Here is a 47,244-nt window from a genome sequence, read left to right as displayed (position 1 = left end):
TCGGTGGAGATGTCGCAATCCACACCGAAGCCGGAAGGCCCTCACCCGTTCAAGAGCACCAAGCCGTGCCGTCCGTCACCAACCTCCGTGGACAGAACACCTAGGGCACCCGCGCGTCGACCTCGCGCGCCGTCGCCGAGCGGTCCGTCTCGACCTTCACCACACTCGCGCCTCGGCGCGCCGAACCCCGTCTCGCCGTTCCCGTGCCGACCCGCGTCATGCCGCCGGCCACATGGCCGCCGCCTGTGCGCCGGCCCCGTTCCGGCTCCCGGCTGCTCCAACGATCCGGAGTGGTGACGCGTCATCGGATCCGTTGCGCCGAGCCCGGGATGCCGCGCGCGACCGCCCGACGAGCGGTCATTCACCCACCGACGTGAGCAGCCCGTCGACCGTGACCCACGCGCTCCCTGGCAACAACCCGGCCGACGACATCGAGTGCCGTGAATCCCGCACGAGCCCAGCCCTTGTGCCGGGTGCGGCACACATGCTAACAAGTAAATCACCAACGTGCATATCAAATGCACGAATGTGCAGATCCGCCTCGTGGGCCGGACACCGGCAGGGCGGCAGGAAGGGACCGGAGCATGAGCTACAGGGATCAGTTGCGGGAGCGGGAGCGGGAGCTCGGCCGGTCGGTCAGGGTGGGCCTCGTGGGTGCTGGGCAGATGGGACTCGGTTTCGTCGCGCAGGTGGCGCACATCCCGGGCATGGAGATCTCCGCGATCGCCGACATCGACCCGGAGCGCGGTCACGAGGCTTTCAAGCGCTCCGACCGGGGCCAGGCGCTCAGCGGCGGTACGCCTGACGAGCGGGCCGCGGCGGTGCTGGGAGGTCGGCCGGTCGTCGTCACCGACGCGCTGGACCTCGTCTCGCTGCCGATCGACATCATCGTCGACGCCAGCGGTGTGCCGGACGTCGGCGCCTCGGTCGCCTTCTTCGGCCTCCTGGCGGGCAAGGACATCGCGCTGCTCAACGTGGAGTGCGATGTGACGATCGGTCTGCTGCTGTCGACCGTGGCGCAGCGGATGGGCCGGGTCTACACGGTCTGCCGGGGTGACGAACCAGTGGAGTGCAAGCGGCTGGTGGACTACGTGCGCGACATCGGGTTCAGCGTGGTCTGTGCCGGCAAGGGCAAGAACAACCCCCTCGACCCGACGGCCACCCCCGAGGCGCTGGTCGACCAGGCCAGGGCCAAGGGTATGAACCCGAAGATGCTGGCCAGTTTCGTCGACGGCTCCAAGACGATGATCGAGATGGTCGCGCTGGCCAACGCGACCGGCCTCCAGCTCAGCCGGCGCGGGATGACCGGTCCCCACTCGACGGTCGCCGACCTGGCCAAGACCTTCCGTCCGGAGACGGACGGCGGCGTGCTTCCCGCCGCCGGGGTGGTGGACTACTGCACCGGTCCGGTCGCGCCCGGTGTGTTCGTCATCGGTCACAGCGACGATCCGGTCGTCACCGCCGAGATGGAGTACCTCGGGATGGGCGAGGGGCCCTACTACTCGTTCTACCGGCCCTACCACCTGGCCAGTGTCGAGGCTCCGCTCTCCGTCGCCGAGGCGGTGCTGGACCGCGTCCCGAGCCTCGCGCCGACGGTGTGGAACGCCGAGGTGGTCGCGGTCGCCAAGCGGGACCTGCGGGCCGGCGAACGCGTCGACGGCATCGGCGGATCCACCGTGTACGGCCTCGCCGAGAGCGCCGAGGTGACCGCGGCCGAGGCTCTGGTGCCCCTGGGCCTCGCCGCTGGAGCCGAGGTGCTGCGGGACGTCCCGGCCGGGACCGTGCTCACCCACCAGGACGTGCGGATCGACCAGAGCACCATGATCGCGACGCTGCGGCGTCTACAGGACCGGCTGCTGGCGGGGGAGCGGATCGACCTGCCAGTGGCGGCGCCGACCGACTCTCAGGCCGCGTGAGAAGGACTGTGAGCATGGACCTGATGAAGAACTCCGAGGCGGCCCGTTCCGCTCTCACCACGATGTGGACCATCCGCCGGTTCGAGGAAGCGGTGGACGACCTCTTCGCCCGTGGCATGATGCACGGCACCATGCACCTGTCGATCGGTCAGGAGGCCGTGCCGGTCGGTGCCTGCGCCGAACTGCGCGACGGCGACTACATCACCTCCACCCACCGCGGCCACGGGCACTGCATTGCCCGCGGCGCCCGACTCGACCGCATGATGGCCGAGTTGCTCGCCAAGGAGACCGGCTACTGCCGAGGCCGCGGCGGATCGATGCACATCGCCGACGTGGCGACGGGCAACCTGGGCGCGAACGGCATCGTCGCCGGAGGCGTGCCCATCGCCGCCGGTGCCGCGCTGGCGAGCCGGCTGCGCGGCGAGGACCGGGTCGCGCTGAGCTTCTTCGGTGACGGCGCGGTCAACGAGGGTGCCTGGCACGAGGGAGTCAACCTCGCCGCCATCTGGGACCTGCCCGTGGTGTTCATCTGCGAGAACAACAACTACGGGATGTCCATGTCCGTCCAGCGGGCCTTCCGCGTGGAGCGCCTGGCCGAGCGCGCCGCCGGCTACGGCATCCCCGGCGTGACCGTCGACGGCAACGACGTGGCCGCGGTGCAGGAGGTCGTCCGCACCGCCGTCGAGCGGGCCCGCGCAGGCGACGGCCCCACCTTCGTGGAGGCACTCACCTACCGCTGGAAGGGCCACTCCAAGAGCGACAAGAACCTCTACCGCACGCGCGAGGAGATCGACCAGTGGCGCGACCGTGACCCGATCGCCCGCTACACCGCCGCCCTGCTCGACGCCGGCACGCTCACCGAGGGCGAGGCGCAGCAGTGCCAGGCCGACGCACGCGACGCGGTGCGCGAGGCCGTACGCACGGCGAACGCCGCCCCCGACGCCAGCGCCGCGGAACTCACCTCCGCCGTCTACGCCGTCTGACTCATCGGAGACCCGCACATGACCACCACACTCCCGAGCCCGGCGGCCGCGACGACGACGACGCCGTCGGCCGACCCATCGGAGCGCACCCTCACCTACGCCGAGGCGGTTCGCGAGGCCCTCGCCGAGGCCATGCAGAACGACCCCCGCGTCTTCATCCTCGGCGAGGACATCGGCGTCTACGGAGGCGCCTTCGGCGTCACCGGCGACCTGGTGCACCGCTTCGGCGAGGAGCGTGTGCGCGACACACCGATCAGCGAGCTGGGCATCGTCGGCGCGGCGGTCGGCGCCGCACTGGCCGACATGCGGCCCATCGTGGAGATCCAGTTCTCCGACTTCACGGCCCAGGCCATGGACCAGATCGCCAACCAGGCCGCGAAAATTCACTTCATGCTCGGTGGCGCGGCCCGCGTCCCGATGGTGCTGCGCGCCCCCACCGGCTCCGGCACCGGGGCCGCCGCTCAGCACTCCCAGAGCCTGGAGACCTGGTTCGCCCACATCCCCGGACTGAAGGTCGTCATGCCCGCGACCCCGGCGGACGCCAAGGGCCTGCTACTGGCTGCCATCGACGACCCCAACCCGGTCATCGTCCTGGAACACAAACTGCTCTACAAGCAGAGCGGCCCGGTGCCCGCAGGCGAGAACCGGATCCCCCTCGGCCGGGCGGAGGTCCGCCGAAAGGGCCAGGACCTCACCATCGTGGCCACCGGCATCATGGTCTCCCGGGCCGAGGAAGCCGCCCAGCAGCTCCTCGCCGAGGAGGGCATCACCGCAACCGTCGTCGACCCACGCACCCTCGTTCCCCTGGACGAAGCGACGATCATCTCGGAAGTGACCGCCACCGGGCGTGCCCTGCTGGTCCAGGAAGCCCCCCGGACCTGCGGCTACATGGCGGAGATCGCCGCGCTGATCGCCGACTCGGACGCGTTCGGCCGCCTTCGGGCTCCGATCCGCCGGCTCAGCGGCCTGGATGTACCGATCCCCTACGCTCCCCAGCTGGAGCGCGCGGCCGTGCCCCAGATCCCCGACATCGTGGCCGAGGCCACCCGTCTGGTCAGGTCGTGGTGATGGCTGAGATCCCCCTGGTCATGCCCAAGATGTCCATGACGATGGAGGAGGGCACGTTCCTGACCTGGCACAAGGCGGAGGGCGACGAGGTCCGCGCCGGCGACGTGGTGTGCGAGGTCGCGACCGACAAGGTCGATATGGAGGTCGAATCTCCCGTCGACGGGATCCTGGTCCGACTGGTGGCTCAGCCGGACGATGTGGTGGCTGTCGGCGAGCCGATCGCCTACCTCAGCAGCGACGCAGACGACTTGCTGGGCGACCTCCTCGACGAACCGGCCGAGGCGGAGGCACCCCCGCCCGCTCCCGCGGAGCTCGCCACCACGCCCACTGTGCAGCCGTCCCTCTTGACGGTCGTGTCGGCCGTGCCGCTCGCCCGACGCCGGGCGGTGGAACTCGGCGTGGATCTCGCGGCCCTCAACGGCACGGGACCGGGCGGGACCATCAGAGTGGTCGACGTCGAGGCCGCCACCTCCCAGCTCGTGACGCCCGCGGCCCGTGTACCTCATCGCCCGTCAGCCACCAACGGCGCACCGGTCTCGCGGCACAGGTCCCGCAGGGCTGTCGCCCGCCAGACCAGCGCGAGCGCCGCCATCCCCCAGGCCGTCGTCTTCCGTGACCTCGACCTGGAGGCACTTGCCGAGCGCCGCGGTCAGTGCGGCTGGACCAGCCTGATCGTACGGGCGTACGCGGACGCCCTGCGGGACAGCCCGCTCAACGCCAGGTGGACCGGGGAGGGCAGCGAGGTGTGGTCCGACGTCGCGGTGGCCTTGATGGTGGACACCGAACACGGCCCCGTCGCCCCGGTGTTGGTCAACCCGGACCGGTTCCCGATCGAGGAGCTCGACGAGCGCCTCGGGCGCGTGGCCGACCACGCCCGCAGCGGCAAGGTGCCGGTGGAGCACCTGACCGCGGCCACCACCACCGTTCACGACCTGGGCACCCTGGGTGTCGACGCCTTCCAGGAACTGCTCAACCCGCCCCAGGCGACCGCGCTCTCGGTCGGTGCGGTGGCCCCGCACGTCGCCCCCGTCGGCGACGGAGCCGGGGTGCGCACCCGCTGCCGGGTCGGTCTCACCGTCGATCACCGCGTCGGTGACTGCGCGGACGCCGCACGCCTGCTGAACGCGGTCCAGCGGCGCCTGGACGACCCGAACTGGTTCGAATGGCGGTGATCCCGCCGCTCATCCAGGAGCGCTCCGACGACCAGTACTAGTCAGCAGGCGCCCACGCCACCACCGGTGGCCCCATGAACGCGCTGCCGCCCGTCCACATTGTCCTTGCCCTGACTGCCAGTGGACGCGGCGGCAGCGTGCTGTCCCGGTTCGCAGGCAGGGGGCACGCCTGATGTATCGCTGAGCGGAATGCGGAATGCGGAATGCGGAATGCGGAATGCGGAATGAGGGATCCGGACGTTGGATCCCTCAGGCCGCGGCAAGCAGCGCCTCTGCCAGCGGGGCGTCGCAGATCAGGGCGTCCACGTAGCGTCCGCGCAGCGCACCGAGCACCCCGCTGACCTTCTCGACGCCCGCGGCCAGGCCCACCACCGTCGGTATCTGACGGAGGTCTTCGAGCGAGATGGCCAGCACCCTGTCCTCGACCGCTCCGTGCACCGGGCTGCCGTCCTCGTCGAAGAACCGGGCGCACAGATCACCTACCGGCTTCGCCGCTTCAAAGGCCGCCCGGTCGCGATCGCTCAGGTGGAGCGACTCGATGACCGCCGCGGAGGAGCCCACCCCCACCGCGCCGACACCGAGGAAAGCCACAGAGGACTTGCGGCCGGCGTCCAGCACGCTCACGATGGCCGGCTCGGCCATGAGGGTGTCACGTGCTGCGCTGGCCTCCAGCAAGGCGGGCGCGTGGAGCCGCTGGTAGGTGGTGCCCAGGCGGTCGGCCAGCTCCCGCACCAGTTCCTCGCCGGTGATCTCCGAGGCCACGGAGGAAAGTCCGCCCACCAGGGGGAGGATCTCCACCGGGAGGTCCTGCCCGGAGGGGACGGCACGCACCATGGCCTGGAGCGTGTTCCCCCAGGATAGCGAGATGCTGCTGCCGGGTTTGACCGTGTCCAGCATCCAGGCGGCCGCCAGCTCTCCCACCTTGGCCAGCGCCGACTCGTCCGTGTGCACGGAGGCCACTCGGCAGGAGGACACTCCGAAGGCGGCCTGCAGCCGCTCCTCCAGATCCAGATCGCGTCCGGCCGGATCGTTGATCCGGATCTCCACGATCCCCTGGTCCCGTGCGGCAGTGAGGATGCGTGAGACGTTCGAGCGGCTGACACCCAAAGCGCTGGCCACCTGCTGCTGCGACAAGTTGTCCAGGTAGTAGAGCCGTGCCGCCTTGACCAACAGTTCACGTTCGCGGGACGCTGGCATGTCCACCCCCTCGTCTCGCCATGTCGTCACATCTGTACAGATTGTTGCACGGCTGGCCAGTGGGTCATTCCACCCAGGAACTCAACCGGCGGTTCCCGGCCCGCCTGGGGGACTTCCTGTCGGGTTCCCCCTCGATGCGCGGACCTGGACAGGGATTGGCCACCATGGGATTATTGTCACGTCCGTGAATTACATACTCACATAAGTGACAGGCGGGTGAGGTTCGGGAGCCGGAAGCGTATCGTTGCGGCTGAACGCGTCACTGACCTCACGTGCCATGTACACCTGGAACTGACGGCAGAACCACCGCGCCTGCGATTGCTGCGGACGCAGCCCGGCTGCTCAGGCCACTGACCGTCGCCCGCCCCCACCCGATTGATTGCTGCACTACTTGCCCGACGGGCGCGGTGAGCCTTTCGGCAGAGCCGAGGAGCCGACAATGACCGAGAGCACGGAATCCACGTATCTGGAGTGCACCTGTGGCGGAGAGCAACTGCATCGGCTCACCTACGTCCACGGCTGCCTACTCACGATCATCTGTGACAACTGCGGAAGAACCACCACGATGCCCAGGGAACTGGTCATAGGACAGTACACCCGGGACTTCCGCGGCCGCCTCGGTCGACTGCCTGCCAAGCTCCGGTCTGATGCCCAGGACCATCCGGTGCGCTTCGTTGTCGGCCTGCCGGCCAAGACGATCAACAAGCTTGCCCAAGTGCTGCACGAGATCAAGCTGATCGCCCGAACCTGAACCGGCCGGCTGGTGCCGTCTCGAGCCTCCCGGGCCCCTTGAGGTCCTCGGCATGGTCATCAACGTCCGCCTGGCCCCACACCTGATGCCCGTCGGGCAGCTCATGATCTACCGCCGCCCTCGTGCGTGACATTGCAACGGATCAACGCCGCCAAGAACGCGTCGGCAGCCATCCCCATCGGCGTCACCGCCATCGTGTCCTGGCGGCGACCGAGATCGACTGGACCGTCGCCGGACTGATCGCTACCGGCTCGACACTGGAGGGCTTGCTCGGCGCCCGATCAGTAGGGCTCGTATCGAGTCGTGATCAATCTGCGGGATTCGCCATCGAGGCGGGTGTGGGGCTCGGATCTTCATCGCTGCTGGTCACCACGCCGCCGCTGGGCGACGTGGCGCGGGGTCGATGCCGGCCGCGTGGAGGATCTCCCAGACCGTCGAGGCGGCGATCCGATACCCGACCTGCGGTGCCAGGCAAGCAAGGTGCCGGGGGTGACAGGGAAGATCTCGCGCCAGTGGCGCCGGGGTATCAGCCCGGACAGCGCTGCGAACCAGAACCGGTCGGCGGGCTCATAGCGGACCGGTCCGGCCAACTGGCGACGCAGGACCGCGTTCTCGTGCCGCAGCACCAGCAGTTCGGCCTCCTTCGCCGTCCCGCGACGCAGGAGCACCGATGGAACAGTCGGCAGCTTCCGGGTCACCTTGTACAGCAAGGACACGATCACGAGGACATGATCCCAGCGGACTGACCGCATCCCGTTCACCCTGCGGCGATGACTTTTCGAGCGGCACCCCCTCGGCCACGCCCTCATCATGAACGAGGCCCAGGCCCGCCAAGTGCTTTCGGTCTGCCAGCAGCACTACAACGAGCAGCGACCCCACCAGACCCGAAACCAGCTACCACCTGATGCTCGTCAACATCCAGCCACGGTGTATGCCATCGACACCCGCAAAGTCGTGCGCAACCGGGTCCTCGGCCGCGTCATCAACGAGTATCGGTATCCGGCGTGACGTGCGACGAGGACTTTTCGAGCGGCATAGGCGAGAGGTACCGACCCGTTGTCTGGTTGTTTGGGCTGGTCAGCGCGGGTCTGGTAGGCCGGGCGGTACGAGTGTGGTGTGCACCGCCCGGCCGCTGGGCGATGTCAGGTGCTCGCCGTGACCTTCACGGGATCGATGTCGGGCGCGCTGTGCCGTTCGGCCCAGTTCTCCAGGGCCGTACGGCAGGCGTGGTCCAGGTGGTGCAGCCTGGAGAGGTTCAACTCGATCGGGCGGTCCTGGGGCAGGGCCTCCAGGCTGTCGAGGATCTTCGGCAACCTGAGGAAGGTGGCGTTGCCCGACAGGTAGACCTGGATGGGGCCGGCGCCCTTGTCTATGACCTCCGTCTTGAGGTGCGAGGCTTCCCAGGCGGTCTTGGCGACCGACAGGGCCAGACCGATCAGCACGCCCTCGAACATGTTGACGGCGACGATCGAGACGGCGGTGACGACGAGGATCAGCGCCTCGCCGCGGTGGCCCCGCCACAGGGAGACGATCTCGCGGAAGGGGATCAGCTTCCAGCCCGCGTGGACCAGGATGCCGGCCAGGGCGGGAACCGGGATCAGGGCCAGGGCCCATGGCATCGCGGCGGCGAACAGCAGCAGCCACACGCCGTGCAGCACACGGGACGCCTTGGTCTTCGCGCCCGCGTTGACGTTGGCGGAGCTGCGCACGATCACCGCGGTCATCGGCAGCGCGCCGAGCAGACCGCACACCGTGTTGCCCACGCCCTGGGCGATCATCTCCTTGTCGTACTCGGTACGCGGACCGTCGTGCAGCCGGTCCACGGCCGCCGCGCTGAACAGGCTCTCCGCCGAGGCGATCAGCGCGAACGCGACGATCGTGCCCCAGATGGCCGGACTGGCCAGCTCACCGAACGCCTCGGCCCCCGGAGGCTGGATGACGCCGAGCAGACCCTCGACCTGGACGGTGGAGACCGGCAGGCTGAAGGCTAGTGAGGCGACCGTGACCAGGACCACCGCCGCGAGGGCGCCGGGCACGGACTGCACCGCCTTCGGCATCTTCTTCCACAGCACGATCACGGCGATGGTGCCCGCTCCGATCGCGAGGGAGGCCACCGCCCGGGTGCTGCCGAGCGCGTCGGCGAACGCCCCCGGGAGCCCCGCGATCTTGCCGATCCCGGTCTCCGGGGCCTTGAGGCCCGCCGCCGCGTAGATCTGGCCGGCGATGATCACCAGACCGATACCGCAGAGCATGCCCTCGACGACAGAGACGGATATCGCCCTGAACCAGCGGCCGATCTTGAGGAAGCCCATGGCGAGCTGAAGCAGACCGGCCATCAGCACGATCACACCGAGCGTGGCCACCCCGAACTCGCTGACGGCCTCGAAGACCAGCACGGTCAGACCGGCGGCCGGCCCCGACACCTGAAGGCTGCTGCCGCGCATGAACCCGGTGACGAGGCCGCCCACGATGCCGGTGACCAGGCCGAGTTCGGCCGGGACACCGGAGGCTACCGCCACGCCGACGCACAACGGCACGGCGACCAGGAAGACGACGATGGAGGCGAGGAAGTCCTGCCTCAGGTAAGGGAACTTGGACAGCATGGTCATCAGCCCCCTCAGAGCGTCTCGAACGTGTCGGACTCCGTGCGGTGCGTCCGCACGATGCCGGTGTGGACCTCGTAGTACCAGCCGTGCAGTCGGAGTTCACCCGACTGAAGGCGCTTGTCGATGCCCGGGTACGACCGCAGCCGCAGCAACTGGGCGAGGACGTGGTTCTGGACGCCTTCGGCGACGGTCGGGTCGGCCGTGTCGGAGCACTTGGGCTCGTCGGCGGCGTTCGTCAGCCAGTCCCGCACGGCCGGTACGGCGTCCAGGTCGTCGCCACGTACCAGCGCGCCGATGGCACCGCAGTGGGAGTGGCCGCAGACCACGATGTCGCTGACGCCGAGGACCTCCACGGCGTACTCGATGGTGGCCGCCTCGCTGGTGGGCTGCCCGGAGGCGTACGGCGGAACGATGTTGCCCGCGGTGCGCAGCTCGAAGAGCTCGCCGGGGCGGGCGCCCGTGATCAGGGCCGGTACGACCCGGGAGTCGGAGCAGGTGATGAACAGGACCGTAGGGGACTGCCCTTCGGCCAGTCTGGCGAACTCCTCAGGGCGCTGTCCGAACATGCGGGCGTTGTCGATGAGGGGCTGCATATGTGGTGGCTCCTCCTGGCGCGCCGTTGTAGCGCGTCGGTGTGGTTTTACATGACAGAGGTGGGGGGACTGCTCTGCTCTCAGCAGCGGAAGACCTGAAGCGCGGCCGGGGCGTGGGGCGTCGACGATCTCGACGTGCGCTGATGAGCCGCGCCGGGACTGGCCGGCTCGTGCGCGGACGCGGTATCCCGGGTGAGCAGTGGTCGGTCAGGCGCCTGAGGCCCAAAGTCGGCGAGACGCAGACGATCACGGGTGCCGAGCGGTCCGGTCGGGTCCCCATTGACCGACGGAACGCAGTGGCGGGACGTGAGGGTCTCATCGCGCAACGCCTTCCCGGAGAGTTTGATTCCGGGCTGGGCTTTGGCCTTTGCCTGACTGACCGTGTGCGCGTGTGCGAAGGACGCAGTAGACGCGAAGAACTGAAGGGCGAGCAGGACGGCGGCGAGGATCGAAACCACGGTCCGTGCCGTCGTACCTCGGAACATTCGCCCCCTCCAGGCAGTTCGCTACCACTTGCGTGTACCAACGGATGGTCAATGACCAGTCAAGAAACACCTTAACTCGGCAAAGTCGATTGCAGGGTTCACTTCACGTTTCCAGCTGAGGAGAGCCTGAAAACCGAGTTGAGTTGGCGTGAAACTGCCCTTGTCGTCAGGAGGGTGATCGGTTATAAGGGCCGGCTCTCCGAGGCTGGCGCGACCGGTGCGGCGCGCACGCCCTTCGTGAGCGCCGCACCGGATGCGCCGGTCCGGAGGTCATGGCCCGCTGATCATCGCCCCCACGCGTAAGGAGTTCCTGGCACCATCGGCGCAGAGGGTCAGTAGCCATCCGTTGGGGTGTCATCGTCGGCGGATCCCGGATGAGGCGGTCTTTGACATGCTCATCGACTCTGCTGCTCAATTCAGGGTTGGGTGTGGCTCTCTCCTCGCGGGACGCGTTGAGCTGCCCGTTTGGTGACGGGGCCTGCCCGACTCTCTGCTGCGCTCCCCACAGCAGCAACCGCCTACCGCGGCTCCCGCTTCACCGGCGCGTGAGCACGCGGAACTCATTGCCGTCGGGGTCGGCCAGCAGCACCGCGTCGTCTCCGCCGTGGGCGGAGTCGAGACGCTTCGCCCCGAGGGAGAGCAGGCGCTCGACCTCCGCTTGCTGATCGTCGTACGGCGCGAGGTCCAAGTGCAGGTCCTTGCCGGGGTCCGGCATGAGCGGCGGACCGCCCCACGTGATCTTCGTACCGCCGTTCGGTGACTGGATGGCGGTCTCCTCGTCCTGGTCCCAGTCCAGCGGCCAGCCCAGCGCCTCGCTCCAGAAGTAGCCCACGGCCTGCGAACCATCGCAGGCGAGCGCTCCGATGAAGCCGCAGCCGGCGAGGAAATTGTTGCCCGGCTCGAGGACACAGAACTCGTTGCCCTCGGGGTCGGCGAGCACCACATGGGACACGTCCGGTCCCTGGCCGACGTCGGCGTGCTGCGCGCCGAGGTTTGCGCTTGTGGCTCAGGGAAGCGACATCGGTGTCGAGGATGACCGGTTGCATCGTGGTGGCTGTCAGGCGACGTCTCAGTGGCGCTCGGCGTGGGTGAAGGCAAGGAACTCATCCAGTTCCTCATCGGACTCGAAGGTGTCCACGGTGGTGTCGTGGAATTTTGGTGGTCGGCATACGGCGTCGCGGCGAGCGTCGGCACCGGCTTCACCCCGAGGTGCTGGCTGTACATACGTTCGCTGTCGCTTTGGGTTGTGGGCGCGAGCTGGTCTCGGCCTTGGTGGGGTCGGTGGCTGTTGAAGTGGCGTGCGCAGTCATGGAAGATCTTCTCTGCGTGGCCACGGTCGAAGAGCAGGACACGGTCGGTGCACTCTTCCCGTGCTGAGCGGATGAAGCGTTCTGCGTGTGGGTTGCAGTTGGGGCTGGGCGGAGGGATCTTGACCGCAGTAATGCCCTCGCCGGCAAACACGGCGTCGAAGGCGGCGGTGAACTTCGCGTCCCGGTCGCGGACGAGGTGGGTGCATTCTGCGGCGCGATCGCCGAATTGCCACAGAAACCGCCGGGCCTGCTGAGTGACCCATACGGCGGTGGGATGGGCTGTGACGCCGAGGATGTGGACGGTGCGGGTACGCACCTCCATGACGAACAGCGCGTAGAGCCGCTGCAGGCCGATGGTGTCGACATGGAAGAGATCGGTGGCAAGCAGGCCGCTGGCCTGGGCTTTGAGGAAGGCAGCTCACTCACCGCGCGCCGGCTGGTGGCGCGGGCCGGACCGGGACCGGCGGCACGCAGCACCCGACGGACGGTGGCGGGCTGACCTCGTGCCCGAGGCGGCGCAGTTCGCCGTGCACGCGTCGGAAGCCTCAACGGGAGTTCTCGGCGCCGAGCCGGATGATCAAGTCGCGGATCTCCGCCGGTGCCAGGCCAGCAGGGTGCGTGGTGAGACGATCCGGTGTTCGTGCAGGGCTCGGGGGAGCAGTCGGGACAGGGCGCTGAGCAGTGCACGGTCCGGCCAGCCGGGCTTGGGCGCGGTGACCTGTCGGCGCAGAACCGCGAGCTCGTGTCGCAGGATCGGTATCTCCGCGTTCTTGGCCGCAGAGGATCGAGTCATCAGGAACAACCACGCCAAGATTCGCGTGGCGAATAGGTAGACAAGTTGTACCAGCACGAGGACTGATCATGCTGGGTACTTGGTGGTCGGGTGCGTTACCCCAGGTCAGGGCCAGTTAAGGCATTCTGGGGCGCTACGGGTCTCCAGTAGTTCGCGGGCCATGCGCAGCGCGGGTGCCTCGGTCTGTTGCGCGATGCGTCGGAAGGTTTTCTGGGCGGCGTGGGCCGGCCAGTCGGAGGGAAGGTGCCGAGCGGGCAGCCTGGGGTCCGTACGGATGGTCCAGAGCCATTCGCTGACCAGCCGCAGACGGGTCCCGATCGGGTCGTTTCCGGCCCCGGCGTTCAGGTGGGCGGTCCAGCGCTTGTCGAAGGTGACGTAGCGGGCGGCGATACTCTCCAGGTCCCACGTGTCGCGGATCATCAGTCCCATGTCGGTGGCCACGTCGGCGCGGGCGTGGAAGATCTTGACGTGATCGGCGAGCCCGAGTTCCGAGACGATGGCGGAGACGTCGACGTTCCCCGGGGCGATCCACAGCCCGCTGTACAGCGCGCCGAACCCGGACCAGGCGAGCCGTGAGCGCAGGTCGTGGCGCTGGCGTTTCCAGGAGTCGGGGAGGGAGAAGGCCAGCAGCGTCCAGGAGCCGTCCCAGTCGTCGTTTACCGCGCCCTTCTTCCAGATACGTGTGCGGCCGTCGTGCAGGACGCGGGTCGCCTGCGGGGTGAGGCCGAAGTACATCCTGCGGCCCTCCCGCTGGCGCCGCAGCAGGCCCCGGTTGGCCATACGGGTCAATGTGGAGCGCACGGCGTGCTCACCGACGCCGACGCGGCCGAGGACGTCGATGATGCTGCCCGAGTAGACGCACAGGTCCCCCTCCTCCAGCACGTGGTTGCCGAAGAAGGTGAGCATGAGCGACTGCGGACGCGGTTGCGGGATGTCCGAGCTGTTGCTGACCGAGCTGTCCAGGATGTCGTCGTCCTCCACGGTGGCAAGGGTACGGCCGTCAGCCGACGATGCGGCAGGCGGCCGTACCACATCACTGGCCGTCGGCGGGGTGGGCAAGGTCATAGGGCCGCAGGTACGGGGTGGGGCGGTACGCGACGTAGCGGGCAGCGGTCGTGGAATCGGCCGCTGCGGCACGGAAGTTGAGGGACCTGAAGTCGGTTCCCTGCCACTTGCCGGTGGTGAGGCGGTCCTCCAGGGTGTGCAGGGCGGCGAGCTGCTCGGCGGGGCTGAAGGTACAGTGCCCGGCGTTGTCGACGTACGCCTGACGCAGCAGGGACGCCGACCCGGCGGCGGTGACGGCCCGGCGCAGGGCGCTCTCGGTCTGGACGGGGACGAGGGGGTCGCCGATGGTGTGGACGGAGAGCTGTGGCTTGGTCAGCTCGCCGGTGAAGGAGCTGGTGCTGCTCATCCACGCGACGGCGTCCGGGTCGGCGCTGACGCGCGGGGCGCGGTTGAGGGTGGCGATGTCAGCCTTCAGGGAGAGCCCGGCCTTCTTGTACAACTCGGTGACCTCCTTGCGGACCGAGGAGTGGCCGAGCAGTTTCCTGTAGTCGACGCCGGTGTTCCAGGACATGTTGCCGCCCGCCCGGACCTCGGCCTCCTGCCGCCGGTTGAAGGCGGCGATCCGCAGCAGACCCTTGACGGCGTCGTACTGGTTGGCCTGTTGTGCGTCCCAGTCGGCCGCAGCGGGCCGGGTCTGGGTCGGCTGGTTCCAGACCGGGATGTTGTGCAGCGCCGCGGCGAGCGCGATCCGGGCCCGCCCTTGTGGCGTCGACTGCGCCGAGTCGACCAAGGACGTCAGGGCGCCCGCCGCCCTGGTGGCGGTCGCCTGGTCCGCCAGGTTGGTCAGCGGGACATCGGAGTCGGGCGCGAGGAGCGTCTTGAGGGCGAAGACGGGGTCGAGGGTGTTGTTCCAGTTGGCGACACCGCCGTGGACCAGACCGCACAGGGACACGGAACCGTCGATGCGGTCCGGGTGCCGCTCGGCGATGGCGGTGGTGACCAGCCCGCCGTACGACCTGCCCCACGCGATGGTGCGACCGGCCACGCCGAAGCGGTCGGTGAAGGCGGACAGGGTGGCGAGCTGGTCGGGCACGGCGTCCGTCACCGCCCAGCCCGTCGTGGCGTACGACGAACCGATGAGCGCGTAACCCTTCTCGAGCAGGAGGGCCTTCGTGGCGTCGTCCGGGGCGTCCTGGGCGGGGTTGGCCGGTCCGGCCGCGTAGCCGTGGCTGAAGAGCAGGACGGTGCCGTTCCAGGATGCGGGCACGTCCATCATGTACGTCGCGCCCGAGGCGAGTCGACCCTCGATGTGGCTCGTGTCCGCGGCGACCGCCACGGTCGAGGCGGGCAGCGAGGTGGCGGCGAGCAGGAGCGCCGCCGCGCAGGCGGTGCGACAGGCGGTACGGACACGGGTGCGGGCGCCGGTCGTCATGCGGAGATCTCCTCGGTGTGAGGGGCGGTGGGACGTTCGGTGGCTTCGGTGAGTGACGCCTTGCTGGTCTCGCGTACGAAGCAGACGGTCAGCGCGGTGATGAGGGAGCCGCCACAGAGCAGCAGGGCGACGGGGGTGCCGCTCCCGCTCCCGGCCACCAGGCTTCCGGCGATCATCGGGGAGAAGCCGGCGCCGATGAGGGTGGCGCCCTGATAGCCGAGGGAAGCGCCGGTGTAGCGGACCCGGGTGCCGAACATCTCGCTGAACAGGGCGCCCAGGGGGCCGTACATCATGGACTGGGCGATGCCGTGGCCGAGGACGACGGCGAGGATCAGCAGTCCCGGAGACTTCGAGTCGACCAACCCGAGGACCGGGAAGGCGAGCGCCGCCGAGGCGAGGGCGCCGGCGAGGACGACCGGGCGGCGGCCGATCCGGTCGGAAAGCGCGGAAGCACAGGGGAGCACGACCAGGGCGACGGCGGCGGAGACCGCGAGGGCGGTGAGCACCTGCGGGCGCGCGTATCCGATGTCGGTGGCGTACGAGATCAGGTAGCTGGTCAGCAGCGACTGGGCGGTGAAGGCGCCGATGCCGACGCAGCAGGCCAGCAGCACGGGACGCGGATGCCGCAGCACGTCGAGGACCGGCAGCCGCGACTCGGCGTGATCCTTCTTCACCTCGGCGAAGAGGGGGCTTTCAACGACCCTGAGCCGTACGAAGAGCCCGACGCCGAGCAGCATCACGCTCAGCAGGAACGGCACGCGCCAGCCCCACGCCGCGAACTCGTCCTCGGGCAGGGTGACGACGAGAGCGACGACGGCGGCGGACATCAGGGAGCCGAGCGGGGCTCCCATCTGCGTGAAACTGGACCACAGGCCGCGCCGCCGCTCTCCGGCGTGCTCGACGACCATCAGGGTGGCACCGCCCCACTCACCGCCGATGGCGATGCCCTGCACGACGCGCAGGCTGATCAGCAGGACCGGCGCCCAGACGCCGACCGTGTCGTACGTGGGCAGCAGGCCGATGAGGAAGCTGGCGGCGCCCATCAGACCCATGGTGAGCAGCAGCATCGACTTGCGCCCGAGCCGGTCGCCGAAGTGCCCGAAGAGGATGCCGCCGAGGGGGCGGGCGACATAGCCGGCGGCGAAGGTGCCGAACGCGGCGATGGTGCCGACGGCGGGATCAGCTTTGGGGAAGAACAGTTCACCGAAGACCAGGGCGGCGACAGTGCCGTACACGAGGAAGTCGTAAAACTCGACGGCAGTGCCGAGCAGTCCGGAGAGGGCGACCCGGCGCAGTTGCCGGGTTCGTTCGCGGGCCGTGGACGGTGATGCGACGGGGGACGGGGGCATCGCGGTCTCCCTTGACCGGGGGAAGGACACTCGCGAAACTTAGGCGCTCTCGTAACCATCGTCAAGAAAGTGCACAACATGGATCCGTTGAATCCCTGGCACGCGAAGAATCGGCGCACGGACATCCGGCAGCTGGAGTACTTCCCGGCGATTACTGGCTTGGGAGCGACGGGCGGCGTGAGCCCGTATCACCGTCCGTCGCGCAGGAGTGCCCAGAGGACGTTGACGCGGCGGCGGGCAAGAGCGAGCACTGCCTGGGTGTGGAGCTTGTCCTCGGCTTGTGTGCGGTCGTGGAACCGGCGCGACTCGTCGCAGTGCCGGATGCTGAACAACGCGGATGTGTAGAAGACTCTCTGCAGGCGGCGGTTGTATCGCCGAGGAGCCGCAGGTTGCCGCTGATCTTCCCGGAGCCGCAGCGCACTGGCGCGACGCCGCCGAAGCCCCACGAGTTCGTCGACTGGCTCACGGCGCGAGGCCGGTGGCTGTCGTACTCAGTCGGCATGACCATCACCGACGCCATCCATGATGCCGTGCCGCAGGTCTGCAAGGACGGCCGGGGCGGGCCGGGGTGCGCCCGCGCACGGTGCTGGCCGGGCTGCTGCTGGCCACGTACTTCACGGGCCGGGCCACGATCGCCGAGGCCTGGCGCATCCTCCACTTCCGCCTCGAACCCAGGGCTCGCACCTGGCTGGGCATCCCGAAGGAACCGCCAGCGACAGCGCGGGCGCGCATCGCGGCCAGTCGCCGCCTCTACCGGGGCTGGAACCGCATCGCCACCGTGCTGGACCCGGCGCGCTACGACCGCCGCTCGCGTCTTCCCCAGGACGTCGCCGACGCTTACGCGGATGCCTGGAACGGCCCCTCCGGCAGGCAGGCCGCCGAGCGGCCCCAACTGCTGGCCAACCAACTGGTCCTCACGCCGGTCCGCCTCGCGAAGACTCGCGGAAACCTGCGCGGCTGCCGCGGGGACGTGGGCGTCGACGCCACGCCCATCCCGGTCCTGGCTCGCCCCGTCAGCGACCGCACTCAGACCGCATCGGTGGAGATCGCCGCAGGCCGGCACTGCAGCGCGGGCTCCGCCCCCGGCCTTCGGCTGCAGCGCCAGCTTCCTCGTCTCTGCCCACCGCCGCTGCCCCGGCGAGAGCGCGGGCAAGCCGACCGCCTACCCGCAGATGTGCGTCGGTCTCGTACTCGACACCCCAACGATGCGTATCGGCCGCAACGCGGTCATCGCGCTGCGCGAACTGGCCAAGCCCCTGGCAGCTGCGCCGCCGACCGCGCCTACACCGGCTGCTCCCCGAGTACTTCCAGATCCCCGTGCGCCGCTTCGGCTACCGCCTCGCCCTCGATCACAAGGGCGAAGACCGAGGACCACAAGGCAGTGGGCAGGGTGCCCTGCTCCTCGACGGATCCCTCGGCTGCCCCACACACCGACCGCGCTCGTCCACACCACCCATGGCCTGGACGACAAAGCCGTACGCAAGGTCCGGGACAGCAGCTCACCGTGAACTGCCCGCGCCGCGGACGGCTCCGCCCCCCCCGCAAGCCCCACGTTCCGGGTCCGCCATCTGCGGTGGTCGACTTCAAGTAGCAGAGGCTGACAGGCCGAGGGCAGGTGATGTGCCCAGGTGCCGCGGACGCCGAGGCACGGTAGAACGTAGGGGTGAGGGACGAGAACATCCCTGATGAGGATGCACGGCCGCAGCGTGTAGCGAGGCCGGGGGTCGACTACCGAGCGTTGTTCGCGGTCACTCCCAGCCCCTATATGGTGCTGGGCCCGGATCTGGTGATCGCTGACGTCAACGAGGCGGCCTGCCGGGTGACCGGCCGTTGTCGGGAGGATCTGCTGGGGCGGTACCTCTTCGATGCCTTCCCTGACAATCCGGCGGACCCCGATGCTGAAGGGGTACGGAAGCTGCACGCTTCCCTGCACCGGGTGCTGCGCTCGAAGGAGCGGGACACGATGGCGCCGATGAAGTACGACATCCCTTCTGCCGAGCAGCCCGGCGTGTTCGAGGAGCGGTGGTGGTCCGCGATCAATACCCCAGTGCTCGGGCCGGATGGGCAGGTGGCGTGGATCATCCACCGAGGGGAAGACGTGACCGCGTTCGTCCTCTCCCACCCTCGCCCGCGAGACGGCGGGGCGCTCAGCGACGTGGAGGCGATGGAGGTCGAACTGTATGCGAGGGCGCGCGAGCTTCAGCGACTGAACGAGGAACTGCGCCAAGCTCACGCCCGGGAACGCCAGGTCGCCGTCACCTTGCAGGAGGCCATGCTCCACTCGCCCCACCTGGCCCGGCACCAGGACACGGCGGTGCGCTACCTGCCCGCCGCCGGGTCACTGAATGTGTGCGGCGACTGGTACGAGGTGGTCGACCTGCCCGAGAACAGATTCGCCGTCGCGGTCGGCGACGTCGTCGGCCACGGCCTGGAGGCCGCCGCTGTCATGGGCATGCTCCGCAGCGCGTTGTCCGCCTCCGTCCGGGCCGTCGAAGGGCCCGCGAGGGCCCTGGACTGCCTGGGCCTGTATGCACGCTACGTGGAGGGTGCGCTGGCCACCACCGTCGTCCAAGCCGTCATCGACACCCACGCTCGCCGCATCATGTACAGCAGCGCCGGCCACCCGCCCCCCGTTCTGCTCCACCAAGACGGCACCTGCGATCTGCTCGACCAGGCCACCGACCCTCCGCTGGGAACCCGCCCCAAACACCTCCCCCGCCCCCAGGCCGACCTGCCCTACACTCCCGGCGACACCTTCGTGCTCTACACCGACGGCCTCATCGAACGCCGTGGCGAGGACATCGACGCCGGCCTGCAACGCCTCACCGACGCTCTCGCCCGCTACGCGCGCCACACCCCCGAACACCTCGCCGACGCCCTGCTCGCGCACCTCGGCGTCAGCAGCGGCGCCCGCGACGACATCGCCCTGATCGTCCTCCGCCTATGACCCCCGCGCCGCCAGCTGAGCGCCGCAGGTGGCGAACCCCGCCAACTGAAGCCATAGCGGTCCGTAAGCCGTGAGTGCCATCGTCGGTGCGGGACGGCTGGCCCGATCATTACGGCGTGGAGAACAGGCCGGGCCCCGGAAGCGCGGGGCCGTCGGCGCGGACGCCGTTCGTGACCCGTAGGAACTCCAGCTTCTCCGCGTCGGTGGAACCCGCGGCCACCGTGTAGACGACGAGTCGGATGTCGCAGCCTGGGACGGTGAGCACGTCGCAGTCGCAGATCACCTCACCCACCTGGGGGTGTACGACGGTCTTGCGGGCCGAGACGTGCGGGCCGACCGTGCCCTCGTCCCACAGTCGGGTGAACTCCGCGCTGGTGGATCGCAGTTCCTCGACGAGGTCGGTCAGGCCGCGGTCGCGGGGGTAGTCGATGAGAGCTGTGCGCAGATCGGCGACGAGGGCGGGTTTCAGGGCGTCGTCGTCCTGGAGCACGGGCCAAGACGCGAGCCGGCTGGGCCCTGTGGCGAAGACCGCCCGTGCCAGATTGCGCTCGTCGTGTGTCCGTGCGCTGGGGTCGCCCATCAGTACTGACCATGCGGGGGTCCAGGACAGCAAGGTCCAGTCGGCGCTGAACACGCCCACGGGGAATTCCCCGAGGCGGGCCAGCATCCGTTGGACCCCGGCCGGAACATGCGTGGAGACCGTTCCCTCCTGGGGAGGCAGGAGGCCGGCCAGCCGGTAGGCGTGATCGCGCTCCATGGGCTGCAGTTGCAGTGCCCTGGTCAGGCTCGCGACGACCTGCGCCGAAGGGCTTTTGGCGCGGCCCTGTTCCAGGCGGACCACGTAGTCGACCGACAGCCCGGCGAGTTCGGCCAGTTCCTCGCGTCGCAGCCCCACCGCGCGTCGTCCGGGCCGTGAGGTCAGTCCGACGTCCGCGGGAGAAAGGCGGTCGCGCCAGCGGTGCAGTGCCGTGCCTAGAGTCTCGTCCACTCGGCCATTGTGTCCGCCGGGCCGTCGCCGTGCCTGGTACTGGCTGTCCTACCGTCACGGAGAGCACTGGCTGGCCTCTCGCCACGGACCGAGAGTGGACGCATGACGACCACATTCATCACAGGAGCCAACAAGTCCCTCGGGTACGAGACCGCCCGCCGCTTGATCGAGGCCGGCCACACCGTCCTCATCGGTGCGCGTGATCCGGAGCGCGGCCGGGCAGCCGCCGACGCACTCGGTGCCCGTTTCGTCCAGATCGACGTGACGGACGACGCGTCGGTGGCCGCGGCCGCCGCCGATATCGAGGCTCGCGAGGGGAGCATCCACGTCCTGATCAACAACGCAGGCATTTTCGGGACACACAACTCTGCCGACCAGATCACGGCCGCTGACGCCAGCGAGGTGTTCGAAGTCAATGTCGTGGGGATCGTCCGGGTGACGCACGCGTTCCTGCCTCTGCTGCGCAAGTCCGCGAGCCCGGTCATCGTCAATGTCTCCAGCGGCATGGGGTCGTTCGCGGCCACCCACGACACCGAGCGCGTCGAGTCGAGGAACCTCGCGCCGCTCTACACGGCGTCCAAGGCAGCGGTGACCATGCTGACCACGCAGTACGCGAAGTCCTTGCCGGACGTGAAAGTGAACGCGGCCGACCCGGGCTACACCGCGACCGACTTCAACGGGCACAGCGGCCCGCAGACGGTGACCGAGGGAACCGACGTGATCGTCGAACTCGCCACCATCGGGGCGGACGGACCGACCGGAACCTTCCGTGACCGTCACGGTGAGATGGCCTGGTGATCCGCCCCTGAATTCGGGGCGTGCCCGGCACGGACGAGGGTTCTAGAGCGGCGAACTCTTGCCGAGGCTGGAGTGCTCCAAGGCGACGCTGTACAGCCTGGCCTCCACGGAAGAACAGCTGGTGCCGGCGGTCACCCGCGGCTTCTTCCGGGAGGCGACAGCCGAGATCGAGCAGGCCGTCCAGGCCGAGCCCGACCCCAGGCAGCGCATCCGGGTCTACCTCGCCGGCGGGGTCCTGGCAGCGTGAACTGGTAGTCCGGGGTTCAGGATCCGGTGCGATAGCGGCTGAGCATGAGGGCGACGGCTTCGTCCACGATCGTGGTGTCGGTGGGGTTGGGCGGGACGAAGTCGGTCCGTACGAGTTGAGGCCACAGGAGCTGGCTGCAGATCATGCCGAGGAACTGTTCGGCCACTGCGGATGCCGACTGTGGCTGTCCGTCGGCCGAACGGAAGTCGAGTGTGCCGGCCTGTGCTTCGGCGTCCAGGTAGTCGCGGAGCCGGTCGAAGAAGGGTCCTCGGTCGATGGCGAAGCCGGTGCCGACGATGTCGGCGAGTTCCGGCATCTGGGGAAGTTCGGTGATGATGAGGCGGCACAGCGCCGCCGTGTGGGGCCGCGAGACCAGGCAGGCGTAGTCGCGGCCGATGTGGTCCAGGCCGTACCGGGGATCACCGGGCGGGGGCGGTTCGGCGTACTGCACGTCCAGCTGCCACTGTTCGGAGGTGACGGCCGCGAACAGCGCAGCCTTGGAGGGGTACCGCTTGAAGAGGGTGCCGGTGGAGACGCGGGCCTCCTTGGCGATCTGGGCCAGGGAGGTCTTGTCGTATCCCCGGGCGAGGAAGAGGTCGCGGGCGGCGCGGATGATGCGGGCGCGGTTCTCCGCTTTGATCTGCGCGTGATACCCGGCCTGGCACGTATCGCCACCGGTCTCCGCTCGGTCCGCCACCGACATGCCCACGCCCCTCGCCCGTCTCCCGGCCGCATCCTCGCTGTCAGAGGACGGTCTGGCCGCCGTCCAGGATAAGGTCCTGGCCCACAGCGAAGGCGGAGACGTCGGAGGCCAGGTACACGACGGCTTCCGCGACCTCCTCGGGCATACCCATGCGACCCAGCGGGATGGTGGAGCTGATCGCCTCCAGAACCGCCGTCTGCTGCGCGGGGTCCTCGATCCCGAGCTTGGCGTACAGCGGGGTGTCCACCGGGCCGGGGCTGACCGCGTTGAACCGGATGCCGTGCGATGTGAGCAGGTCCGCGTTCCACGACCGCATCAGGGAGCCGAGAGCCGCCTTCGTCGCGGCGTAGGCGTTCGACTGCCCGTAGCCGCGGTGCGCGCTGTTGGACGCGTTGAGGATGACCGAGGACGGGTTGGCCAGCACGGGCACCAGGGCCTGTGTGAGAAAGAAGACGCTCTTGACGTTGATGTCGAAGAGCCGGTCGTAGCTGTCCTCCGTGTGGTCCTCGAACGGCCGCCAGTCCGAGACGCCGGCGTTCAGGAAGGCCACGTCCAGCTCCCCGAAGTGCTCACGCACCCGTTCCGCCAGGCCGCGCTGCGCATCGAGATCGCGTGCATCGGCCTGCACCACCGGCACCTTGTCCCCGAGGATCTGCCGCGCCTTGTCGATGCTGGCCGGGGTTACGCCCGTGACCAGCACCTCGGCCCCCTCCGCGACAAAACGCTGCGCGGTCTCCAGACCGATCCCACTCGTGCCGCCGGTGATGAGGGCGCGCTTGCCCGCAAGACGATTCATGTTCATTGTTCCTTGCCGAGTCGTAAGGTAAGTCGATGGACTCACCATCTGAAGGTAACTCCCGCACCACTCTTAGGCAAGTCGATCCACTTACCAAGCGGCCTGGACCCGACGCTCGCGGCGTATGTTGTTTACGGCATAGATCTTCAGACGTTCGCTCTCTTCGACCTCCGCTCCGGGGCCGTGCGGGACGACTTGCGTGAGGGTGCACCGGGGCGTGATTGGGTCTGGCGTATGGGTGGCGTTCTGTGAGAAGGCCACCCTTTCCTTGTGTCCCCCTGCTAGCTAGGCGGTGTCCGGGCCGGTTTGTGAGAGGCGGACCATGGCGCGGTAGAGAGCGGTGGGCCTCGGGGCTTCGGGTAGCGGGGGGATCGGTGCGCCGGGCGCGGCGTAAGAGCGGATCATGTGGCCGACGAGGCGGCGCCAGGTGTCGGGGGCGGCGTCGCCGGTGGCGGTGACGACTCCGGCGTTGGCGATGAGCAGGATGACGACGTCCTGGTGGGTGAAGTCCTCGCGCAGGTGCCCGGTGTTCTTGGCGCGGGTGATGAGTTCGAGCAGTTGGTCGTACGCCTCGGCGCGGCGGGCCTCCAGCGCCTTGGCGGTGGGGAAGGACATGGTCAGGACGTCGGCGAAGCCGCGGTCGGCGGCCTGCATGGCGCAAACGGCCTCGACGTATCCGGTGAAGCCGTGCCAGGGGTCGGGGTCGGCGAGTGCTTCGCCGACGGCGTCGGCGTAGGAGTCCATGCGGTCGGCGAAGACCGCGTCGACGAGTTCCTCCCGGGTGGCGAAGCGCCGGCCGAGCGTGGCTTTGCCGACGCCTGCCTCGCGGGCGACGGAGGCCATGGAGACGCCGAGTCCTTCGGTGGCGTAGAGGCGACGGGCGGCGGCCAGGATGCGGCAGCGGTTGCGTTCGGCGTCGGCGCGCAGTCCCGTGCCGGGCTGCTGGCCTGGCGTCCGGTCGGAAGGTGGCGAGGTCATGTCCCCACTCTATCCAAATGGAACGGCCGGTCCGGTTCTGCTGTACGGTGGGTGACAGTGAAAGTGGGACGCCTGGCCCACTTACTTGAAAGGGTGTTGTCATGCGTGCTGTCACGCTCGAATCCGTCCCCTCGACCCCGGCTGTGACCGAGGTGGACACTCCTAGCCCGAAGGCCGGGGAACTGCTGGTCAAGGTAGCCGCCACCTCGTTGAACGGCATCGACATCGCCACCGCCGCCGGCTACACGCAGGCGTTTATGGAGCACCGGTTCCCGCTGGTCCTCGGCCAGGACTTCGCGGGCACCGTCGAGGCGCTCGGTGAGGACGTGGACGGCTTCGCGGTCGGCGACGCGGTCTTCGGTGTCGTGCTGAAGCCGTACTTGGGCGCCGGGTCGCTGGCCCAGTACGTAACCGTGCCCGCCGGACACGGAGTCGCCCGCATCCCCGCAGGCCTGGCGGCGGGGGACGCGGGCGCGCTGGGCGTGGCCGGGGCCACTGCCGTGGCGAGCCTGGAAGCGGTGGCCCTGGCCGAGGACCAGACGCTGCTGATCTCCGGGGCCTCCGGCGGGGTGGGGTCGCTGGCGGTGCAGCTCGCCGCGGCCCGCGGCGCGAAGATGATCGCGACCGCCCGCACCGGCGCGCAGACCGACTTCGTCACCGGCCTGACCGACGCGGAGGTCCACGTGGTCGACTTCACCGGTGACCTGGAGGGACAGGTCCGCGCGATCGCCCCGGACGGTGTGGACGCGGTGCTGCACCTGGCGGGCGACGGCGCCCAACTGGCCGCTCTGCTGCGGCCGGGCGGACAGCTCGCCTCCACCACCGGCCTGACCCAGGACGACGTCAAGGGGCAGGACGTCACCGTCCACACGATCATGGCCAACCCCGACGCCCGGATCCTGACCTCGCTGGCCGAGCAGGTCGCCTCTGGTGCGCTGCGTGTGCCCGTCACTGCCACCTACCCGCTGGAGCAGGCCACGGAGGCCTTCGCCGCCAGTACCCCGGGCAAGATCGCCGTTTCCTGCTCCTGACACACGCCCAAGGGAAGAGAAACCACCGTGCCCACTATTGCCATCGTCGGCGCCGGCACCGGTATGGGCCTGGCCATCGCCCGCACCTTCGGCAGCCGAGGCTTCGACGTCGCCCTGATCTCCCGCACCAAGGAGAAGCTTCAGACGCTGGTCGGCCAGCTCGGCCAGGAAGGCATCACCGCGGAGGCGTTCGCCGCCGATGTCCTGGACCGGCCCTCCCTGACCGCCGCCCTGGACGCCGTGAAGGCCCGCTTCGGCGGCATCGACGTGCTGGAGTACTCGCCGGCCGCGCACTCCCCGGTGCCCGGTCTCACCCTGGTCGCCCCCTCGGAGGTCACGGCCGACAATCTGCAGCCGCAGATTGAGTACGTCTTCTATGGCGCCGTGGCCGCCGGGCGCACGGTGCTGCCCGCGATGCGCGAGGCGGGCGCCGGCACCCTGCTGTTCACCAGCGGCGGCGGTTCGGTGGATCCCATCCCCATGCTCGGGAACGTCAACGCCGCCGGCGCGGCCCTGCGCAACTGGGTCATCAACCTGGGCAAGGAACTGGACGGCAGCGGTGTGCACGCCGCCCACGTGGCCATCAACGTCTGGATCGGTGACGGCGGCCCGGAGGGCTTCCCGACGGCCACGCCCGAGCAGATCGCCCCCGTGTACTGGGACCTGCACGAAAATCGCGACCGCTCCGAGGCCGTTTTCAACACCTGACTGATCGCCCCACCCCACCCCGCTCCCTGAAGGGGCGTCCGCTCCCTTCCCGCGTCCCCCTTCGGTCAAGGAATCCGTACGTGAACGTCTTCTTGTGGATAGTCCAGGCCGTGCTGGCCGCGATGTTCGCCATGGCCGGTGTCATGAAGTCCACCCAGCCCAAGGACGAACTGGTCGGCCAGCTGCCCTGGACGGCCGACTTCTCCCAGGGCACCGTCCGCTTCATCGGCATCGCGGAGTGCGCCGCGGCGCTGGGGCTGATCCTGCCCGCGGCCACCAGCATCGCCCCGGTGCTGACTCCGCTGGCCGCGACCGGCCTGATCGTGGTGATGGTGCTGGCCGCGATCACCCACGCCCGCCGCAAGGAACCCGGCGCGATCGTCTTCAATGCTGTCCTGCTGATCCTGGCCGCCTTGGTGGCCTGGGGACGCTTCGGCCCCTACAGCTTCTGACCCCCACCTGCGCCACGCCGGTGATCGCGACGGCACTGGGTGAACCTGGAACCAACCCGTTGGCGTCCACCCGCGGCCGGACGTCCCCATGGGCGGTACCAGCACTGGAATGGCGTCATCTAGTAGTGCTTCGTTAGGTTGTGGGCTGTCTGCGGCTGCTCCGAGGGCGGGGCAGGGGGCGTCCGCAGGTGGTGCATGAACCGGTCCAGCACCTCAGCAGGTCCTGGAGAACGTCGAGGACCTGGTAGAGGGTCAGGCCGGTGTGCGGACTTTTGGGTCGAGCCGCCGGAGGGTGAGGAATGCCTGGGCGGCGGTGACGAGGGTTACGTGGTGGTGCCAGCCGCGCCAGGTGCGGCCCTCGAAGTGGTCCAGCCCAGGGCCATGCTTGAGCTCGCGGTAGTCGTGCTCGATCCGCCAGCGCATCTTGGCCCACCGCACCAGGTCAGCGGCCGGGGTGGTGGCGGGCAGGTTCGATATCCAGTAGTCCGTCGGAGCGTCATGGCCGTCCGGCCACTCGACGAGGAGTGTCTGGACGGGCAGGACGCCGTCCCATCGGTTGCGGCCGCCGCCCGCCTCCTGAGCTGCGGCCAGGGACTGCTTGCCCGCAGGCCGCACTGTCAGCACCACGAACCGTGAGGTCATCGCGCCTTTGCTGCCCCGCCTCCAGGTCACCTCGGTGAACTGCTCCGCACCCGCCTGCGCTGCGAGGACGCAGACGGCTCGAGGTGGGGTGCGGTAGCGGGGAAAGGTGGGCGGTCCGAGCCCGCCATAGGCCGGCTGGTGCGGCTCGACGTCCTCCGGGTGGGCGACCTCCTTCCCGTTCAGGGCCAGGACATAGGACAGCCCTCGTTCCTGCAGACCGAGCCGGAAGGGGGTGCTGACGCCGTAGCCGGCGTCGGCGACCATGACCGGCGCCTTCAACTGCCACACGGCGAGTGAGGTGCCCCTGCGACCGCTCCACGGTCATCCCGGACGGCTCCATAGCTGGCGGAGGCATCGGATGCCACACCATGGTGACGCTGGAGGCACGCACTTCCACTCCGGTCAGCTCGCCGTCCAGGCATGCGTCTCCGCCCGGGTGAACATCACGTAAGGCGCTGATGCGCCCCGAATGGAGCGACCTGGAGCGGCCCGGCCAGGCACCCTCGGTGGGAACGCTCGCAGGCCACGTTCCGCAGCAAGGTCATCGGGCCCCACTTCGAACAGCTCTGCCGCACCTGGACCCGCTGGTACGCGAGCCCCGACACGCTCGGCGGACAGCGCACCCGTGTGGAATCCGGCACCGTCCCGGACCCGGCCGCCAAGACCGCCCACGAAGTCGACCTCGCCACCTTCGGCCGTGACGAGGGCGGCCGATCCGCACCCTGCTGCGCGCCCGGGCCGGTGTGCACGCTGAGCGGACCCGGCTGCTGGGCTTCAGCGGCGGCGGCTTCACCAGTGACCTGTGCGATCTCGCCCACCGTGATCCCACGGTCCAACTCGTCGACCTGGACCGCCTCTACAGCGGAGACTGACGCCCACCTTCCCGACGTGCAGGAGACGGTGCTCGCGTGTCGCCGGATCTCCTGGTGCGCACTACGACGGGGGGATTCAGTTGCCTCATGGGCCCGCAGTCGCCGGTGTGAGCTCGCGGGCACTGGCACCGTGCTCTGTCCTTGACGGGCGCAGCAAGCGTAATCCGGACGAATGTGCTGCATGGTCAGGCTGTCGACCCTCAATCAGCCAGAAGCACAGGGGCCGAAAAGCATGGACTCCTTTACTCGGCTGATTTCGCTTGACCTCTCCCGGTAAAGAGTCTTCAGCGTGTCGGCATGGCTGAGACGGTAGCTGCGAAGCAGTTCAGTGAGGGGTGTTCCGAGTTCGGCGACGCGGCACGCGAATTCGACGGCGGCGGGTGGCACCTCCACGGTCGAGACGCCGAGACCGTACTCCAGAATGTCGAGAACGTTTGTGATGTTCAGTCCGGTCGCGCCGCGCCGGTCGAGAGCGACTGATCGCCGACGAAGCTCCGTGGGTGCCGAGGCGGCGACGATCTGGCTGATCGAAGGGCATGTGACAGCGGGCGTCGTCCAGCGTCGGCATCCAGCCCAGCATGCCCGGCCAGACGTGGCTGATCGGCCCATTTTGAATCTCGAAACCGATCGGTTTACGATAATGGGAAACCGGTCGGTTTCTTGCAGGGAGGGGTCTCGAGTGTACCCATGGACGCAGTCGTCTTCGTTGCCGTAGCTGTCGGGGCATGGGCAAGGGGGCTGAGACCGTCTCGGGTGCTTGATGAGGTCGTTACGGCTCCCTGCGGGTGTGCCGGCCGAGAGTCGAAAGTGTTGAGGAACCCGGCCAGCAATGGTGCCGTCCGGTCTTCTCCTGGCGCAGTCGTGTTGTCTAGACCGGAGTAAGTCATGAGTGCAATTCACCCCTTCCGCGTCCTGCGTGCGAAACCCGTGTGGATCGCCGGCGGCGTCATCACGGGCATCCTCGCGCTGCTGTTCGGCATCCTCTATGTCGGCCCCAATGTCGACCCGGTCGGTCATACGAAGAACCTTCCGGTCGGCCTGGTCAACTCCGACAAGGGGGTCGGTGTCGGCGGCAAGCAGGTCAACCTTGGGGCGCAGATCACCGAGTCGATCAAGAAGTCAACCGCGAGCGGAGACAAGATCGACTGGAAGGTGATGGACGAGAAGCAGCTGAAGGAGGAACTCGGCAAGGGCAAGCTGTACGGCGCGCTCGTCGTGCCAGAGGGCTTCACCTCCTCCGTCACCACGCTGACCGGATCCGCGTCCACCAGGAATCCGGTTCGCCCGCAGCTGACGGTGCTGACCAACCAGTCCGCCGGCAGCCTGGGCTCCAACTTCGCTCGGCAGGCGGCGATGACCGCGGCCGAGGGCGCGTCGCTCCAAGTGGGCAAGGAGCTGACCGCCCAGACCCGAGCCGAGCAGGCCAGACTGCCGGCTGCGGCCCGCGTCCTGCTGGCCGATCCGGCCGCCGTGGTCGTTAAGGACGGGCATCCGCTCGACTCGCACAGCGGCCTGGGGATGTCGGCGTTCTACTACGCGCTCGTCCTCGTGGTCTGCGGCATGCTCTCTGCCAATGTCATCAGCGGCCAGGTGGAACACTCCCTCGGCTACACCCACAATGACATGGGCCCGCTGCGCATCCACCGTCCGCTGATCCGGGCGACCCGGGTGCAGACCCTCGCCATGAGCAGCACAATCATGATCGGCCTGTCTCTGGTCATGGGCACCCTGGTCATGATGGGCGCGATCGGACTCATGGGGATGGACGCATCTCACCTGCCGCTGCTGTGGCTGTATTCCGTGGCCGCCATCGCCGTCTCTGGGGTCGGCGCCCTTGCTCTGCTCGCCGTCTTCGGTACGCCCGGCATGCTGGTGGTCACGCTGGTCTTCATCGCGATGGCGGTGCCGACGGCCGGCGCCACCACGCCGATCGAGTCGCTGCCCGGCTTCTACCGCTTTCTCGCGGAGTTCGAGCCGCTGCGGCAGATCACCGGCGGTGTCCGCTCGATCCTCTACTACGACGCCCAGGGTGACGCCGGCCTGACCCGGGGCTGGGTCATGATGGCCGTCGGTCTCGCGCTGGCCGCTCTCTTCGGCTTCGGTGTGACGAGCTGGTACGACCGCAGAGGGCTGCACCGAATCCCCCACGAGGCGGAGCACAAGGAGCCTGCCGTCACGGCATAGCGGAACGTACTCATGCATCACCCGAGACGGGGCCATTGTGCGGAGTGGCCCTCGGTGTGCGTCGCTCCGTGGGGACGGGAGGCGTGCACATCGCAAGGGCTCGGTGATGGTTCCCGGAAGCCGTCGCCGAGCCCTCCGCTCTGGCTCGGGTGTCCGTTCGGCCGTGAGGCTCGGCGTCGGTCGACGCCCGGACTCCCTCGCTGGAAACCGATCGGTTTTCTTTTCGTTGGAATCGAGTTAACCTCACACTATGACTACCCAGGCGAAGGCAACTCCCCGCGAGCGGCTGCTGGAGGCAGCGGCCACGCTCACCTACCAAGACGGTGTCAGCATCGGAGTCGAGGCACTGTGCAAGGCGGCGGGGGTGTCGAAGCGTTCCATGTACCAGCTCTTCGAAAGCAAGGACGAACTGCTGGCGGCGAGCCTGGAGGAACGAGCCTCTGCCTTCGCGGTGCGACTTCTGCCCGCGGCGGACGATGGCCGCCCGCCGCGCGAGCGGATCCTGCACGTCTTCGAGCAGGCGGAGGCACAGGCGGGCACGCCGGAATTCCGAGGTTGTCGCTACCTTGCTGTGCAGATCGAGCTCAAAGATGAGAGCCATCCCGCAAGCCAGGTGGCCCGCCGCGTCAAGGGGAATCTGACGGCCTTCTTCCGTGCCGAGGCCGAACGGGGTGGGGCGAGCGATCCGGACCTGTTGACCAGGCAGCTCAGCCTCATCTTCGACGGCGCCAGTGCCCGCGCGGGGATCAGGGCCGACAGCTTGACTGGGCTCATCGCGCCCACCGTGGGCACCCTGCTCGACAGCGCAGGCGTGCGTTGACGCACTTCGCAACTGGTGCGGACCAGGCTGCGCCGGTCACGACCGGCGAACTCCACCACCTGTCGTGGCCCTAAAGACCTGTGCTGTTGACCAGGGTCGTCGCCCTGCCCATGCGACACATGCCCGCTGGCCAGCTAGCGCGCCGCACACAACATGCACAACAAATCGACCACACAGGACAGAAATGGCTGAGCTTCCCCACTTCAGCGCTCCTCATGCCGTGTCCGGCGCCGATCGCGCAGATGCGATCGAGGTCGTCAACCGTGTGAACTGGCTCCAGCCCGTCATGCACTCACCGCACTCGGCGCAGGCCTTGCGGGCCGGGCCGACGCCACCGAAATACGGGTCAGCCACATCCTCCCCCGCCTCGGCCTTCGCCGTCCCGCCGGCGTCCTGGCCGTCGCCGAAGGAGACCCCTACGGGGGCCATGTGGAAGCTTTCGCCCACGCCCATCTGCTCGGCGACCGCCCGCAGGTGGACGTCGGCCGGGGTCATCGTCGCATTGAGCCGCACACCGAGCATGCGCCGGGCCTGGTCGTAATACGGCTTCAGCTCCCCTTCCCAGTCGGTCATGTCCTTCCACTGCGGGTCGTCGAAGAACTGCTTCGGCGGTTCATACAGGGTTTTGGCGTAGTTGAGGGAGCCACCCCCGACTCCGGCCCCCGCCAGCACCATCACGTTGCCCAGCAGATGGATGCGCTGGATGCCGTACAGGCCGACCTTGGGCGCCCAGAGATAGTTCCTGACATCCCAGGAGTTCTTGGGCAGCGAGTCGGGGCGTGAACCTGCGACACGCCTCCAACACGCCTACGCGGTAGCCCTTTTCGGTGAGCCGAAGGGCGGTGACGGATCCGCCGAATCCGGAACCCACGACGACTACGTCGTAGGCGGAGTCGTCTTTCTGCTCGTCCGGCTTCGGGGAAGAGTTCTTCCGTGACACAGGCTCTCCTCGTTGAGAACGGGGGTCAGGTCCAGCGGAAGACGAGCGTCTTCATCAGCTTCGGGCTCCGACTCAGAGGGTGGGGTCGGCCCACCACGACGGCGGGCTCCCGTGGCGTCTGGTACGAGCCGCGGATGTCGGCCTCGATCGGTCACCACTGGGTCGATCGCCACAGCGTCGTGGGCCCGGTCGTGGTGTCGACTCGATCGCTGATCTTGAGGCCATCGCGCGTCAGTCTGGTCGTGACCGCCATCGCGAGTCCATTCCGACGGGCGGCATGCGCGGTCGGGCGGGTGAAGAAGGCAGTGACGGGCCTTCTGGACCAAACGCTTATGACATAACAAGCGCTTGAGCGGAGGTGTGCGAGGTGACACACCGGCGGGCCGGCAGGTTTCGGACCGGTCAGTCGAGGCGTCAGACAGTCGGTCGGCCAGGCCCTGAGGGGTGTCACCACGTCACATCCTGCCGGTCAGTCGAGGGACGTCGTGGAGCCTGACGGCGTCCAGGCCGGCGTGTCGATCGGCGAGTAGTACGTGTCCTTGCGATCCAGACGCACCATACGGCGACTGGCGCGCTCCTGGACCACATCGGCGTCGAGCGGCGTCGCGAACGCGTTGTCCACGACGGTGTATTCCGCGGCGAGTCGACCCACCGGGGCGATGGCACCGAAGTCGATCCGGCCGCCCGGGGCATAGAGGTCATCCCTGATGTAGAAGCGCACCACGTTGCCCCAGACGACGTTGTTGAGTCCGTCGGGTGCCGAGAAGATGTGCTCGACGGTGCACTCGAACGCGATGGGCGCTCCCTTGATACGCGGCGGACGAACAGCCTCGGACGGCTCCTTCTCCAGCCCGACTGCGTCGAACTCGTCGACGTCGGGCTCGAACTCGAAGGCGCTGCGGTTCAGCCCTTCCACCTGTGGCAGCGTGGCCATGTTGGTCACGAACTCACCGGTGTCCCGGATGTTGACGAAGCTGTCCTTGAGCGTCATGCCGTCCGAGCGCGGCTGAAACGACAGTGATACCCGCGGCGGTTTGCGGCCCACGACCGTGAAGAAGGAGATGGGGGCCAGATTGCCCACGCCTTCGGTGGACACGGTGCTCACCCAGGCGATGGGGCGAGGGATGACGCTGCCGATGAGCAGCTTGTACGCGGACTTCTCGTCCAGGTCAGCGGAATCAATGATCACGTGATGTCCTTCGGTGAGTGGGGGAGTTGCGGCTCAGGGGCGAGTGGGGGGTGTTGTCGGTCAGCGGCCCTTGAAAGGCAGCACGGGGCGGGGGCGGCCCTCCTTGAGGGCCTTGGCGGCGGAGACCAGGCCGTCCTTGACGTCCTCCGTCTCGAAGAGCGGTACGGCGAGGTCGAAGAGGAGCCGGTCGGCGGCCGGGATGCCGCCCGTGGCCCATGAGCGCAGCAGCGCCTTGTGCACCACGTGTGCCCGGGTGGGGCCTGCGGCGATCTTTTGGGCGAAGGACTCGGCTTCGGCGCGTAGTTCGTCGTCCGGGACGACGCGGTTGATGACGCCGGCGTCGGCCATGACCTTGGCGGGTACCTGCTCGGAGGTCAGTGCCCATTCGTAGGCGCGGGCCCGGCCGGCCCGTTCGGCCACGCGGTGGATCCCGCCGAGGAGGGTGATGATGCCGAGCGACTGCTCGGGATGGCCGAAGCGGGCGCTTTCTCCGGCGAGGATGATGTCGGCCCGCAGCGCGAGTTCGAAGCCGCCGCCGTAGCACAGCCCCTGCACCGCGGCCACGACCGGGATCGGGAGCTGTTCGAACCGGTTGATCACGGCCAGGGCGTGGTCGAAGTCGGCCCGCAGGCTCGTTCGGTCGGCGCCGACCCAGGGCCGGAAGTCGCCGCCGTAACTGAAGTCGGGCCCCTCGGCCCGCAGCACGACCGCGCGGGCCGGGCTACGGGTGATGGCGTCGACGATGTCGCTGAGCTCCTGGGTGAACTCGGGTGCGAAGCGGTTCTGCGGAGGGTTGTCGAGGATGATCGTGGCGACGTCGCCGACGATGTGGTGGGTGAGAACGGGCATGGAACTTCCTTGGCTCGGTTCAGGACGGGTGGGCATGGGACCGGTCAGGTGAGGTGGTCGAGGAACCAGTCCAGGGCGGCCTGCGCGGCGACGGGGAACTGCGTGCTGTACGGGGCGAAGTGGCCGCCGTCGATGAGCTTCAGCCGCTTGGGCTCCAGCGCTCGTTCGTAGGCCGCCAGCGCGAGGTCGGTGGGGGTGAGGTGGTCGTCGTTGCCGACGATCATCAGCAGGGGTGTGGGGGAGACCCGGGGTGCCCACACGCCCGGGTCGTACATGCGCGCCGCCCGGGTGGAGCGCACGGTGACGGAGTTGTCCCAGCCGCCCTTGCCGGTCTGCTCGAGATAGAAGTCGACTGCGGCCTGCGTGTGGTAGGCGGCGGGAACAGTCATGTCCTTGCACCAAGGCATGACGCCGGGGCGGTTCACCGCGCAGCTCTGCCCGTTCGTCCTCGTTGAACGCTTCCTCCAGCGCAGCCGCGTGCTCCGCCGGGGTACGGCGCAGTCCCTGCTCGTAGCCGCTGATAGTGGGCACCTGGGAGACGACGGCGCGCAGCCGGCGATCGGTGGCACCCAGGACGAGTGCGTGGCCGCCGGCGTAGCTGGTGCCCCACAGCCCGATCCTGGCGGTGTCGACCTCGGGCCGGCTCTCCAGGTAGGTGATGGCTCGTCGCCAGTCGGTGATCTGCTGCCAGGGGTCGATGTCCTGGCGCGGTTCGCCGTCACTCGCGCCGAAGGTGCGATGGTCGTGCAGGAGCACGGCGAACCCGGCCTTGACGAAGAGCTCGGCGAACGGCAGGAGGCGCGATTCACGGACCACTCCGCCGTAGCCGTGGGCCATGGTGATGGCCGGGTGTGGTCCGGGGGTCTGCGGGATGTACAGCAGACCGCGCAGGGTCAGACCTCCCTCGGCGGGGAAGGCGACATCTTCGATGCGGGGCATGATCGGTTGGTCCTTGGTACAGGGCGGCTGGGGCGGGTCAGGGCCGGGCCGTCAGGGACGAGGCCAGGAACACGCCGAGGTATGCGGCGACCGCTTCAGGCCACTCCAGGTGCGGCCAGTGGCCCGCCCCGTCGACGACGGCAGTCCGGGCGTAGGGGAAGCGCGGCTGTGCGGCGGTGTCGGCCAGTTCCGTGGTGATCAGAGGGTCGTCGGCACCGGTGAGGATCAGAACGGGGCCGTGGTAGTCGCTGGTGCCCGGTGCATCGGCCCGGCCGTCGTTCGGCGATGCCGTCGAGTACGGAGATCACGTCTGGGGCGAGGTGCTCGAGGGTGAAGGGGCCGGGATGGCCGGTCCGGTCGCCGCAGCCGGGCAGGTCCAGAGCCAGGCTCTTGACCTCCGGGGCGCGGAGTCCGGCTCCCACCGCATCCCAGACCCGCCACGAGTCGAGGAAACCGTGGACGAAGACGACGACGGTGCCGCTGCCCAGCCGCTCCGGAGCAGGCGGAGCGCCCGGGGGGAGGGGGCTGTGGGGGATCGACGAGCTCATGAGCGACACCCTTCGTGCGGTGTGTTGCCGATGCAAGACGAAAGAACCATACGCCTTTGACTTATTTCTCTTCAAGGTAGCAGGAGTGTCGTACCCTGAGGTAGTGGCTAAAACGGCCATGGTCATGTCGGCAGAAGCCATCAATGAACGAAAGAGGGCAGGGTCATGGCATGGTCCGCGTCCACGCGGTACGAGGTCGATCCGGCGCCGCTCGGCCTGGCGCTGGTGCACGACCTGCTCAACACCATTCCCGCCGGCCGCCCCCGAGCGGCCGATCTCCTGGACGACCTCGCCGACGCGCAGGCCTGGGTCGACCAGGCGCTGGGCTGCTGGGCCCAGGAGGCGGCGCAGGCCGCCGCGCAGGTGCCTCTCACCGAGAACGATCTCGAGGAACTGCGCGGTCTCCGTGCTGAGTTGCGGCGGCTTCTGTCCTCACGAAACGGTGACGGCCTGGACGGCGACGACCACGACGTTGCGCCCGCCGTTCATGTCGCGGCGGCGGCTTTGCGGATGGACCGCAACGGACGGGTTGTCCTGGAGCCCCGCGGCCAGGGCTGGCGGTATGTGGCCGCCCTGGTGCTCCTTGAGGTGTTCCAGGCTCAGCGGTCGGACACCTGGCGGCGGCTCAAGATCTGCCGCAATACGCGCTGTGCAACGGCGTTCTTCGACCGCTCCCGCAACAACAGTGGCGTTTGGCACTCGACCAAGATCTGCGGCAATCCTGAGAATCTGCGTGCCCACCGGGCCCGTCAGCGCGTCCGTACCGCCGGGTTGTAGAAGTCGTCCGGGTTGAGGACGTCGAGCAATTGCTTTCCGGCGTGCTCGGAGAGTATGAGGATCTCGTTGAGGAAGCGATGGTGGATGGCCACGGTCGCGATCCGGCCTTGTTCGTCGCGGACGAGGACGGTCACGCCCTTCATTCGCAGTCCACCCAGGGCCACTGCGGTCCACTCCAGATAGGTGCGCCGGTCGTTGGTCGCCTGATGGGTGAACTCCAGTGACTCGTAGGTGTTGCTCATCAACGCCATCACGCGTGCGACCCGTTCCCGGCCCTCGATCGGACGTGTGAGCAGGGCCGCCTCCAGGGCGACGTCGGGGGCGAATGCCTGGCCGAAGGCCGCTTGGGACTGCGCGTCGAATGCCTTCGTCCAGTCCACCTGGGGGACGCCGACTGCCGTGCTGTCTGTTTGCTGTGACATGAACCCTCATCCCTGAAATTACCATCATTGATTTACTGCTTTCGAAGTGCCAGGGGTTGAGCGGGTGGCGAAGGTCACACGCGCTTGGTCTGAAATCACTAAAAGTTGTACAGTCATTGCGTAGTCGTGGCTTCACGCCGCCAGGAGGAAACGCATGACCACAACCTCGGCTGCCGACCGGATCGCACAGGTCCTCGGCCGCCCTTTCAGTGTTGGCAGCCTCACCGTGCCCAACCGCATCGTCATGGCCCCGTTGACGCGGGAGTTCTCGCCGGAGGGAGTTCCCGGCGATGACGTGGCGCGGTACTACGCGCGTCGGGCCGCCGCGGACGTGGGGCTGGTCATCACCGAGGGAACTTTCGTTCATCACCCTTCGTCGGGCACCAGTGACCGAGTGCCTCGGTTGTGGGGCGAAGCGGCGCTTGCCGGCTGGCGCGGTGTCGTGTCGGCTGTGCACCAGGTGGGCGGAAAGATCATCCCGCAGCTCTGGCACGTGGGCTCTGCCCGTACCGAGGGCGCGGGGCCCGTCCGTACGGCGCCGCCCGTCGGCCCGTCCGGACTCGCCCTCGACGGCTCGCCCAAGGGGGTTGCGCTCAGCATCACTGATGTCGATGACGTGATCAAAGCTTTCACCGGGGCGGCCGCGGCCGCGCAGGAACTGGGCTTCGACGGCCTGGAGCTGCACGGTGCACACGGCTACCTCATTGATCAGTTCCTGTGGGGCCGGACCAACCGGCGTACCGATGCGTACGGTGGTGACCTCGCGTCCCGAGTCCGCTTCGCTGCCGAGGTCGTCGAGGCCGTCCGGGCAGCCGTCGCGCCCGACTTCCCTGTCTTCTTCCGGCTGTCTCAGTGGAAGTCCGGGCACTACGAGGCACGCCTCGCCGACACCCCCGCAGAACTGGAGGCGATCCTTGCGCCCCTGGTCGAAGCCGGTGTCGACGTCTTCCATGCATCCACTCGGCGCTATTGGATCCCGGAGTTCGAAGGCAGTGATCTCAACCTGGCCGGCTGGACCAGGAAGCTCACCGGCAAGCCTTCGGTCACGGTGGGATCCGTCGGCCTGGACAAGGAGTTCGCCGGGCCCGACGGCAGGCCGGACCGATCCGCTGTGACGGGCATCAGCGAGCTGCTGAACCGTGCTGAGCGTGACGAGTTCGACCTGGTCGCAGTGGGCCGCGCTCTCCTCGCCGACCCGGAGTGGGCCCGCAAGGCTCTGGCTGGGCGCCCCGGCGACGCCGAGCCTTACGACGCGGCGCTTCTCAAGGCCCTTTACTGACCTCGGTCTCCGGAAGCGGCGCTGGGCGTACTCCTGGGCATGTGAACCCGGCAGGACGTACAGGGTCTCCTTCTTCTCCTAAGGCAGTCGCAGCACGGTGCCCATGAAGTCCTTGCGATCCTCCAGGTACGGGCCAAGGGCGTCCTCCCCGTCGGGGCAGACAGTCATGCGGTAGCCGGACTTGTAACTGGGCTGGAAGGCCAGGCTTTGCCACATGGATACGCTCTCCGAATCGGAGACGCGGGAGCGAAAGTCGGTGCGTCCTCGCTGTCGGCCTCGGTCTGGGCTCATTCGGTGAACCCGCTCATGAACTCGCGGTAGTCGCGGTTCATCCGGAACACCAGAGAGACCAGGGTGCGGGCGCCGGGCAATGCGGACCGGGCGTGCTCGCGCTCGCCGGCCAGGTCGGGGTGGTCCAGACTGACGGCGGCCGCGTCGTCCGCTCCGGCCGCCAGGCACAGATCGCGTAGCCAGGATGCGTCGATCACCGGCGACGGCGTGCGGTTCTCCCGCCGCGCGCCGCGCCGGCACGGCCTGCACGACGGGTGGGCCGTCAGCTTCGCGGGAAGCCTGGCACCCATCGCGTGCCCCTCGGCCTTCGGCTCGACACTCATCCGACCTTCTTGGTCCAGTTTTCAACCTCACCCGTGATCCCTGGTGAGTTTGTCAACGAGACTCGCTCTCCACAGGGAAGCTTGCGTGGCAAAACCGATCGGTTTACTGTGGGGGGAAACCGATCGGTTTCCCGGCTTGGAGTCAGTCATGCAGCAGTCAAGGGCGCCACCGTCTTCGTCACCGGAGGCGGCCGGGGTATCGGTAAGGCGCTGGTCGAGGAGGTCTACGCACGCGGCGCCGCCAAGGTGTACGCCACAGCCCGTGACCCGCGCACGGTGGCGCACTCCGACGCCGTTCCGCTGGCGCTCGAGGTGACCGACGCGGAATCCGTGATCGCCGCCGCGCAGGCCCAGGACGTCACCATCCTGATCAACAATGCCGGCGCCTCGGCGGGCGCTTCGTACCTCGATTCCCCGATGGAGGACGTACGCAAGGATCTGGAGACCAACTTCTACGGGCCGCTGCTGGTCACCCGGGCCATCGCCCCGATCATCGAGCGCAACGGCGGGGGCCACATCCTCAACGTGCACTCCGCTCTGTCCTGGCTGGCCGACGGCACGCCCTACAGCGCCTCCAAAGCCGCTTTCTGGTCGCAGACCAACTCCCTGCGTCTGCAGTTGCCGCCGCGCGGCATCGCGGTGACCGGGCTCCACGTGGCCTACCTGGACACGGACATGACGTCGGGTCTCGACGCGCCCAAGGCCAAGCCCCGTGACGTCGCCGTGGCCGCGCTCGACGGCATCGAGGCGGGGGCACACGAGGTGCTGGCCGACGACCCCACGCGCTGGGTCAAGTCGCAACTGTCCGCCGATCTGGAAGCCCTGTACGCGCAACTGAAGAAGTAGCACGCACTCACAGACTCCGAGGGGACCTGGAGGATGGTTCGCTCACCCACCGCTTCGTCGATGTGAACGGGGTCGGGCCGCGTATCGCCCGGCCGGGGCAGGGCCCGCTGGTACTGCCGGGGTACGAGCCTTGGACACAGCAGGAGCGTCCAGCCGAGGTCAGTGCCGCACTCCTCGACTTCTTCACCCGCATCGACGGCTCAGTGTCCCGATGACACTACGCAGAATCCGCCTGGCCGGCGTCGTTCGGCTGGAGCAGAGCACACGGCTCACTACTCGATCCGGGCTTACAGGCCCGCGACCGCCGCGAACGCGGCCTGGAGGTTGAACGCATGGCACCCGAAACACAGCGACCGTCGACGCAGCCGTCCGGCGGGGACTCTCCGACGGGTGGGCCCTCCGCAGGTGGCCTTGTCCGTCGTCGGACGGTTCAGGCAGGCGGACTGGAAGTTCCGATCCTTGAAGCCGGGAGCGGGCCGCTCGTCCTGTGCCTCCACGGATTCCCCGACCACGCCGCCAGCTGGGTGGGGATTCTGGACCGCCTCGCACAGGACGGGTACTGGGCCGTCGCGCCCGCGCAGCGCGGATACTGGCCCGGTGGCGCGGCGACCGACGGCTCCTATCGCGCGTCAGCGACCGGGCAGGACGTCCTGAATCTGATCGAAGCGCTCGGGCGTGAGCGGGCGGATCTCATCGGGCACGACCTCGGTGCTCGGGCGGCGTACGCGGCAGCGAGCCTCGACGCGACACGCGTCCGCAAGCTCGTCGGCATGGCGGTTCCCTACGGCCCGCAACTGCGAACCGCCTGGCTCACCGACGGCGATCAGCAGCGACGCAGCTGGTACATGTTCTTCTTCCAGACAGCCATGGCGGAGCCGGCCGTCGTGCTCAACGACTTCGCCTTCATCGACCGGCTCTGGCAGGAGTGGTCGCCCGGCTACGAGCTGCCGGACGCGGAGCGTTCCGCGCTCAAGGAGACCCTCCGCGCTCCAGGAGTCCTGACCGAGACCCTGGGCTACTACCGTCAGTTGTTCTCGCCCCCCACCGATGAGGCGACCCGAGCCCTGGAAGCCCGGGCAAGCGGCGCCATCACCGTCCCGTCGCTCTACCTCCATGGAGCCGACGACAACTGCATGTCCGTGGAGCTGAGCGACGGCATGAACGCCGTGTTCAAGAACGGCTTCGAACGCATCGTCGTGCCGCGTGCCGGGCACTTCCTCCACCTCGAGCAGCCCAAGACGGTCGCCGATCACATCCTGAGCTTTCTGAACAACTGACCCATCCCCACCAGCCAGAGGACAAGTCAATGCCAGAGGGCGATCCCATTCTGATCACCGGTGCCGGCGGCGCAGTCGGTTCCGTGAGCAGAGTGATGGCCCAGATGCTGCTTGGACAAGGTCACCGCGTACGCGCGTTCGGCGCTCTGGAGGTCTTCGTCCACATCTCCGAGTACGAGCAGTCGTACATGACCTTCGAGAAGATGACCGCAGCGAAGGAAGAACGGCGTGCGTGGCTCGGCGGGAACGTCACGGACTGGTCGCCTCAGCAGCGGGCCCACTGGATCTCCGAGCAGGTGCTGGACTGGTCCGGCCTCCCGACCGTCAACGTGCAGGCGACCATGTTCGCCGAGAATCCCATCCTGACTCTGCGCCGCACATCTCGAAGTCCTACGCGCTCACCGGACCAGAACTGAGCCCTGGCCGAGAATCCGCATGTGGCAGCGCACTTGCGGACCCTGACCCGGATGGTCGCCGACGGCCGTCACGACGTCGTCAGCGACGAGCTGGCAACCCTGCTCGGGCGGCAGCCGAAGGATGTGCGGTGGGCGCTGCAGAACAATCCGCGCATCCAGAAACTGGCCGCGGTCTGAGTCACTGAGCAGCTCCGAAGGGATCAACGAGCTCGGGAGGAAACCCCATCGTCACCAGGCAGTTGCTGAGCATTCCGTGCGCGATGAAAGCTGCCGTCCCGCGTACGTCCGCCCCCAGCACCAGGTGGACGGTGTCCCACAGGCGCGACCACCCGGCGCGCACCGCCTCGGCGAACTCGTGGTCACCCTCCTGCTCGGCCGCCGCCACAGCGAGGCACCTCTGCATCATCGGCCGCTCGGGCCGCTCGGAGACGAGTTCCCTGTGGGCGGTGCCCATCGGATGCCGGGCTGCTTCGCCCTCCAGCCCCTCGGCGGCCTCCGCGAACATCCGGGTGGTGTCCTCCGTGCAACGCGCCGCCGCCAGGAACATCGCCTTCTCGCCGGGGAAGAGCCGGCAGAGATACGGCTGTGAGCTCAGGCCGTTCGCCGGCGAGGGCCCCCGCGTCGGGCTCGAATCACTCCTCAACCGCACCGCTGCCGAGTTCGTTTCGGCCCGCCGACCCCGGCGGGCGGGCGCGTCACTCCCCCCATGCGTCCGCCCGCCGGCCCCTGGCGGTGCCCCTCACCGAAGGGCGGCTCGGAGTTATGGGCAGCCCTTGGCCCGCACCCCCGACGACCAATGACCAGGATTATTGAACAATCCCCCCTGCCGCTCAGCTGTCGCGCATGTGCTTGGACCGTGAAGGGCTCGATTTGAGCAGGAATGACAAGAGCGTGCCCCGCTCCGTCCAGGAAGCGGTCCACGCCTGCGCAGTCCGGGCCAAGCAGGGCTCGGCCGCCCTGGCCGGGGCGTCGGACGCGGAGATCGACACCGCGCTGCGGGCCATGGCGGAGCGGCTGCACACGGCACGCGACATGCTGACGGCGGCGAATCAGGACGACCTGCGATCGGCCGTCTCCAGCGGGATGTCGGCGGCACTGCAGGATCGCCTGCGGCTGACCGGCCCACGACTGGAGGGCATGGCCGTGGCGTTGCGTACGCTGGCGGACGTGCCGCACGAGCCGAGGGATCGCGTCCTCGAGGAGCGTCCCGACGGCCTGGTCCTGCTGGAGCGCCGGCGCCCGGTGGGTGTCATAGGCGCGAACTTCGAGGCGCGTCCGAATGTGACACTCGACGTCGCCTCCCAGTTCCTCAAGTCCCGCAACGGCGGCGTGCTGCGCACCGGTTCGGCGGCCCTGCGCTCCTCCCAGGCCCTGATCACTCACGTGATCACGCCGGCTCTCACCGACGCGGGCCTGAACCCGGACGCTATCCAGCTGGTGCCGAGCGAGGACCGAGCGGCGGCGTACGCGCTGGTGTCGCTGCCCGAGACGGTCCCCCTGGTCATCCTGCGCGGCAGCGGCGAAAGCACCCGGGAACTCGGCCGCGAGGCCGCCCGCCATGGTGTGCGCACGCTGGCCCACGCGGACGGCGGCGGAGTGCTGTATGTGGGCCGGGATGCCGACGAGAAGCTGGTGCATGAGCTGGTCATCAGCAGCCTGGACCGGCTGGGCGTCTGCAACCGGCTCAATCTGTTGCTCATCGACCGGGCTGTCTACGACGAGCTGCTGCCGGGCATCGTGAAGGCCCTCGAAGACCTGGGCATTATGGCGTCGCTGCCGCCGCACACCCACGCGCGCGGTTACGAGTGGTCGCTGGACTCCGAGCAAGCCGCCACGGTGACGATCGACGCCGCGGACGGCCCGCTCCAAGCGGCACGGATCGCGAACGAGGAGACCTCCGGGCTGGCCGCCGCCATCGCCACACACGACCCGGACACAGCAGCCCAGTTCATGGACGCCTACGGTGGCTCAGGGGTCTTCTGGAACTCCACCACGCGTCTCCTCGACGGCTTCAAGCTCCTGCGCCTGCCGGAAACCGGCATCAACATCGACCGCGTCCCCGGCCCCCGCGGCCCGGTCACCTATCGCGACCTGTACCTGCGCCAGTACGTCGTACGACCCGCGACGTCCGTGCACAGCTGAGTCGATGCCGCATCATGCGACCCTCCCCACATCCCCGCCGCGGCGCTGCGCTTCATGGCCGATCATGCTGGTTCGCAGGGGACCCGAAAGGTTGCCAGCGCCTCACACGTGATCGCGGTCACTCAGCCCGGCGACGGCCGCCACCTGACGCGCACGGACATCCAAGCCTCAGGCATGTCCGGCCTTCTTCCTCTTCCACGCCGTCACGGCCGACAGGACCAGGGCGCTGGCGTTAAGGGTGTTGGGAAAGCGGACCTGCATCCGGGCCACCAGGTCGCGCGAGTCGCTGCTGGCGTCGATTCCTCGATGAAGGCGCGGATGTAGTCGCGGGTGAAGTCGATGGTGGTGGCGGGGTCGTCGTCGGTCGCTTCGGGCATCGAGGGGCTCAGGGAGGGCGGTGGCAAGGTCACATGGCTGGGCCTGTGGGTGGAGCACTGTGAGCGCCTGGCGGACAGCGTCTGACAATCGGTGGTCCAGACGCCGATTCAGCACGTCAGGATGCCCTGGAGGCGGCCGGGCCGGTGAGGAAGGCAGGGGCGGTGATCACGAAGGGAGACGTGGTGATGCCTACCCGGCCAGAACGCCCCTGAAAGTGGTCCAGGCCCGGGCTCTGCTTGAGCTCGCCGTTGTCGTGCTCGATGTACTCAGGCGGAAATTTCGCGGAGAGAGGTGGCGGTCACCCGCCTGGGGGAGGCGGTTCCAGCAGCAGCCAAAACCGCCTCCGCCTCAAGAGCTGGCTCCGGCCGCGGCCGAGTCGAGGTGAGTGCGAAACCACGACAGCGCAGCACCGCTGGACTCGTCGAAGTGCACCTTGTAGGCGTCGAAGTGCCCACCGGGCAGCAGCACCAGTTCCTTCGGGGACAACGCTCGCTCAAAAGCGGCCAGCTGGATGTCGGCCGGGACCACCGTCTCACCTGTCTCGACGATCATCATGAGCGGCTTCGGAGAGACCCGAGCGATCCACGCGCCCGGCTCGTACAGCCGCGATCCCCTGTTGGAGCGCATCGTCACCGTGTTGTTCCAGTGACCGGGCGGAACCAGGTCACGGTAGAAGCGCAGCGCGTCAGGGCTACTGAACAGGGCCGGGTCGGCCGGATCGTCGCCGATGGAGGTCTGGTACCGCGGTTCGCCGCCGGTGGCCTGGGCGCGTTCGTCGTCGGCGTGGGCGAGCTCGAAGGCGGCGATGCGCTCCGGCGGGACCTTGCGCTGCCACTGCTCGAATCCGCTGATGGTGGGCACCTGCGTCACCACACACTTGACGCGTACCTCGGTCGCCCCGAGCACGATCGCGTGACCGCCCGCGAAGCTCGTACCCCACACCCCGATGCGGTTCGCGTCGACCTCCGGCCGGGCCTCCAGGAAGCTGATCGCGCGGCGCCAGTCCGCGATCTGACGCCACGGGTCGACATCATTGCGGGGCTCGCCGTCGCTCGCACCGAACGTGCGGTGGTCGTGGATGAGCACCACGAACCCGGCGTCGGCGAATGTGCGCGCGTACCGGTCGAGGCCCATCTCCCGGTTGGCGCCGAATCCGTGCGCCATCGTGATCGCGGGGCGCGGACCCTCGGCGTCCGGCAGGTAGAGCCAGCCGCGCAGAGTCACATCCCCGTCCGCCGTGAACTCTACGTCGATGCGTTCTGTCATGGTCATTCGCCTTCCATGAAGTTGAAGTACTCAGCGGGGATGAGGCCGGCCTCGATGAGGGGTCCCCCAACCTTCGCGTTGATCTGCGCCACGGCACCGAAGGGGCGGTGGTGGATGGCGATCTCCGTGATGAGCCCTTCGTCATCACGAGTGAGGATCGTGATCCCCTTCATGGCGAAGCCACCGAACGCGCTGGCCTCCCACTCCAGGTACGTCCGTGGGCCGTCCTGCACCTTCCGGACGAACTCGAGCCGTTCATACAGGGAGCTCACCGCGGCCATGAGAGCCTCGACCTGCTCCTTGCGCTCCAGCGGCTTGGTGAGGGCGCTCGCCTCCATCCGCACGTTGGGCGAGAGCGCCGCCGCGAAGGACTCCTCCGTGCGCTGCTCGAACGCACTCGTCCAGGCCTTGGCCGGGCGGCCGTCGGCGGAGCTCGACGCCTCGACGACGGTGCCGATGACAGCGGCGACCGCCGCCGGGTTCTCGGCGTGCGCCCAGTGACCTGCTCCGGCGATGGTCTGCGTGGTGGCGCCGGGGAAGCGAGGCGCGACATACGTGGAGACGATCTCTTCCGTGACGAAGGGGTCGTTCTCGCCGCGCAGGACGGTGACGCTCCCGCGGTACTTGCTGGGCTGCTGCCCATCCGGGTGGCCGTTGTTCCATGCGGCCGCCGTGTCGGCGATCGTCGACGGGGCCACGCGCAGCGCCACTTGGGCGAGCCGGTCACTTTCCTCCGCCGGGAACGCGGTGGCAAGCGAGCCGCGGAATGCACGCTGTGCGTCGAGCTCAAGATCCGGTGCCTGGAAGGGGGCGATCTGCTCCGGGGGCAGGTGAGTGCCCGCGAGCGGGATCGGATTGATCAAAACCAGCGAGCGCACCTGATCGGCGGAGCGGGCGGCGACGAGCTCGGCGATCTGGCTTCCCATGCTGTGGCCGACGAGCACGACGGGGCCCTCCGTCGCGCTCACGACACTCTCGAGGTCGTCGGCCCAGCGGGCGAGTGTGAACGGCCCTTGATCTGAGGTGCGCTCGCCCATGCCGGCGAGTTCGAACGCGATCGAGGGGATCGACACCTCGTCGAGGACGGCGCGGACGCTGTTCCAGATGGCGCCGTCGTCCAGGTATCCGTGGACGAGAACCGCGGTCGGCGCCTTCGGCGCTGGGCTGTTCATCTCGTGTCTCCTTTGACGAGCGCTCTCCTGCGGCGACGAATCGGAGCCAGTGGCTCTCGAGATTCTTGGCCGACGTGAGCTCTATGACGTAAGCATAGGGTCTATGCTTGCGTCAATGTCATCGCTCTGTGATCGACGGAACGAGGACCGGGCCTTCCGGCTCCCTCCGCGTTCCGGCCAGAGCGGAAGCGACCACCCGAGAATCCGAGGAGTCCACCAATGACGTCGAACGCCTTGACCTACGCCGTACACGTCGCGGACGGCATGCCGACCACCAACTCCGACGTGCCGCCCGATCTGGGCGAGCGTTCCTGGTCGCCGACGTCGAGCATCCTCGTCTCGAACGGGGGAGAGGCGCTGCTGGTGGATCCGCTCTTCACGATCGCGCAGTCGGAGGGCCTGCTGCGGTGGCTCGGCGAGCGTGACGCTCCGGTGACGAGCGTGTACGTCACGCACGGCCACGGGGACCACTGGTTCGGTCTCGGGGCCGTGCTGCGGCAGTACCCCGGTGCGCGTGCCTTCGCGCTGCCCGAGGTCGTCGAGGACATGGCCTACCAGTCCTCGCCGGAGGTCCTCAAGGCGGTCTGGCGCGCCTGGTTCCCCGAGCAGATCCCTGAGCAGCTGGTGCTCGCCGAGCCGCTGGAGGGGGAGCGCCTGACGGTGGGCGGGGCGGAGGTCCGTCCGGTCCGTCTGGGGCACACCGACTGCGACAACACCACCTGCCTGCACGTTCCCGATCTGGGGCTGGTCGTCGCGGGCGACGTGATCTACAACAACGTGCACCTCATGCTGGCGGCATCGGACGCGGACGGGCGAGCCGAGTGGCTGAGGGCTCTCGACACGGTCGAGGCGCTGGCGCCGACCGCGATTGTCGCGGGGCATAAGGACCAGACAGCCGATGACGATCCGCGTCACATCGAGGAGACGCGGCGCTACATTCTTGATTTCGACAGCGGGGTGCGTCGCACCGGCAGCACTCTCGAGCTCTACGAGTACATGCTGGAGCGTCACCCGTCGCGCATCAATCGCGGTGCGCTGTGGGGCTCGTGCCGGGCCGCGAAAGGCTGAGCAGGCGGCGCGTCGGTCGGCCTGGGGCGCGCTATGCGCGTGCGGCCGCCCGACGCTGCCGTGAGGCCCGAAGGTTCACGGCGTTACCGCACATGCGCACGTCGTGCCAGACGCCGTTGTTGGGGTTCGTGCCGTCATAGAACGCAACCGAGCAGACCCGGTTACGGCACATCTTCAGACGACGCCACGTACCCGTGAGTTGGGCGTTCTCGATCTCGTTGAGCGTGGCCGCGACAACCCATGAGACGTCCTTGCCGCGCGGCGCCAGCGAGAAGGCGCCATCGGCGTCGATCCGC

Annotated in this window: 47 protein-coding genes and 9 pseudogenes; 26 read left to right on the top strand and 30 right to left on the bottom strand. The window is 68.5% G+C overall.

The annotated features are described in order from the left end of the window. Nucleotides 1-584 precede the first annotated feature (584 nt). From PV419_RS50125 to PV419_RS50110, 4 genes are read left to right on the top strand one after another with little or no spacing between them, the layout of a single operon-like run. The gene (locus tag PV419_RS50125; RefSeq protein WP_319700755.1) at nucleotides 585-1,916 is read left to right on the top strand and encodes an NAD(P)H-dependent oxidoreductase; all 1,332 of its coding nucleotides are present in this window, start codon (nucleotides 585-587) and stop codon (nucleotides 1,914-1,916) included. Nucleotides 1,917-1,930: 14 nt separating this feature from the next. Further along, a complete protein-coding gene (locus tag PV419_RS50120) occupies nucleotides 1,931-2,899 on the top strand; it encodes a thiamine pyrophosphate-dependent dehydrogenase E1 component subunit alpha (RefSeq protein ID WP_319700753.1) in 969 nt (322 codons plus the stop codon). An 18-nt stretch (nucleotides 2,900-2,917) separates the two neighbouring features. Next, on the top strand, nucleotides 2,918-3,967 hold the full coding sequence (locus PV419_RS50115) for an alpha-ketoacid dehydrogenase subunit beta (RefSeq protein WP_319700751.1): 1,050 nt from the start codon (nucleotides 2,918-2,920) through the stop codon (nucleotides 3,965-3,967). Continuing rightward, nucleotides 3,967-5,139 (top strand): dihydrolipoamide acetyltransferase family protein, encoded by a 1,173-nt coding sequence (locus tag PV419_RS50110; protein WP_319700749.1) that lies wholly within the window; start codon nucleotides 3,967-3,969, stop codon nucleotides 5,137-5,139. The genes PV419_RS50115 and PV419_RS50110 overlap by 1 nt, the downstream gene beginning before the upstream one ends. Nucleotides 5,140-5,388: 249 nt before the next feature. On the opposite strand, the gene PV419_RS50105 is transcribed toward PV419_RS50110, so the two are convergent. Next, nucleotides 5,389-6,336: a sugar-binding transcriptional regulator gene (locus tag PV419_RS50105; RefSeq protein WP_319700747.1), complete on the bottom strand. Its 948-nt coding sequence runs from the start codon at nucleotides 6,334-6,336 to the stop codon at nucleotides 5,389-5,391. A 439-nt stretch (nucleotides 6,337-6,775) separates the two neighbouring features. Between PV419_RS50105 and PV419_RS50100 the strand changes: the two genes are divergently transcribed. After that, the gene (locus tag PV419_RS50100) at nucleotides 6,776-7,087 is read left to right on the top strand and encodes a hypothetical protein (RefSeq protein ID WP_319700745.1); all 312 of its coding nucleotides are present in this window, start codon (nucleotides 6,776-6,778) and stop codon (nucleotides 7,085-7,087) included. Nucleotides 7,088-7,456: 369 nt separating this feature from the next. Here PV419_RS50100 and PV419_RS50095 read toward each other — a convergent pair. Beyond that, nucleotides 7,457-7,809, bottom strand: a pseudogene (locus PV419_RS50095) (integrase); the annotation flags it as partial. Between the two features lie 82 nt (nucleotides 7,810-7,891). On the opposite strand from PV419_RS50095, the pseudogene PV419_RS50090 reads away from it, so the two are divergent. Further along, nucleotides 7,892-8,095 (top strand): annotated as a pseudogene (locus tag PV419_RS50090) (integrase core domain-containing protein); the annotation flags it as partial. 134 nt (nucleotides 8,096-8,229) lie between these two features. Here PV419_RS50090 and PV419_RS50085 read toward each other — a convergent pair. The 4 genes and pseudogenes from PV419_RS50085 to PV419_RS50070 form a co-directional block, all read right to left on the bottom strand. Next, on the bottom strand, nucleotides 8,230-9,690 hold the full coding sequence (locus PV419_RS50085; protein WP_319700758.1) for a SulP family inorganic anion transporter: 1,461 nt from the start codon (nucleotides 9,688-9,690) through the stop codon (nucleotides 8,230-8,232). 14 nt (nucleotides 9,691-9,704) lie between these two features. Then, on the bottom strand, nucleotides 9,705-10,286 hold the full coding sequence (locus PV419_RS50080; RefSeq protein ID WP_319700742.1) for a carbonic anhydrase: 582 nt from the start codon (nucleotides 10,284-10,286) through the stop codon (nucleotides 9,705-9,707). 1,020 nt (nucleotides 10,287-11,306) lie between these two features. After that, a pseudogene (locus tag PV419_RS50075) lies at nucleotides 11,307-11,771 on the bottom strand (VOC family protein); the annotation flags it as partial. A gap of 308 nt (nucleotides 11,772-12,079) precedes the next feature. Next, nucleotides 12,080-12,232: pseudogene (locus PV419_RS50070) on the bottom strand (transposase); the annotation flags it as partial. Between PV419_RS50070 and PV419_RS50065 the strand changes: the two are divergent. Continuing rightward, on the top strand, nucleotides 12,167-12,580 hold the full coding sequence (locus PV419_RS50065; protein ID WP_319700740.1) for a hypothetical protein: 414 nt from the start codon (nucleotides 12,167-12,169) through the stop codon (nucleotides 12,578-12,580). The pseudogene PV419_RS50070 and the gene PV419_RS50065 sit on opposite strands and share 66 nt — an antisense overlap. Before the next feature lie 78 nt (nucleotides 12,581-12,658). On the opposite strand, the gene PV419_RS50060 is transcribed toward PV419_RS50065, so the two are convergent. The 6 genes and pseudogenes from PV419_RS50060 to PV419_RS50035 form a co-directional block, all read right to left on the bottom strand. Beyond that, nucleotides 12,659-12,874, bottom strand: coding sequence for a hypothetical protein (locus PV419_RS50060; protein ID WP_319700738.1), 216 nt, complete (start codon nucleotides 12,872-12,874; stop codon nucleotides 12,659-12,661). A gap of 105 nt (nucleotides 12,875-12,979) precedes the next feature. Next, entirely contained in the window at nucleotides 12,980-13,855 is an 876-nt protein-coding gene (locus tag PV419_RS50055) for a PaaX family transcriptional regulator C-terminal domain-containing protein (RefSeq protein ID WP_319700736.1), read from the bottom strand. A 52-nt stretch (nucleotides 13,856-13,907) separates the two neighbouring features. Further along, complete coding sequence (locus tag PV419_RS50050) at nucleotides 13,908-15,311, bottom strand: alpha/beta hydrolase family protein (protein WP_319700734.1); 1,404 nt, start codon at nucleotides 15,309-15,311, stop codon at nucleotides 13,908-13,910. Then, nucleotides 15,308-16,660, bottom strand: a complete 1,353-nt coding sequence (locus PV419_RS50045; RefSeq protein WP_319700732.1) for an MFS transporter — start codon at nucleotides 16,658-16,660, stop codon at nucleotides 15,308-15,310. Before PV419_RS50045 ends, PV419_RS50050 begins: the two co-directional genes overlap by 4 nt. 188 nt (nucleotides 16,661-16,848) lie before the next feature. Further along, nucleotides 16,849-17,099: pseudogene (locus PV419_RS50040) on the bottom strand (transposase); the annotation flags it as partial. Nucleotides 17,100-17,941: 842 nt separating this feature from the next. Further along, on the bottom strand, nucleotides 17,942-18,091 hold the full coding sequence (locus PV419_RS50035) for a hypothetical protein (RefSeq protein WP_319700762.1): 150 nt from the start codon (nucleotides 18,089-18,091) through the stop codon (nucleotides 17,942-17,944). 232 nt (nucleotides 18,092-18,323) lie between these two features. Between PV419_RS50035 and PV419_RS50030 the strand changes: the two genes are divergently transcribed. Next, a complete protein-coding gene (locus tag PV419_RS50030; RefSeq protein WP_319700730.1) occupies nucleotides 18,324-19,607 on the top strand; it encodes a PP2C family protein-serine/threonine phosphatase in 1,284 nt (427 codons plus the stop codon). A 109-nt stretch (nucleotides 19,608-19,716) separates the two neighbouring features. On the opposite strand, the gene PV419_RS50025 is transcribed toward PV419_RS50030, so the two are convergent. Next, entirely contained in the window at nucleotides 19,717-20,595 is an 879-nt protein-coding gene (locus PV419_RS50025; protein WP_319700728.1) for a helix-turn-helix transcriptional regulator, read from the bottom strand. A 102-nt stretch (nucleotides 20,596-20,697) separates the two neighbouring features. Between PV419_RS50025 and PV419_RS50020 the strand changes: the two genes are divergently transcribed. Together PV419_RS50020 and PV419_RS50015 are read left to right on the top strand one after the other, a co-directional pair. Continuing rightward, nucleotides 20,698-21,393: an SDR family NAD(P)-dependent oxidoreductase gene (locus PV419_RS50020; protein ID WP_319700727.1), complete on the top strand. Its 696-nt coding sequence runs from the start codon at nucleotides 20,698-20,700 to the stop codon at nucleotides 21,391-21,393. A 58-nt stretch (nucleotides 21,394-21,451) separates the two neighbouring features. Then, nucleotides 21,452-21,640 (top strand): hypothetical protein, encoded by a 189-nt coding sequence (locus PV419_RS50015; protein ID WP_319700724.1) that lies wholly within the window; start codon nucleotides 21,452-21,454, stop codon nucleotides 21,638-21,640. A 16-nt stretch (nucleotides 21,641-21,656) separates the two neighbouring features. On the opposite strand, the gene PV419_RS50010 is transcribed toward PV419_RS50015, so the two are convergent. The 3 genes from PV419_RS50010 to PV419_RS50000 all read right to left on the bottom strand — a co-directional run bounded on the left by PV419_RS50010 (nucleotide 21,657) and on the right by PV419_RS50000 (nucleotide 24,117). Further along, nucleotides 21,657-22,343, bottom strand: coding sequence for a TetR/AcrR family transcriptional regulator (locus PV419_RS50010; RefSeq protein ID WP_319700722.1), 687 nt, complete (start codon nucleotides 22,341-22,343; stop codon nucleotides 21,657-21,659). A gap of 40 nt (nucleotides 22,344-22,383) precedes the next feature. Then, a complete protein-coding gene (locus PV419_RS50005) occupies nucleotides 22,384-23,139 on the bottom strand; it encodes an SDR family oxidoreductase (protein WP_319700720.1) in 756 nt (251 codons plus the stop codon). 285 nt (nucleotides 23,140-23,424) lie between these two features. Continuing rightward, on the bottom strand, nucleotides 23,425-24,117 hold the full coding sequence (locus tag PV419_RS50000) for a TetR/AcrR family transcriptional regulator (RefSeq protein WP_319700719.1): 693 nt from the start codon (nucleotides 24,115-24,117) through the stop codon (nucleotides 23,425-23,427). Nucleotides 24,118-24,218: 101 nt separating this feature from the next. Between PV419_RS50000 and PV419_RS49995 the strand changes: the two genes are divergently transcribed. From PV419_RS49995 to PV419_RS49985, 3 genes are all read left to right on the top strand, one after another. Beyond that, on the top strand, nucleotides 24,219-25,148 hold the full coding sequence (locus tag PV419_RS49995) for an NADP-dependent oxidoreductase (protein WP_319700717.1): 930 nt from the start codon (nucleotides 24,219-24,221) through the stop codon (nucleotides 25,146-25,148). Nucleotides 25,149-25,175: 27 nt separating this feature from the next. Then, nucleotides 25,176-25,856 carry an SDR family NAD(P)-dependent oxidoreductase gene (locus PV419_RS49990; RefSeq protein WP_319700715.1) on the top strand — a complete coding sequence of 227 codons (681 nt, stop codon included), beginning with the start codon at nucleotides 25,176-25,178 and terminating at the stop codon, nucleotides 25,854-25,856. 80 nt (nucleotides 25,857-25,936) lie between these two features. Beyond that, the gene (locus PV419_RS49985; RefSeq protein WP_319700713.1) at nucleotides 25,937-26,308 is read left to right on the top strand and encodes a DoxX family protein; all 372 of its coding nucleotides are present in this window, start codon (nucleotides 25,937-25,939) and stop codon (nucleotides 26,306-26,308) included. Between the two features lie 252 nt (nucleotides 26,309-26,560). On the opposite strand, the pseudogene PV419_RS49980 reads toward PV419_RS49985, so the two are convergent. After that, nucleotides 26,561-27,244: pseudogene (locus PV419_RS49980) on the bottom strand (IS701 family transposase); the annotation flags it as partial. A 449-nt stretch (nucleotides 27,245-27,693) separates the two neighbouring features. On the opposite strand from PV419_RS49980, the gene PV419_RS49975 reads away from it, so the two are divergent. From PV419_RS49975 to PV419_RS49960, 4 genes are all read left to right on the top strand, one after another. After that, complete coding sequence (locus tag PV419_RS49975) at nucleotides 27,694-27,822, top strand: hypothetical protein (protein ID WP_319700711.1); 129 nt, start codon at nucleotides 27,694-27,696, stop codon at nucleotides 27,820-27,822. Between the two features lie 297 nt (nucleotides 27,823-28,119). Continuing rightward, a complete protein-coding gene (locus PV419_RS49970) occupies nucleotides 28,120-28,302 on the top strand; it encodes a hypothetical protein (protein WP_319700709.1) in 183 nt (60 codons plus the stop codon). 405 nt (nucleotides 28,303-28,707) lie between these two features. Continuing rightward, on the top strand, nucleotides 28,708-30,006 hold the full coding sequence (locus PV419_RS49965; RefSeq protein ID WP_319700707.1) for a DUF3533 domain-containing protein: 1,299 nt from the start codon (nucleotides 28,708-28,710) through the stop codon (nucleotides 30,004-30,006). Nucleotides 30,007-30,256: 250 nt separating this feature from the next. Next, nucleotides 30,257-30,826, top strand: a complete 570-nt coding sequence (locus tag PV419_RS49960) for a TetR/AcrR family transcriptional regulator (RefSeq protein WP_319700706.1) — start codon at nucleotides 30,257-30,259, stop codon at nucleotides 30,824-30,826. A 279-nt stretch (nucleotides 30,827-31,105) separates the two neighbouring features. Here PV419_RS49960 and PV419_RS49955 read toward each other — a convergent pair. The 6 genes and pseudogenes from PV419_RS49955 to PV419_RS53635 form a co-directional block, all read right to left on the bottom strand. Then, a pseudogene (locus PV419_RS49955) lies at nucleotides 31,106-31,766 on the bottom strand (NAD(P)-binding protein); the annotation flags it as partial. Nucleotides 31,767-32,235: 469 nt separating this feature from the next. Next, entirely contained in the window at nucleotides 32,236-32,955 is a 720-nt protein-coding gene (locus tag PV419_RS49950; protein WP_319700704.1) for a flavin reductase family protein, read from the bottom strand. Nucleotides 32,956-33,015: 60 nt separating this feature from the next. Continuing rightward, nucleotides 33,016-33,804, bottom strand: coding sequence for an enoyl-CoA hydratase/isomerase family protein (locus PV419_RS49945; protein ID WP_319700756.1), 789 nt, complete (start codon nucleotides 33,802-33,804; stop codon nucleotides 33,016-33,018). Between the two features lie 44 nt (nucleotides 33,805-33,848). After that, on the bottom strand, nucleotides 33,849-34,193 hold the full coding sequence (locus tag PV419_RS49940) for an alpha/beta hydrolase (RefSeq protein ID WP_319700760.1): 345 nt from the start codon (nucleotides 34,191-34,193) through the stop codon (nucleotides 33,849-33,851). 127 nt (nucleotides 34,194-34,320) lie between these two features. After that, a pseudogene (locus tag PV419_RS49935) lies at nucleotides 34,321-34,641 on the bottom strand (alpha/beta hydrolase); the annotation flags it as partial. Nucleotides 34,642-34,838: 197 nt separating this feature from the next. Then, a complete protein-coding gene (locus tag PV419_RS53635; RefSeq protein ID WP_415925546.1) occupies nucleotides 34,839-35,291 on the bottom strand; it encodes an alpha/beta fold hydrolase in 453 nt (150 codons plus the stop codon). A 165-nt stretch (nucleotides 35,292-35,456) separates the two neighbouring features. On the opposite strand from PV419_RS53635, the gene PV419_RS49930 reads away from it, so the two are divergent. Then, nucleotides 35,457-36,068, top strand: a complete 612-nt coding sequence (locus PV419_RS49930) for a CGNR zinc finger domain-containing protein (RefSeq protein WP_319700703.1) — start codon at nucleotides 35,457-35,459, stop codon at nucleotides 36,066-36,068. Here the strand turns inward: PV419_RS49930 and PV419_RS49925 are convergent. After that, nucleotides 36,041-36,490, bottom strand: a complete 450-nt coding sequence (locus PV419_RS49925) for a nuclear transport factor 2 family protein (RefSeq protein WP_319700701.1) — start codon at nucleotides 36,488-36,490, stop codon at nucleotides 36,041-36,043. The two genes, PV419_RS49930 and PV419_RS49925, sit on opposite strands and share 28 nt — an antisense overlap. Before the next feature lie 154 nt (nucleotides 36,491-36,644). On the opposite strand from PV419_RS49925, the gene PV419_RS49920 reads away from it, so the two are divergent. Further along, nucleotides 36,645-37,769 carry an NADH:flavin oxidoreductase gene (locus tag PV419_RS49920; RefSeq protein ID WP_319700699.1) on the top strand — a complete coding sequence of 375 codons (1,125 nt, stop codon included), beginning with the start codon at nucleotides 36,645-36,647 and terminating at the stop codon, nucleotides 37,767-37,769. Between the two features lie 78 nt (nucleotides 37,770-37,847). On the opposite strand, the gene PV419_RS49915 is transcribed toward PV419_RS49920, so the two are convergent. Together PV419_RS49915 and PV419_RS49910 are read right to left on the bottom strand one after the other, a co-directional pair. After that, nucleotides 37,848-37,985 carry a hypothetical protein gene (locus PV419_RS49915; protein WP_319700697.1) on the bottom strand — a complete coding sequence of 46 codons (138 nt, stop codon included), beginning with the start codon at nucleotides 37,983-37,985 and terminating at the stop codon, nucleotides 37,848-37,850. A 71-nt stretch (nucleotides 37,986-38,056) separates the two neighbouring features. Further along, the gene (locus PV419_RS49910; protein WP_319700695.1) at nucleotides 38,057-38,383 is read right to left on the bottom strand and encodes a hypothetical protein; all 327 of its coding nucleotides are present in this window, start codon (nucleotides 38,381-38,383) and stop codon (nucleotides 38,057-38,059) included. 108 nt (nucleotides 38,384-38,491) lie between these two features. Between PV419_RS49910 and PV419_RS49905 the strand changes: the two genes are divergently transcribed. From PV419_RS49905 to PV419_RS49885, 4 genes are all read left to right on the top strand, one after another. Further along, nucleotides 38,492-39,229 (top strand): SDR family oxidoreductase, encoded by a 738-nt coding sequence (locus tag PV419_RS49905; protein WP_319700693.1) that lies wholly within the window; start codon nucleotides 38,492-38,494, stop codon nucleotides 39,227-39,229. A 332-nt stretch (nucleotides 39,230-39,561) separates the two neighbouring features. Continuing rightward, nucleotides 39,562-40,506: an alpha/beta hydrolase gene (locus tag PV419_RS49895; protein ID WP_319700691.1), complete on the top strand. Its 945-nt coding sequence runs from the start codon at nucleotides 39,562-39,564 to the stop codon at nucleotides 40,504-40,506. A gap of 83 nt (nucleotides 40,507-40,589) precedes the next feature. Next, the gene (locus PV419_RS49890) at nucleotides 40,590-40,922 is read left to right on the top strand and encodes a hypothetical protein (RefSeq protein ID WP_319700689.1); all 333 of its coding nucleotides are present in this window, start codon (nucleotides 40,590-40,592) and stop codon (nucleotides 40,920-40,922) included. 21 nt (nucleotides 40,923-40,943) lie between these two features. Then, nucleotides 40,944-41,099, top strand: a complete 156-nt coding sequence (locus tag PV419_RS49885; RefSeq protein WP_319700687.1) for a hypothetical protein — start codon at nucleotides 40,944-40,946, stop codon at nucleotides 41,097-41,099. 1 nt (nucleotide 41,100) lies between these two features. Here the strand turns inward: PV419_RS49885 and PV419_RS49880 are convergent. Next, nucleotides 41,101-41,511 (bottom strand): annotated as a pseudogene (locus tag PV419_RS49880) (TetR family transcriptional regulator); the annotation flags it as partial. 302 nt (nucleotides 41,512-41,813) lie between these two features. On the opposite strand from PV419_RS49880, the gene PV419_RS49875 reads away from it, so the two are divergent. Continuing rightward, entirely contained in the window at nucleotides 41,814-43,064 is a 1,251-nt protein-coding gene (locus tag PV419_RS49875) for an aldehyde dehydrogenase family protein (protein WP_319700685.1), read from the top strand. Between the two features lie 330 nt (nucleotides 43,065-43,394). Further along, nucleotides 43,395-43,526 (top strand): hypothetical protein, encoded by a 132-nt coding sequence (locus PV419_RS49870; RefSeq protein ID WP_319700683.1) that lies wholly within the window; start codon nucleotides 43,395-43,397, stop codon nucleotides 43,524-43,526. Nucleotides 43,527-43,790: 264 nt separating this feature from the next. Here PV419_RS49870 and PV419_RS49865 read toward each other — a convergent pair whose 3' ends face one another. Continuing rightward, nucleotides 43,791-44,708: an alpha/beta hydrolase gene (locus PV419_RS49865; protein ID WP_319700681.1), complete on the bottom strand. Its 918-nt coding sequence runs from the start codon at nucleotides 44,706-44,708 to the stop codon at nucleotides 43,791-43,793. 2 nt (nucleotides 44,709-44,710) lie between these two features. Continuing rightward, on the bottom strand, nucleotides 44,711-45,880 hold the full coding sequence (locus tag PV419_RS49860) for an alpha/beta hydrolase (protein ID WP_319700679.1): 1,170 nt from the start codon (nucleotides 45,878-45,880) through the stop codon (nucleotides 44,711-44,713). A 219-nt stretch (nucleotides 45,881-46,099) separates the two neighbouring features. On the opposite strand from PV419_RS49860, the gene PV419_RS49855 reads away from it, so the two are divergent. After that, nucleotides 46,100-46,948, top strand: coding sequence for an MBL fold metallo-hydrolase (locus tag PV419_RS49855; protein WP_319700676.1), 849 nt, complete (start codon nucleotides 46,100-46,102; stop codon nucleotides 46,946-46,948). Between the two features lie 31 nt (nucleotides 46,949-46,979). Here the strand turns inward: PV419_RS49855 and PV419_RS49850 are convergent. After that, nucleotides 46,980-47,244 (bottom strand): CGNR zinc finger domain-containing protein (locus PV419_RS49850; protein WP_319700673.1); only part of this gene is annotated, 265 nt, incomplete at its 5' end.

The sequence above is a fragment of the Streptomyces sp. ME19-01-6 genome (assembly GCF_033793745.1).
Classification (GTDB): Bacteria; Actinomycetota; Actinomycetes; order Streptomycetales; family Streptomycetaceae; genus Streptomyces.
This window is presented reverse-complemented; position numbering and strand designations above follow the sequence as displayed.

Coding starts and splice junctions, on each gene's coding strand:
- PV419_RS49940 (WP_319700760.1), bottom strand. CDS start 34,193: ATGACTGTTCCCGCCGCCTACCACACGCAGGCCGCAGTCGACTTCTAT.
- PV419_RS49865 (WP_319700681.1), bottom strand. CDS start 44,708: ATGACAGAACGCATCGACGTAGAGTTCACGGCGGACGGGGATGTGACT.
- PV419_RS50060 (WP_319700738.1), bottom strand. CDS start 12,874: ATGACTCGATCCTCTGCGGCCAAGAACGCGGAGATACCGATCCTGCGA.
- PV419_RS49945 (WP_319700756.1), bottom strand. CDS start 33,804: ATGCCCGTTCTCACCCACCACATCGTCGGCGACGTCGCCACGATCATC.
- PV419_RS49860 (WP_319700679.1), bottom strand. CDS start 45,880: ATGAACAGCCCAGCGCCGAAGGCGCCGACCGCGGTTCTCGTCCACGGA.
- PV419_RS50080 (WP_319700742.1), bottom strand. CDS start 10,286: ATGCAGCCCCTCATCGACAACGCCCGCATGTTCGGACAGCGCCCTGAG.
- PV419_RS50050 (WP_319700734.1), bottom strand. CDS start 15,311: ATGACGACCGGCGCCCGCACCCGTGTCCGTACCGCCTGTCGCACCGCC.
- PV419_RS49855 (WP_319700676.1), top strand. CDS start 46,100: ATGACGTCGAACGCCTTGACCTACGCCGTACACGTCGCGGACGGCATG.
- PV419_RS49970 (WP_319700709.1), top strand. CDS start 28,120: ATGGCTGAGACGGTAGCTGCGAAGCAGTTCAGTGAGGGGTGTTCCGAG.
- PV419_RS49910 (WP_319700695.1), bottom strand. CDS start 38,383: ATGAGTGTCGAGCCGAAGGCCGAGGGGCACGCGATGGGTGCCAGGCTT.
- PV419_RS53635 (WP_415925546.1), bottom strand. CDS start 35,291: ATGAGCTCGTCGATCCCCCACAGCCCCCTCCCCCCGGGCGCTCCGCCT.
- PV419_RS50100 (WP_319700745.1), top strand. CDS start 6,776: ATGACCGAGAGCACGGAATCCACGTATCTGGAGTGCACCTGTGGCGGA.
- PV419_RS49930 (WP_319700703.1), top strand. CDS start 35,457: ATGGCATGGTCCGCGTCCACGCGGTACGAGGTCGATCCGGCGCCGCTC.
- PV419_RS50005 (WP_319700720.1), bottom strand. CDS start 23,139: ATGAATCGTCTTGCGGGCAAGCGCGCCCTCATCACCGGCGGCACGAGT.
- PV419_RS50120 (WP_319700753.1), top strand. CDS start 1,931: ATGGACCTGATGAAGAACTCCGAGGCGGCCCGTTCCGCTCTCACCACG.
- PV419_RS50115 (WP_319700751.1), top strand. CDS start 2,918: ATGACCACCACACTCCCGAGCCCGGCGGCCGCGACGACGACGACGCCG.
- PV419_RS50125 (WP_319700755.1), top strand. CDS start 585: ATGAGCTACAGGGATCAGTTGCGGGAGCGGGAGCGGGAGCTCGGCCGG.
- PV419_RS50045 (WP_319700732.1), bottom strand. CDS start 16,660: ATGCCCCCGTCCCCCGTCGCATCACCGTCCACGGCCCGCGAACGAACC.
- PV419_RS50110 (WP_319700749.1), top strand. CDS start 3,967: ATGGCTGAGATCCCCCTGGTCATGCCCAAGATGTCCATGACGATGGAG.
- PV419_RS49960 (WP_319700706.1), top strand. CDS start 30,257: ATGACTACCCAGGCGAAGGCAACTCCCCGCGAGCGGCTGCTGGAGGCA.
- PV419_RS49925 (WP_319700701.1), bottom strand. CDS start 36,490: ATGTCACAGCAAACAGACAGCACGGCAGTCGGCGTCCCCCAGGTGGAC.
- PV419_RS49920 (WP_319700699.1), top strand. CDS start 36,645: ATGACCACAACCTCGGCTGCCGACCGGATCGCACAGGTCCTCGGCCGC.
- PV419_RS49995 (WP_319700717.1), top strand. CDS start 24,219: ATGCGTGCTGTCACGCTCGAATCCGTCCCCTCGACCCCGGCTGTGACC.
- PV419_RS50105 (WP_319700747.1), bottom strand. CDS start 6,336: ATGCCAGCGTCCCGCGAACGTGAACTGTTGGTCAAGGCGGCACGGCTC.
- PV419_RS49895 (WP_319700691.1), top strand. CDS start 39,562: ATGGCACCCGAAACACAGCGACCGTCGACGCAGCCGTCCGGCGGGGAC.
- PV419_RS50000 (WP_319700719.1), bottom strand. CDS start 24,117: ATGACCTCGCCACCTTCCGACCGGACGCCAGGCCAGCAGCCCGGCACG.
- PV419_RS49915 (WP_319700697.1), bottom strand. CDS start 37,985: ATGTGGCAAAGCCTGGCCTTCCAGCCCAGTTACAAGTCCGGCTACCGC.
- PV419_RS50020 (WP_319700727.1), top strand. CDS start 20,698: ATGACGACCACATTCATCACAGGAGCCAACAAGTCCCTCGGGTACGAG.
- PV419_RS50085 (WP_319700758.1), bottom strand. CDS start 9,690: ATGCTGTCCAAGTTCCCTTACCTGAGGCAGGACTTCCTCGCCTCCATC.
- PV419_RS50010 (WP_319700722.1), bottom strand. CDS start 22,343: ATGTCGGTGGCGGACCGAGCGGAGACCGGTGGCGATACGTGCCAGGCC.
- PV419_RS49965 (WP_319700707.1), top strand. CDS start 28,708: ATGAGTGCAATTCACCCCTTCCGCGTCCTGCGTGCGAAACCCGTGTGG.